Below are 54,380 nucleotides of genomic sequence, written 5' to 3'. Positions count from 1 at the left end.
TCTCGACCTCAACCTTGGCAAGGTTGCGCTCTACCAACTGAGCTACTCCCGCATACGAACCGCTATTTTACTGCTTTTTACTACCGTTTACCAGTGCTGCTTTACTGCTGATCCAGTATTCACTGGAGCGGGAGAAGAGTCTCGAACTCTCGACCTCAACCTTGGCAAGGTTGCGCTCTACCAACTGAGCTACTCCCGCATTGGAGCTTCTATTTTCTGCTACTGCCATCTTGCTGTACTGCTTCAGCTTTCGCTGGAGCGGGAGAAGAGTCTCGAACTCTCGACCTCAACCTTGGCAAGGTTGCGCTCTACCAACTGAGCTACTCCCGCAGTGGACAACATTGTATCAGAAGCTCTACTACATCGCCAGTACTACTTTTTACTGCATTCGCTGTTTTTACCTATGACACGATCCAGGAAACTGGAGCGGGAGAAGAGTCTCGAACTCTCGACCTCAACCTTGGCAAGGTTGCGCTCTACCAACTGAGCTACTCCCGCGTCATCAACAACAGGCCAGCATTATAGAGGGATTACAGGGGCTGTCAACGGGCAATATCTGGTCTTTTGCAAAATATTCCGCCGAAAATAGCCGCCTGCTTATTCCTGGTGCAAATTTCCCGCTTTTTCCTTGATGAGTGGCCATGCCAGGCGCAAGTAATAGAACATCGACCACACCGTCAGCACGCAGGCGATCCACAGCAGCTTCTCGCCCCACACGTGGGTATCGATCGCGCCAAAGATCACTTCGTGGTACAGCAGCAAGGGAATGGCCGTCATTTGCGCGGCCGTCTTGATCTTGCCGATCGAGCTGACGGCCACCGATTTCGAGGCGCCGATCTGCGCCATCCATTCACGCAGCGCGGAAATCGTGATTTCGCGGCCGATGATGATGAAGGCCAGCACGGCATTGACACGGTCCAGCTGCACCAGCACCAGCAAGGCGCCCGCCACCATCAGCTTGTCGGCGACCGGGTCGAGGAAGGCGCCGAAGGCCGACGTCTGGTTCCAGCGCCGCGCGAGGAAACCATCGAACCAGTCGGTCACGGCCGCAACGATGAAGACCAGGGTGGCAACCAGGTTCTGGTCGCCGTGCAGCAGCATCGACGGCGGCAGGTAAAACACGCCGACGACGAGCGGTATCAGGGCCACGCGCAGCCAGGTCAAAAGGATGGGAATATTAAAAGGCATAAGAGAGCAATCGGCCGACGGGTAAATTGAACATGAAGAAAGCGTGAAGAAAGCGCCACTAGTCTACATGGCCCCAGGGTATTAGCCTAGTCCGGTTGCCGCAGCGCCGGACCAGGCACTATCCATCAATGCAACTGCCTGTAGATTTCTTCCGCCAGTTGCGTGGAAATCCCCTCCACCGACATCAGGTCCTCGACGCTGGCGTCGACCACGCCGCGCAAGCCGCCAAAGCGCGACAGCAGTTTTTGCCTGCGCTTGGCGCCGATGCCCTCGATCTCTTCCAGGCGCGACGTCTGGCGCGTCTTGGCCCGCTTGGCGCGCATGCCGGTAATGGCGAAGCGGTGCGCCTCGTCGCGGATTTGCGCGATCAGCATCAGGGCCGCCGATTCCTTGCCCAGTTCCTGCGCCGCGCGGCCATCGACGAACAGCAAGGTTTCCAGGCCCACCCTGCGCCCTTCCCCCTTGGCCACGCCGACAATCAAGCTGATATCGAGTCCCAGCTCGGCAAACACCTGGCGTGCCATCTCGATCTGGCCCTTGCCGCCGTCGATCAAGACCACGTCGGGCATCACGCCATCGCCATTCGCCACCTTTTCATAACGGCGCATGAGGACCTGGCGCATGGCCGCGTAATCGTCGCCGGGCGTGATGTCGTTGATGTTGTAGCGCCGGTATTCACCGTTCTGCATGGCGTGGTGGTGGAACACCACGCACGACGCCTGTGTCGCCTCGCCCTGCGTATGGCTGATGTCGAAACATTCCACGCGCAGGCTGTCGAGGTCTTCCGTTTCCAGGCGCAGCGCTTCGGCCAGCGCGCGCGTGCGCGACTGCTGCGAACCCTGCTCGGACAACAAGCGCGCCAGCGAAATCTCGGCACCCTTCTGCGCCATTTCCAGCCACTGGCGGCGCTGTCCCTGCGGCTGGAAGATCAGGTTGATGCGGTGGCCGCACTGCTCCATCAGGGCCACCATCAGGGCCGGCTGGTCGAATTCGATATTCAGGATCAGGGTGCCGGGAATGAATTTTTCCGTGTAGTGCTGGGCCAGGAAGGCGGCCAGCACTTCCACCTCGATCGGCTCTTCGGCAATCGCCGCAGCATCGCTGAGCTGGCTGGGGAAATACGCGCGGTCGCCCAGGTGCCGTCCGCCGCGCACCATGGCCAGGTTGACGCAGGCACGCCCGCCCTGCACCAGCACGGCGATGATGTCGACGTCGGCGTCGCCCGTCGTTTCCATGCTTTGCTGGTGCAGCACGCGCGACAGCGAAGCGATCTGGTTGCGCACCACGACGGCTTGCTCGAATTTGAGCTCGGCGGCAAACGCGTGCATCTTCTTTTCCAGGTCGGCCATCACTTCGCTTTGCCGCCCGCGCAGGAAGCGCGCCGCGTTTTCCACGTCGTTTTTATAATCTTCCTTGCTGATCAGGTCCACGCACGGCGCGCTGCAGCGGCCGATCTGGTGCAGCAGGCAGGGCCGCGTACGGTTGGCGTAGACGCTGTCCTCGCAGGTGCGGATGAGAAACACCTTTTGCAGGATCTGCATCGATTCCTTGACGGCCCAGGAACTGGGGAACGGCCCGAAATACTGGTTTTTCTTGTCCACCGCGCCCCGGTAATACACCATGCGCGGCGCGTCACCATTCGTGATTTTCAAATACGGATACGATTTATCATCGCGGAACAGGATGTTGTAGCGCGGCTGCAGCGCCTTGATCAGGTTGTTTTCCAGGATCAGTGCTTCCGCCTCGCTGTGCGTCACCGTCGTTTCCAGGCGCGCGATGCGCTCGACCATCATGGCGATGCGGGGACTGGCCAGGTTTTTCTGGAAATAGCTGGAGACGCGCTTTTTCAGGTCGCGCGCCTTGCCGACGTACAGCACCTTGTCGGCGGCGTCGAAATAGCGGTACACGCCGGGCAAATTCGGCAGCTTGGCGACGGTGGCCAACACCTGCGCGCGCGGGTCGGGCGGCGTCTCGGCCAAGGTAGATTCTGGGGTTGCTTCGGTCATTGCTGGCTCATTGTTACACTGCTTGCTCCACGATCACGAACGCGACCGCATACTCTTCTTCATCGCTGATCGTCACTTGCGCGCTCAAGCGGTTTTTTTCCATGAACTCGGCCAGCACGCCGCTGCAGACGATCATCGGCTTGCCGCTCGGGTGGTTCAGCATCTGCGCGGCGGGCCAGGTCATCGGCATGCGCAAGCCCAGGCCGATGGCCTTGGAAAACGCCTCTTTGGCCGCGAAGCGCGTGGCCAGAAAGCGCACGCCGCGCACGGCGTTCTTGGCGCTGCGGGCGCGGAACTTTTCCAGCTCCTGCGGTCCCAGTATCTTTTTCGCGAAACGCTCGCCGTGGCGCGCCAGCGCCGCCTCGATGCGGGGGATCTTGCAGATATCGGTGCCGATGCCGTAGATCATGCTGCCTCCTTTGTGCGCGCGTTTATGCTTTGCCAGCGAGGCGCGTCGCCACCATGATGGCCTTCATTTCGCGCACGGCGTTTTCCCAGCCGACAAACACGGCATGCGCGACGATGGCGTGGCCGATGTTCAACTCGCTAATATCCGGAATGGCGGCGATGGCCTGCACATTGGTGTAATGCAAGCCGTGGCCCGCGTTGACCTTCAAGCCGCGGCCCACGCCGAACAGCACGCCCGCCTTGATGCGCTCCAGTTCCGCCAACTGCTCGGCGCCTTGCGTATCCGCATAGCGCCCAGTGTGCAGCTCGATCACGGGCGCGCCGAGCTCGGCGGCGGCAGCGATCTGCTGCTCGTCCGCATCGATGAACAGGCTCACGCGGATGCCCTCGCCTTGCAATTGTTTTACGGCCGCCTGCACTTCCTTGAAGTAGCGCACCACGTCCAGGCCCCCTTCCGTCGTCACTTCCGTACGCTTTTCCGGCACTAGGCAGACGTCCGCCGGCTTGATACGGCAGGCGAAGTCGATCATTTCCCGTGTCACGGCCGCTTCCAGGTTCATGCGCGTAAGCAATTGCGGCGCGATGGCGATGACGTCCGCATCCTTGATGTGGCGGCGGTCTTCACGCAAATGCAGGGTGATGGCGTCGGCGCCCGCCTGCTCGGCCAGCAGGGCCGCGCGGATCGGGTCCGGATAAGCGGTGCCGCGCGCATTGCGCAAGGTGGCCACGTGGTCGATATTGACGCCCAGGTCGATGACGGGGCCGGAAGGCTGCAAAAAGCTCATAGTGATGGTATCCGTAAAGTGCTGTCGTGCGGCAAACCGCAGCTACAGCTGCATTAAATCGATCAGTATCTGGCGCGTATTCAAGGTGGCGCCACCCAGTTGATGGGCCAGCAAAAAGCGCATCAGCAGCTTGCTTTGCGCCTGCGTGGCCACGTCAAGATAATCTTCGCGCTCCATGTCGAGCAGGGTCTTGCCCGTGATCTTGGGCCAGGCGTCGGCGGCGCGCGCCGGACGCGGTCCCCGTTCAGGGTCGACCACGTACACCTGCCCCGCATCGACGGCCTGGCGCGTGCCCGTGCAGCGCGTCAGGTCGGCCGCCACGCCCGTTTCCTTGAGCAAGGCGCGCTCGAACTTGCGCAGCACGATGGGCGGCGGCTCATTGTGCGCCAGTTGATTCAAGGTGGCAACGTAGTGGTCAAACAGGACGGGATGGGGGTCGTCGCGCGCCAGCAGTTTCACCAGCAATTCGTTCAAGTAAAAGCCGCACAGCAAGGCGGTCTTTTCCAGCGGCAGCATGCCGCCCACCCACTCGGCGCCCGTCAGGATGCGCAGCTCGGACTTGCCCGTCCAGCCCGCCTGCAGCGGCTGGAAGGTCTGCAGCACGCCGCGTAACTGCGAATGGGGCCGCTTGGCGCCCTTGGCGACGAGCGCGATGCGGCCATATTCGCGTGTAAACACGTCGACGATGAGGCTGGTTTCTTTATGCGGATAGCTGTGCAGCACGAAGGCCGGCTGGCCCGTGACCTTGCCGTCGCGCGCGGGCGGACGGCTGCGGCGGGGCGCGGCGGATGCGGGAGTTGCGGCCGGCGGCGCAATGGCCGCCGGCGCGGGAACAACGAGGGAGGCTGGCGCAGGATCGTGCAGCGCTGGCGTGGTGGTGCTCATGCGTGTGGCGTCGCCCCCGGGTTGCGGATTACTCGTAGCCGTAGGCGCGCAAGCCCGCCTCGTTGTCGGCCCAGCCCGACTTGACCTTGACCCAGATTTCCAGGTATACGGGGCCGCCGAACAGCTTTTCCATATCCAGGCGGGCCTGGGTGGAGACTTCCTTCAGGCGCGCACCCTTGTTGCCGATGATCATGGACTTGTGCGTGTCGCGCTCGACCAGGATGGCGGCGAACACGCGGCGCAGGTCGCCTTCCTGCTCGAATTTCTCGATCAAGACGGTGCTCGTGTACGGCAGTTCGTCGCCGACAAAGCGGAACAGCTTTTCGCGCACGATTTCCGAGGCGAGGAATTTCTCGCTGCGGTCCGTGATGTCGTCCGGTCCGAAGATGGGCTGGTTTTCCGGCAGGAAGCGCTTGATCTCATTCTGCAAGCCTTCCAGCTGGAAGTGCAGCTTGGCGGAGACGGGCACGATGGCGGCGAAGTCGCGCATGGCGGCGACCTTTTGCGCGAACGGCAGCAGCACGGCCTTGTCTTTCACGCGGTCGGATTTATTGATGACGAGGATGCACGGCACTTCCTTCGGCAGCAGGTCCATCACTTGCTGGTCGGCCGGGCCAAACGTGCCCGCCTCGATCACGTACAGGATGACGTCCGAGGAAATCAGGGTGTTCGTGACGGTCTTGTTCAGCGTCTTGTTCAGCGCGTTCGAGTGGCGCGTCTGGAAACCAGGCGTATCGACGTAGATGAATTGCGCGTCCGGCACCGTCTGGATGCCCGTGATGCGGTGGCGCGTGGTTTGCGCCTTGCGCGAAGTGATGCTGACCTTCGCGCCGATCAGCACGTTCATCAGGGTCGATTTGCCCACGTTCGGGCGGCCCACGATGGCGATATAGCCACAGCGGAAGTTGTCGGGCATTTTGGTGGCTGTCATGCTAGTGTCGATTCTGTTTAGTGTGAGCGGCGATCGCCGGGGCTGCAGGAGCTGGCGCGTCGTCGCTCTGGATGGTGGCAATGCCGGCCAGCTTGAGCTGGGCGGCGCGCGGTTTGGGCTTGCGGCTGGCGGCAGGCGACTTCAGCAGCGCCTGCTCGGCCACGTCCAGCGCCAGTTTGGCGGCGGCTTGCTCACCGGCGCGGCGGCTTCCGCCACGGCCGTAAACCTGGATGTTCAATTTCGGCACCAGGCATTCGATCTCGAATTCCTGGCTGTGGGCGGCGCCGTGGGTGGCCACCACGTTGTACTGTGGCAGCGAAATTTTCTTGCTTTGCAAAAACTCCTGCAGCAGGGTCTTGGCATCCTTGCCCAAGGTTTGCGGATCGACCGAGTCGAGGATGGGAATGTAGAACGCGCGGATCACCGTGCTGGCCGCATCGAAGCCCGTGTCGAGGAAAATGGCGCCCAGCAAGGCTTCCAGGGTATCGGCGAGGATCGATGGACGGCGGAAGCCGCCCGATTTCAGTTCGCCTTCGCCCAGGCGCAAAAATTGCGACAATTCCAGCTTTTGCGCGATTTCATACAGCGACTGCTGCTTGACCAGATTGGCACGCAGGCGCGACAGATCGCCTTCATCGATGGACTTGAAGCGTTCGTACAGGATGGAAGCGACCACGCAGTTGAGGATGGAGTCGCCGAGGAATTCCAGCCGCTCGTTATGCAAACTGCTGTGGCTACGATGCGTCAAGGCTTGCTGCAACAGGCCAGCATCCTGGAACGTATAGCCTAAACGGGTTTGCAATAGCTGAAGATTCATTGTTGTTTCTGTGTCATCTGAGTAATTCGGCTGGCCGCCGCGCGGGGAATCGGCACGGCAGCCATAGGGACGGCCTAGTGTATGCCGCCCACACGTTTCGGATTGCTGAAGTTCATCCACACGAGGAAAGCCTTGCCGACGATGTTTTCGTTCGGCACGAAGCCCCAGTAGCGGCTGTCCGCGCTATTGTCGCGGTTGTCACCCATCATGAAGTAATTGCCTTGTGGCACTACACACGTAAAACCGTCTTCGTTGTAGTTGCACGCATCCTTGTGCGGGAAATCCTTCACTTCGCGCAAGTTCAACGTTGGAGCAGGCTCGTCGTTGAGGATGCGATGGCTGACGCCCGTCAGGTTTTCTTCCAGCTGCTTGTGGTACACGGTGCTTTCATCGTCCAGGTAGTCGTCCAGCGGCGTATACGCCACTTCCTTGCCGTTGACCGTCAAGCGCTTGTTTTCATAGGTGATTTTATCACCGGGCACACCGATCACGCGCTTGATATAGTCTTGCGACATGTCTTTCGGATACTTGAACACCATCACGTCGCCGCGCTGCGGATCATTGACTTCAATGATGCGCTTGTTGACGATCGGCAAACGAATGCCATAGGTGAACTTGTTCACCAGGATCAGATCGCCCACCAGCAAGGTCGGCACCATCGAGCTCGACGGGATCTTGAACGGCTCGTACAGGAACGAGCGCAGGCAGAACACGAGCGCGATGACGGGGAAGAAGCTGCCCGAATACTCGACCCAGGTCGGCTGGCGTAACAGGGCCGCCTCGATGCTCGCGCGGCTGCCGCCCGCATCGGACTTGATGCCCTCGGCGGCCAGCTTGGACTGGCGCGCATCGAATTCAGCCAAGGCGCGGTCCGCCGCCTTGCGGCGCTGCTTGGACAGATAAAACACATCCAGGCACCAGACCAGGCCCGTCAACACCATCAGCACGAACAGGATTAAAGCGAAATTTCCTAAAATCACTTGCAGGTTCATTGATTAACCATCCACTTGTAAAATTGCCAGGAATGCTTCTTGCGGGATCTCCACGGAACCCACTTGCTTCATGCGTTTCTTACCCGCTTTTTGTTTTTCCAGCAATTTCTTCTTGCGGCTGATGTCGCCGCCATAGCACTTGGCCAAGACGTTCTTGCGCAAGGCTTTTACGTTCTCGCGCGAAATGATGTTCGCGCCGATGGTCGCCTGAATCGCCACGTCGAACATCTGGCGCGGGATCAGTTCACGCATCTTGGCGGCCACCTGGCGGCCACGGTACTGGCTGTTCGAACGGTGGACGATGATGGCCAGCGCATCGACTTTTTCGCTGTTGATCAGCATGTCGACCTTGACCACGTCGGCCGCGCGGTATTCCTTGAACTCGTAATCCATCGAGGCATAGCCGCGCGACGTCGATTTCAGACGGTCGAAGAAGTCCAGCACGATCTCGGCCATCGGCATTTCATACACGAGCTTGACCTGGCGGCCGTGGTAGCTCATGTCCATCTGGATGCCGCGCTTGCCGATACACAAGGTAATCACGGAACCCACGTATTCCTGCGGCATGTACAGATTGACCGTGACGATAGGCTCGCGCACTTCCTCGATGCGCGACGGATCGGGCATCTTCGACGGATTATCGACGTTGATCATGGTGCCGTCGCGCTGGATCACTTCGTACACCACGGTTGGCGCCGTGGTGATCAGGTCCATGTCGAATTCGCGCTCAAGGCGCTCCTGCACGATTTCCATGTGCAGCAAGCCCAGGAAGCCGCAGCGGAAGCCGAAGCCCAGCGCCTGCGACACTTCCGGCTCGTACATCAGGGCCGCGTCGTTCAGTTTCAGCTTTTCCAGCGAGTCGCGCAGCGCGTCATACTGGTTCGCTTCCACTGGGAACAGGCCGGCGAACACTTGCGGCTGCACTTCCTTGAAGCCAGGCAATGGCGCGGCGGCAGGACGGTTGGCCAGGGTGACGGTGTCGCCCACCTTCGCCGCCTTCAATTCCTTGATGCCAGCGATGATGAAGCCCACCTGGCCTGCCGACAATTGCGGCAAGGATTGCGAACGGGGAGAAAACACGCCGATGTCTTCCACCAGCTGCACCGAATCGGTGGCCATCAGGCGAATCTTGTCTTTCGGTTTCAGGGTGCCGTTGATGACGCGCACCAGCATGACCACGCCCACATAGGCGTCATACCAGGAGTCGACGATCAGCGCCTGCAGCGGCGCATCGGGGTCGCCCTTCGGTGGCGGCACCTTGACGATCAGTTGCTCGAGCACGTCCAGCACGCCGAAGCCCGTCTTGGCCGAGCAATGCACGGCGTCGCCGGCGTCGATGCCGATCACATCTTCGATCTCGGCAATGGCGCTCGGCGGGTCCGCGTTCGGCAAGTCGATCTTGTTCAGGACGGGCACCACTTCCACGCCCAGGTCCAGCGCCGTGTAGCAGTTGGCCACCGTTTGCGCTTCCACGCCTTGCGACGCGTCCACGACCAGCAGCGCGCCTTCGCACGCCGACAGCGAGCGCGACACTTCATAGCTGAAGTCGACGTGGCCTGGCGTATCGATCAGGTTCAGGTTGTAGATCTGGCCATCGCGCGCCTTGTAGTGCAGGGCCGCCGTTTGCGCCTTGATGGTAATGCCGCGCTCGCGCTCCAGATCCATCGAATCGAGCACCTGCGCCTCCATCTCGCGGTCGGACAAGCCGCCGCACAATTGAATGATGCGGTCAGCCAGGGTCGATTTACCGTGGTCAATATGGGCGATGATGGAGAAATTGCGTATGTTGTTCATTAACTAATATATGTGCGAGTGACGACACTGCTTAACAGGAATCAAGGGGATCATGCCCGGGCCAAACCCGGCACCCCGCTCATGATGAAAAAAGCGCTCCGAGCAGGACATCTGCATGCCCAGGCGAGCGCTTTTGAAGCGACAGAAGCTGCTGCCTCGGACAGTAGCTTTTTCGACCTCCCCATTTTACCGGATTTCAGAGTAGAAAGCCCGTCTTATGAGGCCGGTACAGGGGCAAGCCGACATTTTCAGCTGTTTTCAGCACCAGAATGGTGCAATGCAGTGTCAATATTGACAATCAAGCTACACCAGGCAGCGCCGCACGGCCGCCTCGTCAAGGAAATAATGGCAGAGCTCAGGCTGCGCCAGGTCGCCAAACAGCACCGGCACCAGCTCGTCGAAACGCGCCAGCAGCGAGGCGTCGGGCGAGGCATCGATATCGATCACGTCCACCGTGAACGGTTTTCCGGGCGGCTGCAGCAAGAGCAAGGCGTCCAGCATGTCCTGGCAAAGGTGGCAATAACTGCGGGAATAGAGGGTGAAGTGCATGGCGGGCAGGATACCGCATCCCGGCCGCGGCCGGAATGCGGGATGATCACATGGTTACTTCGCCGACGGGCGCAGCGAAACGAATTGCGCCGTATCGCCACGGCGCACCAGCACGGCCGACGTCTTCTTCGGATCGAGCTTGGCGACCAGGGCATTGAACTGTTTGACATCTTTCACGGCAACGTTATTCAGTTGCAAGATCACATCGCCAGGCTGCAGGCCGGCTAGGGCCGCCACCCCATCGGCCTCGTCGACCAGCACGCCCGCGTCGATCTTCAGCTCCTGTTTCTTCGCGGCCGGCACGTCGCTGACTTTCAAGCCCAGCGCGTTGGCGGTTTGCACTTCCGGCTCCTTGGTGCCCTTCTTTGCCATCTTGCCGTTCTCCAGCTCAATCACCGTGATGGGCAGGGCCTGCTGCGCACCATTGCGCCAGATGGTGATGTTGGCCTTACCATTGACGGCGGAACCACCGACCAGACGCGACAGGTCGGAAGCACGATCGACGGTCGTGCCATTGAATTTCAGGATGATGTCGCCCGGCTTGATGCCCGCCTTGTCGGCCGGACCGCCCGGCTCCACCATCGACACTTGCGCGCCATTCGCATTCGGCAAGCCCAGCGATTCCGCCACGTCCTTGCTGAGTGCGCCGATCTGCACACCGATGCGGCCACGCGCCACCTTGCCCGTCTTTTTCAGCTGCTCGCCCACGCGCATGGCTTCATCGATGGGCACGGCAAACGAAATGCCGTTGTACGCGCCGGACAGGGTGGCGATCTGCGAATTGATGCCGATCACTTCGCCGCGCATATTGATCAGCGGACCGCCCGAGTTGCCGGGATTGACGGCCACGTCGCTCTGGATCAGGGGCAAATAGTCGCCCGTGTCGCGCGACTTGGCGGAAATAATGCCAGCCGTCACCGTGTTATCCAGGTTGAACGGCGAGCCGATGGCGATGACCCACTCGCCCACGCGTATCTTGTTGGAGTCGCCGATGGTCAGGCGCGGCAGATTACTGCCTTCGATTTTCAGCAGGGCCACGTCGGTGCTGCCATCGGCGCCGATTACCTTGGCCTTGAATTCGCGCTTGTCCGTCAGGGTCACGTAGACTTCATCGGCGCCATCGACCACGTGGGCATTGCTCAACACATAGCCATCGGCCGAAATGATGAAGCCGGAACCGACACCGCGCTGCACTTCCTGTTCCTGCGGCACGGCGCGGCGGCCGCCGCGTGGCGCCTGCTGGCGCGGTGTCGGCATGGCGCCGCCAAAGAAGCGGCGCAGGAACTCCTGCATTTCCTGCTCATCCTGGCTGCCGGCACCGGGGCCGCTCATCTTCAGGCGCTCGGTGGTACGGATATTCACGACGGCCGGGCCGACGGCGTCGACCAGGTCAGAAAAATCAGGCAGTTTCACGGCCGGCACGGCGGCCTGCGCCTGTGGCGCCAGGCCCAGCATGGTGGGAGCAAAAAAGACGCCAGCCGTACCGAACAATAAGGCGGAAAGTGTCTTCACTGAAAACGACTTGCTGGCAGCACACATGTTTTTTTTCATGGAATGGATCTTCTCGAATATATAAACGGATCAAAACGGGGATCAGGCGATTTCCTTGCTGCATGCTTGGCCGTCACGACGACATCCCAGGGGCAAACTCACCTGGCAGCGTGCATGGCAAACAATGCAACAATATATCGCAAAAGCAAGATATTGCCTGCGCACAGTGTCAATCGTACCGAAGGCCAGTGTCAAGGGGGCGACGGGGACGTTAAGCCTGGTATAAGATGGCGCAGCGGCAATGCTAACGCTGCGCCAGCGGTCCCGCCTCCAGCGGCTCGGCTGTGCTCGGCGGCACGATGGCGGCGGACAAGGGCAGCAACGGCTCCGCAGCGGCAGCCGCCCCCTCGGGCGCCGCCTCGGCGGCCAGGCAACTGGCCAGGCGGGTATCGAACTGGGCGCTCAATGCATGGCCGTACTGCTCCGAGCGCAGCACGTCACCGATATGGCGATAGGCATCCCAGGCTTGCCGTCCCTCATCCGTATCGAGGGCGGCAAAAGCCAGTTCGAGTTCGCTCGCCGCCAGCTCGCCATCGGCCAGGGCGGAAATAGTCTCGTGCAATCGTGTGTGCGTATCCATGATGGGTCCTGCCATTTCAAAAGGATCGGTGCGGAAACCGGACGCAGCCATGCCAGCCTCATACTCCCCAGATTACCAGCGCTTGTCAATCGGCATGTCCAGCAACGGTTTCAATTTCTCCGCAATCACTTCGCGCGCGCGAAAAATCCGGCTGCGCACGGTGCCGATGGGGCACGCCATGATTTCCGATATTTCTTCATAGCTCAGGCCCTCGATCTCGCGCAGCACGATGGCCGTACGCAATTCGATGGGCAGCACATCCATGGCCGCATTGACGGTGGCCGCAATCTGCTTGCTGGCCAGCACCGATTCCGGCGTATTGTTGTCGCGCAATTTATTGCCATCATCGAAGGACTCCGCCTGCTCGGCGTCGGTATCGCTGGACGTAGAGGCGCGGCGCCCCTGCGTGACAAGATAATTCTTGGCCGTATTGATGCCGATGCGGTACAGCCAGGTATAAAAGGCGGCATCGCCGCGAAAATGGCGCAGCGCCCGGTATGCCTTGATAAAGGTTTCCTGCACCACATCTTCGGCCTCCGCCGGGTCATGCACAAGGCGCGACACGAGGCGCATCAAGCGGCGCTGGTATTTCGATACCAGCACATCGAATGCCCGTTTGTCGCCAGCCTGCACCCGCTCGACCAGTAACTGATCATACTCGCGCTCTGTCCTCACGCCCAATGCCCCTGTAGTCATGCAGCGTGGGCGCCTGTATGGATATAGAGTTGGCCCGCTGCAAGAAGTTCAGTGTTCGCCCCACATTTATTCTTCCCCATTCCGCGCCGCGATGGCCCGGCACGCCACGGCCAACGGGCGGAAGGCGGCGCAGCTGCTGCCGCGCTGCACCAGCACATCCGCGCGCCGCCCTGCGGCATCTGCCAGGCACAGCACCAGCAGCGCCGGCCACAACGTCGAGCCCGGCAACAGGCGCAGCCCCGGGGGCACCAACGGCGCCGGCCCAGCCGGCTCCGCCACCGCGCTGGCATCTATCCCCGACGCCCCGCCACGCTCCAGATATACCGCCAGCCGCAACTGGCCAACCGGCGAAATATCAAGCGTCTGCGGCTTTCTGCGCTTGCGCAGCAAAGCAAGCAAAAACATGCCGCCAACCGCACTCAACAGCGCACCGCTCGAGCCCAGCGCATACCCGCCCACCATCTGGCTGTGGCCAAGGCCGGGGCCGGACAGGGCCGCAACGCGCCACGCGCCGCTCAAGGGCCAGGCGGCCAGCAAGGCGCACAGTCCCAGCACCGCTTGCAACAGGCGCAAACAGACAGGCATGCGGATGACAGCCGCTACTGCAATTGACATACTTCATGGGAGAAAAAAGGCGCGCCGGCAACATGCCGGGCAAATTCAGGCGCCAACGAACGTTGGCGCCGAATCAGCGCTCACTACAGTTTGACCGTAGCGAGCGCTTGAAAGTTCCTGCTTATTTCGCTTTACCGAAAATCAGCGTGCCATTCGTTCCGCCGAAGCCGAACGAATTCTTCACTGCATAATCGATCTTCATATCCCGCGCCGTGTTGGCACAGAAATCGAGATCGCAAGCCGGATCCTGGTTGAAGATGTTGATGGTCGGTGGCGACACCTGATGGTGCAATGCCAGTACCGTAAACACCGCTTCCAGACCGCCCGCGCCGCCCAGCAAATGGCCCGTCATCGACTTGGTCGAGTTGACAACCAGATTCTTGGCGTGCTCGCCGAAGGTGCGTTTGATGCCCATCACTTCCGCCACGTCGCCTTGCGGGGTCGACGTGCCGTGCGCGTTCAGGTACTGAATCTGATCCGCGTTCAAGCCAGCGTTGTTGAGGGCCGCGATCACCGATTTGCTGCCGCCGCTACCATCTTCCAGCGGCGAGGTCATGTGATAAGCATCTGCGCTCATCCCGAAACCATGCACTTCGGCATAGATCTTGGCACCACGGGCCACCGCGTGCTCGTACTCTTCCAGCACCATGACGCCAGCGCCCTCGCCCAGCACGAAGCCGTCGCGGTCGGTATCCCACGGACGCGATGCCGTTGCCGGATCGTCGTTGCGGGTCGACAAGGCACGTGCCGAAGCGAAACCGCCCAGGCCCAGTGGCGACACGGTCGATTCAGCACCGCCGGCGATCATGACGTCGGCATCGCCGTACTCGATCATGCGCGCTGCGGCACCGATGCTGTGCAAACCGGTGGTACACGCAGTAACGATCGCCAGGTTCGGGCCCTTCAGACCATATTTGATCGAAAGGTTGCCAGAAATCATGTTAATGATCGAGGCAGGCACGAAAAATGGCGAGATACGGCGCGGACCGCGCTTTTCGTACTCGGACTTGGTTTCCTCGATCAGCGGCAAGCCGCCGATACCGGAACCGATGATCACGCCGATACGCTCGGCGTTTTCTTCGGTCACTTCCAGGCCGGAGTCCTGCATCGCCTGGATGCCCGCAGCCATGCCGTAATGGATAAAGGTATCCATGTGGCGGGCTTCCTTACCGGAGATGTACTCTTCGATATTGAAGCCTTTGACTTCACCAGCGAAATGCGTGGTGAATGGCTGTGCATCAAACTTGGTAATCGTGGCAATGCCGGATTTACCTTCAATGATTGCGCCCCACGCCTCGGCAATAGTATTGCCGACAGGTGAAACGCAGCCCAGGCCGGTGACAACAACACGACGGTTTTTAGAACGGCTCAAGCGATTCTCCTGAAGTCGGTCAGACAGGCTTAGGCCTTGACGTGTGCAGTGGCGTAGTCGATCGCCTGTTGCACGGTGGTGATTTTTTCAGCTTGTTCGTCAGGGATTTCCATTTCGAATTCGTCTTCCAGGGCCATGACCAGTTCCACGGTGTCCAGGGAATCGGCGCCGAGATCGTCGACGAAGGAGGATTCGATTTTGATGTCTGCTTCTGCAACGCCCAGTTGCTCAGCGACGATTTTCTTAACGCGTTGTTCGATATCCGACATGTTATGGCTCCAAAGTGTGTGTTACGGAAAGTGCGCGCATTTTATCAGGTTTGCGCGTCCGAATACTAATTTCGGTGTCTGCTGCTAATTCGACCGAAGCTGCTGCTAAAAGATGCGATTATAGACAAAAACGGCCGTTGAATCATGCCACAAACGCCCGCCCCGTCTAGCTTTCACATCAATTCATGTACATCCCACCGTTCACGTGCAGGGTCGTGCCCGTGATATAGGCCGCTTGCGGCGAGGCCAAAAAGGCCACGGCCGCTGCCACGTCTTCCGGCTTGCCCAGACGGGACAGGGGAATTTGCGTCAACAGGGCCGCGTGCTGCTCTTCGCTCAGCGCCTTGGTCATGTCGGTATCGATGAAGCCCGGCGCGATGCAATTCACAGTAATGTTGCGGCTGCCGATTTCGCGCGCCAGGGCGCGGCTCATGCCTTCCACGCCGGCCTTGGCCGCCGCGTAATTCATTTGCCCCGGATTGCCCGACGACGCCACCACCGACGTGATATTAATGATACGCCCAGTTTTGGCTTTCATCATGCCGCGCAACACGGCGCGCGACAAGCGGCCGACAGCCGACAGGTTGGTGGAAATGACGCTGTCCCACTCTTCATCCTTCATGCGCATGGCCAGCTGGTCTTGCGTGATGCCCGCATTGTTGACCAGGATCGACAGGCTGCCGTAGGTTTTCTGCACTTCGTCGACGACGGACGCGCAGCGCGCCGCATCGGTGACGTTCAGGACCAGGCCCTTGCCCGTCACGCCTTCGGCGGCCAGGTAATCGGTGATCGCTTGCGCGCCGCTTTCCGAGGTGGCGGTGCCAACGACGGTAGCGCCCTGTTTGCCCAGTTCGGTGGCGATGGCGCGGCCGATGCCGCGCGAGGCGCCCGTGACCAGCACGACTTGATTTGCTAAATTCATGAGTATCCTTAAGAGCAAGCGCGGCAGGCAAGCTGCCGCAATCTGATGTTTATTTGAGCTGCGTCAAAATGCGTTCCAGCGATGTCTGGTCGACGATGGCGTCGCCCACCAGCACGGGATCGATGCGCTTGGCCAGGCCCATCAGGACCTTGCCCGGACCGCATTCGATCACTTGCGTGATGCCGTCGGCCGCCACTTTTTGCATGGTTTCCACCCAGCGCACGGGGCTCGCTGCCTGGCGCACGAGCGCATCCTTGATGCCGGCAACGTCGTTGACGATGGCCACGTCGACGTTGTTGATCAGGGCGATTTGCGGCGCCGAGAACGTCAAGCCGGCCATGTATTCGCGCAAACGGTCCGAGGCCGGTTTCAGCAGCGACGAGTGGAATGGCGCGGAAACGGGCAGCTTCATGGCGCGCTTGGCGCCCTTGGCCTTGGCCAGTTCGCAGGCGCGCTCGACGGCAGCCGTATGGCCGGCGATGACCACTTGCGCTGGCGCATTGAAATTGACGGGTTCGACCACCAGGGCCGGGTTTTCCGCCGCCGCTTCCGCACAGGCGGCGCGCACGTCATCATCCGACAGGCCCAGCACGACAGCCATCGTGCCCTGCCCCACGGGCACGGCTTCCTGCATGGCTTGCGCGCGGAAACGCACGAGCGGCACGGCATCCTTGAACGAGATGACGCCGGCGGCGACCAGCGCCGAGTATTCACCGAGGCTGTGACCGGCCACGACCGTCGGCACCGGACCGCCGGCCGCCAGCCAGGCGCGATAGAAGGCCACGGCCGCCGTCAGCATCACCGGTTGCGTATTGGTGGTGAGATCCAGTTCTTCCTTAGGACCTTCGGCGATCAGCTTGCCCAGGTCGAATTGCAGGGCATCCGACGCTTCGGCCACGGTCTGCGCAACCACGGGGTTGCCGGCGAAACCGTCGAGCATCGCAATCGCTTGCGAGCCTTGGCCTGGGAAAACAAATGCAAATTGTGTCATGTCGACTCCGTTTTTTTACTATTTATTCAGAGAACCAAATGCAACTGCTGGGGTACGTCCTTGCGGGATCGGAATTCACTCCATTGGAATGCATTCCCCCGACGGGTCGGACCCCGAAATCAGCCTTCGGCCATCACATCTTTGCCAGCACGGCGCCCCATGTAAAGCCGCCGCCCACGCCTTCCATCATGACGTTGTCGCCCTTCTTGACACGGCCATCGCGCACGGCGATGTCGAGCGCCAGCGGGATCGAGGCGGCCGAGGTATTGCCATGCTGGTCGACGGTGACCACCATCTTTTCCAAAGGCAAGCCGAGTTTCTTGGCCGTGCTGTTCATGATGCGGATGTTCGCCTGGTGCGGGATCAGCCAGTCGATCTGGTCCGATGTCATGTTGGCGTGTTCCAAGGCTTCGTGCGCGACTTTTTCCAGCACGGACACGGCCAGCTTGAAGACGGCCGGGCCATCCATGTACAGGAAGGCGCTACCGTCCAGCGCGCCGCCAGCCAGGCTGCCCGGCACGCTGAGGATGTTCGAGTGGCGGCCGTCCGCGTGCAGCTTGGTGGCCAGGATGCCCGGCTCTTTTGACGCCGTCATGACGATGGCGCCGGCGCCGTCGCCGAACAGCACGCAAGTGCCGCGGTCGTCGAAATTGAGGATGCGCGAAAACACTTCGGCGCCGATCACCAGCACGTTCTTGTGCATGCCCGACTGGATGAAGCTGTCGGCCGTGGCCACCGCATACACGAAACCGCTGCAGACGGCTTGCACGTCGACGGCGGCGCAGTTGTTCGTGATGCCGAGCTTGTTTTGCACGATGCAGGCCGTGCTGGGGAAGCTGCCGAAGAAATCGGGAGTCGAGCTGGCGACGATGATCAGATCGAGGTCGTTGCCGTTCAGGCCAGCCATTTCCAGGGCCTTCTTGGCCGCCTCCACGCCCAGGTCCGAGGAATTTTGCATTGGCGCCGCGTAATGGCGCGCCGAAATGCCGCTGCGCGAGACGATCCATTCATCCGACGTCTCGATGCCCTTGGCGGCGAGCTGTTCGGTCAAGTCCTGGTTGGTGACGCGCTTCTCCGGCAGGTAGCTGCCGGTACCGATAATTTTGCTGTAAGTTTTGCTAAAAACAGTCATGCAAGTACCCGTCCACTAAATGGTAGAGCTTGTTGATGTAGGTTCATCCGGAACTGGCGTGCGCGGCATCAGCTCGGCGATCATGCTGGCCAAGTGCGCTTGCACGTCATTTTTTGCCGCATCAAAAGCGCGGCGCAAGGCCCATTCGAAGGAATAGGCATCGGCGCTGCCATGGCTCTTGAAGACGAGGCCACGCAAGCCCAGCAGGCTGGCGCCGTTGTAACGCGAAGGATTCAAGCGGTTGCCGATGGCTTTCAGGGCCCCGCGGGCGATCAGCGCGCCCAGCATGGTGATCGGATTGCGCTTGAATTCGGAAGTGAGCACGTCTTTCATGAAGCGCGCCAGGCCTTCGATGGCTTTCAGGGTGACGTTGCCGACGAAACCGTCGCAGACGACGATGTCGGTCGTGCCCTTGAAGATATCGTTGCCTTCCACGTTGCCGTAGAAGTTCAGCGCGCCACGCTCGTGGTCGGCCTGCAGCAGCTTCGAGGTGAGTTTCACCACTTCATTGCCCTTGATATCTTCCGTGCCCACGTTCAGCAAGCCGATCGTCGGGCGCTCGATACCTTCCATGGCGGAAACGAGCACGGAACCCATGATGGCGAACTGATGCAAGTGATGCGGTTCGCAATCGACGTTGGCGCCCAGGTCCAGCATGTAAGTGGGGCCGTTCTTTTGATTCGGCAAGATGCTGCAGATGGCAGGGCGATCGACGCCGGACATGGTTTTCAATACATAGCGCGACACGGCCATCAGGGCTGCCGTATTACCGGCGGAAACGGAGGCTTGCGCCACGCCGTTCTTGACCTGTTCGATGGCCACGCGCATGGAGGAATCCTTCTTGCGGCGCAGGGCCACTTCCAGAGGGTCGTCCATGGTAACTTGTTCGGAGGCATGCAATACCGACAGGCGCGGATGCGTATCGGCTTTATGTTTCTTCAGTTCGGCACGAATCACGTCTTCCAATCCAACAAGGATCAGTTCGGCTTCAGGCTCATGTTTTACGAAGGAAATTGCTGCGGGGATAGTAACTGAGGGACCGTGATCTCCGCCCATGCAGTCGATAGAAATTTTGATTGTCATTTGTGTTGATTCAATACCGCTGCGGGCGTGCGGCAAGATGTGAATCGGACTGGAGCATATGCAGGGTGCAGCATGTCATGCACAGGCCTGGACAGCGTGATTCAAAATGACGGGTGTGCAAGATGAATTGCAGCCGATAAAAAAGAAGAAGCGGCGCCACGCCGAATAACCACGCAACACCGCTTTCATCTTACCCAACAAAAACGTCGATTACTCGTCGTTTTTGGTCTTCAACACTTTACGGCCACGATAGAAGCCGTTAGGGCTGATATGGTGACGCATGTGTGTTTCGCCGGTAACTGGCTCGACACTCAATTGCGGCGCGACCAGGAAGTCGTGCGAACGGTGCATGCCGCGCTTGGAAGGGGTTTTCTTGTTCTGTTGAACTGCCATGATGACTCCTAATACATAAGTTCTAAAATTTTAGCACAATCGATTGGCAAATACATGCGAATCGAGTATCCCAGCGGCAAAGACTACCCGAAAATAGCCCGGACCGACATCGTTTATTACAATTACATTTCACTACACTTGCCATACTCGATTACAACACGCGTTTGACACGTTCTTTGATGGGGAAAACCCCTTTACTACTTTATTCTGGCTTCAAGTCTTTCAGTGCCGCAAACGGCGACTTCTTTTCAGTCTTGAGAGCATCGAGCTGCGCCGTATCGGGGCAGACGTCGTGTTTGGGTACCTGCGGCAGGGCCAGCAAGGCTTCATCTTCGATCAGGGCCGCGGCATCCATGTTGCGGCTGCCGACGATCACGTCGATCGATTCATCGTTGATGATTTCTTCGATCTCGTCCGCGTGCTCGTCATCCTTGCCCAGCATCAGAGTGGTCGTCGAATCTATTGCGTAAGCATACGGAGTCAGGCAGCGCTGGCAAACCAGCTGAACGGTGCCGTTGACCGACAAGGTCAGTTGTGGGTAGCCCAGCTTGCTGGTGCCGCCGACGATCTTCCAGGCGATCTCGCCGGAACTATCTGCACAATCCTTGGTCAACCGGGTCATTTCAGCGACAGGAGTTACACCCTCGCGGCTCCCGCTGATACGACAAAAATCAAAGGCGTCGATCACAAAAGCATTCATTGGTAGAAAATTTCCCCGGAAAACCTGCGATAATAACAGGGTTTTTAGCACGGAGTCAAAGGCTAAGCATCTTTTTTGACGCAATCATTGCCATCAACATGACAACTTCATCAACACCGTCATGCCGCATAGAGCCTCAGTTATGGGCTCTGCGCCCAGGAATTTGCGTGAAATTCCACTGACATCGACCAGCGCGGCCATGCCGGCCGCCACCCACTACCGAATGATACCAACTTCCGCCCCATCGCGCTTGATTCTTGCATCGAGTTCGACCTACCGCAAGGAATTGCTGGAACGCCTGCGTCTGCCTTTCGAGGTGGCCGTGCCCGATCTCGACGAAAGCCCCCTGCCGGGCGAAAGCCCCAGCACCACGGCCCTGCGGCTGGCGCAGGCCAAGGCGCAGGCCGTGCTCGACCGCTATCCTGGCAGCCTCGTCATTGGTTCCGACCAGGTCGCCACACTCGACGGCGCACAGATCGGCAAGCCCGGCAACCATGCCAATGCCTTGCTGCAACTGCAAACCATGCGCGGGCGCCAGACCGTGTTCCACACGGCACTGTGCCTGCTCGATGGTCGCCAGTCGCCCGCCGTAGCCCAAGTGGAAGATATCCAAACCCTCGTCACCGTGCGCGACCTGCCCGACGCGGAACTGGACGCCTACCTGCGCATCGAGCAACCGTACGATTGCGCCGGCAGCGCCAAGAACGAAGGCCTGGGCATCGCCCTGCTCGAACGCATAGCCACCACCGACCCGACCGCCCTGACCGGCCTGCCATTGATCGCCCTCACCGGCATGCTGCGCAAGGCGGGCGTGGCGTTTTTCACCATTTAATTACCGACAAGAAGAATATGACCGGCACCCTGTACCTGATTCCCAACCACCTTGGCCTGTCCGACGGCGCAAGCGACCCGCTGAGCCACATCATTCCAGAGCAAGTACGGCAGATCACGTCGCAGCTCGATTATTTCGTCGCGGAAAACGCCAAGACGGCGCGCGCCTTTTTGAAATTGATCGGCAACCAGCATCCGCTGGCCAAGCCGCTGCAGGAAATCACGATTTCCGAACTGAACGTGAATACCCCGGCGCAAGCGCTGGCCGGCTTGCTGGCGCCGCTGCTGGCGGGACGCGATGCGGGCCTCGTGTCGGAAGCGGGCGTGCCCGCCGTGGCCGACCCGGGCGCCGACCTCGTGCGCCTGGCGCATCAGCACGGCATCAAAGTGCGTCCGCTGGTGGGCCCGTCGTCGATCCTGCTGGCCGTGATGGCCAGCGGCTTGAACGGCCAGAGCTTCGCCTTCAACGGCTACCTGCCTACGGACGCGGCCCTGCGCGCCAAGCGCATCAAGGAACTGGAAAGCCGCTCGCGCAATGAAAAGCAGACCCAGCTGTTCATCGAAACGCCGTACCGCAACGCCGCCATGCTGGAAGCCCTCGTGGCGCAATGCGCGCCTTCGACGCTGATCTGCGTCGCCACCGACCTGAGCCTGGACACGGAAAGCGTGCAGACGTGGAATGGCGGACAGTGGAAGAAACAATTGGCCGCCGGCAAGGCGCCCGACTTCCACAAGAAACCGACCGTGTTCCTGTTGCTGGGACAGTAATCGTTCTCCCATAAAAAACGCCACGGTCGACTGCACCGTGGCGTTTGCATTACTTCACTACGACAATCATTACACGCGACGGGTACCAGTATTTTTCTGTCCGCCCTTGCCCGTTTCCAATACGAACTTCGCGCCATCGTCGCGGCCCAGTACCTTCACCAGGTAGGGCATGACTTCGCGCAACATCGGCTCCAGGGTGTACGGCGGGTTTAAGATGAACATGCCGCTGCTGTGCAAGCCGAAGCCGTCCGGCGACGGGGTGTTGACCGTCAGGGTCACGTGCAGCCAGTCCGAGCTGGGCAGCTGCTTGAGCTTGTCGGCGAACTGGCGCGATTCCATGCGCTGCAGCACCGGGTACCAGACGGCATACATGCCCGACGGGAAACGCACGAGGGCGTCGGCCAGGGTGTCCTTGACCTTGCGGTAGTCCATCTTGTCTTCATACGGCGGGTCGATCAGCACCAGCGCGCGGCGCGATGGCGGCGGCAGCAAGGCTTTCAGGCTCTGGAAGCCGTCAGCCTTGGTGATGAGCACGCGCTTGCCGCGCACGGTCGGACGCTCGCCCTGGGCCAGCGCATGCGCCTCGACCTTGCGGAAGTTGTCAGCCAGAATCTTGGCATCGGCAGGATGCAGCTCGAACAGGCGCAGACGGTCTTGCTCACGGCTGACCTTGTCGGCGCAGTACGGCGAACCCGGGTAGTAGCGCATCTTGCCGCTCGGATTCATTTCCTTGATCAGTTTCATGTACTCGGCCAGCGAGGCCGGCAGATCCGTGCGGTCCCACAGGGGCGCGATGCCCGTTTCGTACTCGGCATTTTTCGAGGCATAACCGCCGTCGAGCGCATACACGCCCGCGCCGGAATGGGTATCGATATAACTATAGGCGGTATCTTTTTGATTCAGATATTGCAACAACTGAATCTGCACATAATGCTTCAACACATCGGCGTGATTACCCGCGTGAAAGGCGTGGCGGTAACTCAACATAAGCTGGCTAATTCCATAATAAAAATAAATAAAGGCGGGAGCGCTGACACCGGGCAGGGCATGAAAACAGACTGGAGGGGTCAGGCTGCGGGGCCAGGAAACAGCATGGACCAGCGTAATCAGCGCGCAATTACCAGCATTATCCACCAGAAAGGTGGATTGCATCAAAAAACACGGCTAAACAAGCCCATGCATTCCCGGGACTGGCGTCGCCGGGCGCGGTAGAATACGCGCATCGGGCGCCCGCGCCCATCCGCCTACTAATAGAAACGACCATGCACAGCCTGACCCTCACGACCGATAACCGCGCCGACGTCGCGGCAACCCTGGCCGGCCCGCGCTGGACGGTGGCCTGCCTGTGTGCGCTGTGGTGCGGCACTTGCGGCAGCTACCGCGCCACGTTCGAGGAACTGGCCGCGCGCCACCCTGACACCGTCTTCGTCTGGATCGACATCGAAGACCAGGCCGATGTGGTGGGCGACCTAGACATCGACAATTTCCCCACCCTGCTGATACAGCGCGAAGACAACGTGGCCTTCTTCGGCACCGTGCTGCCGGACGGCGGCCTGGCGCACCGCATGGTGCAGGCGCAGCAGGCGCTCAGCGCCGAGGAACTGGCGACGCTGGCCAGCAGCACGCAGGAGCGGCGCGACTGGCAGCGCGACTGCAATCTGCGTCACATGCTGGCCGCCACCCTGGCCTGATCCACATCAAGCCAGGCGCAGCGGCAGGCTGCGCAGCCTTTTCCCCGTCAGACTGAACACGGCGTTGGCCACGGCCGGCGCAATCGGCGGCGTGCCCGGTTCGCCCACGCCTTCCGGATGCTCGGCGCTGGCGATGATGACGGTTTCCACCTCGGGCGTTTGCCCCATGCGCAGCACGGGATAGTCGTGGAAGTTGCCCTGCTCGACTTGTCCCTCCTTGAACGTGATCTCGCCGCCCAGCGCCGCCGACAGTCCGAACAGCACGGCCGACTCCATCTGCTGGGCGATGATGTTCGGATTGACGGCGATGCCGCAATCGATGGCGCACACGACGCGCTGCACGCGAATTTCGCCGTTTTCCACGGACACCTGCGCCACTTGCGCGACGATGCTGCCGAACGACTGATGCAAGGCCACGCCATGCGCATGGCCGGGCGGAGGAGTTCCTGCCTTGGCAACTGCCGCATCGAGCACGGCCAGGTGGCGCGGATGCCGCACCAGCATGGCGCGGCGGAAGGCGATGCCGTCCTGCCCCGCCGCGTGCGCCAGTTCGTCGATAAAGCTTTCCTTGAAAAAGGCGTTGTGCGAATGCCCGACCGAGCGCCAGTAGCCGATGGGAACGGCGCTATCGGCGATCACGTGGGCGATGCGCTGATTGGCGATTTCATACGGCATGTCGAATTCGCCTTCGGCCGTCGTCTTGTCCGGCCCCGCACCGGGCAGGCCGAAATTGCGCTGCAGGTACTGGTGCGTGATGGAGCCGCTGACGGATTTGTTGTCCCAGGATGCGATGCTGCCATGTTCGTCGAGGCGGGCCGCAAAGCGGGCCAGCGCGGCGGGACGGTACATATCGTGCTTGGTGTCCTGCTCGCGCGTCCACACCAGCTGCACGGGCGCGCCATCGCACTGCAGCGCGATGGCCACGGCTTGCGCGATCATGTCCACTTCCAGGCGGCGGCCGAAACCGCCACCGAGCAGCAGCACTTCGATGCTGACGTCCTTCGCATCGACGCCGGCCACTTTCGCCGCCACGTCGACGGCGATGCCGGGCGCCTGCGTCGAGGCCCACAGCATCACCTTGCCATTTTTCACCTGCGCGGTACAGTTGACGGGTTCCATGGCGGCGTGCGCGAGAAACGGCGCGCGGTACTCGGCGCTGATCTGTCGCATGCCCTGCACGGCTTTGTTTTCCACCTCGCCGCTGGCGTGATACGCATAGCCTGCCTCACTATCGAGCAGGCGGGCAAACTCCGCGTAGACGGCGGCGCTGGACAGGTTCGCCTGCGGGCCAGCCTTCCACTGCGTCGGCAAGGCGGCCGCCGCCTGCTTGGCGCGCCACCAGGTGTCGGCCACCACGGCGGCGCACGAGACGCTGCGCCGCGCCAGTTGCGGCGTCAGGTCCAGCACCTTTTTCACGCCGGGCATGGCGAGTATCGGCGCCGCGTCGAACGCGGACAGGGTATCGCCCAGGCGCGGCGGCAGATGCAGGGCTGCATACAGCATGCCGGGCGGACGCGCATCGATGCCGAAACGCGCGCTGCCATTGACTTTCGACGGCGTGTCGCGGCGCGGCGCCGGCTGGCCGATCAGCTTGAAATCCTTGGGCAGTTTCAGCACGGGCGTGCCGGGGTCGATGCTGGCGGCGCGCTGCGCCAGGCTGGCGTAGCTGGCGCGCCGGCCGTCCGGGTGGATCACTGCGCCATCCTGCGTGCGGCACTGCGCGGCCGGCACCTGCCACAACGCGGCGGCGGCGCCTACCAGCATGGCGCGCGCGGAAGCGCCCGCCTCGCGCATGGGCCCCCAGCCATCCTTCACGCTGGACGAACCGCCCGTGACGATCACGCCCAGTTCGCGCGCCGCCTTGGCGACCGTCCACTGCGCCAGCGCCTTCAAGCGTCCCTGGTCGTCCGGATGGAAAGGCAGGCTGTCCTTGAGCATGGCGACATTGCCGAAGATCTTATCGTTCGGCGCCTGGATCAGTTTGACGCTGGCCAGCGACACGTCGAGCTCCTCGGCCACCAGCATCGGCAAGGCCGTATGCACGCCCTGCCCCATCTCGCTGCGCGGCATGGCCAGGAGGACACTGCCATCAGCTTGAATAGCCAGCCAGCCGTTCAAGGCCACGGCGCCGTCGACCAAAGGCAGCGGCGCGCTGCCATGCAGGCGCTGGCGCGGCGGCAGCACGCCCCAGCCCAGCACCAGGGCGCCCACGCCGGCCACGCCGAGACCCAGGCCGCCGAGCAGGAAACGGCGGCGCGACGTGTTTTTTTCTGCGGCCATGGAATACCCTTTATTAGTTAATGATCGATCCAGCGCTCCAGCATATCCTGAGCCAGCACCGGACGGCTATAAAAATAACCTTGCGCCAGCTTGCAGCCATGGCGCAGCAGGAAGGCGGCCTGCTCTTCCGTCTCCACGCCTTCGGCGATCACCGATAATTGCATGCTCTTGCCCAACTGGATGATGGCAATCGCAATGGCTTCGTCGTTGACGTCCGTCGAGATATCCTTGATGAAGGAACGGTCGATCTTCAGGGTCTGCACGGGCAGCTGCTTCAGATACGCGAGCGAGGAATAGCCGGTGCCGAAATCGTCGATGGCCAGGCCCACGCCGATGGCGTGCAAGTCGTTGATGAAACCGAGGGCGTCGCCCGTGTTCATGATGACGGATTCCGTCACTTCCAGTTGCAGGCGCTGCGGCTCCAGACCCGTTTCCTTCAATATGGCGGCCACCATGCCGGCGATGCTGCCCCGCTCGAACTGTTTTACCGACAGATTCACGGCCATCTTCGGCACGTGCAAGCCCTGCGCCTGCCAGCGCATCATCTGGCGGCACGCTTCGTCGAGCACCCATTTGCCCAGCTGGTTGATGAAACCGCTGTCCTCGGCCAGCGGGATGAAGCGGGCCGGCGGCACCAGGCCCAGTTCCGGGTGGTTCCAGCGCACCAGGGCTTCGACGCCGACCAGGCGGCCCGTGTCGATTTCCACCTGCGGCTGGTAATTGAGGAACATCTCGTTCTTCTCGATCGAGCGGCGCAAAAAGGTTTCCAGGCGCAGCCGCTCGACGCCCTCGCCCGTCATCGACGGCGCATAGAAGCGGTAGCCATTGCGTCCGCGCGCCTTCGCCTGGTACATGGCCACGTCGGCATTGCGGATCAGCATGTTCAAGTCCAGCGCATCGTCCGGATACAGGCTGATACCCACGCTGCAGGTGACGAACAGCTCGTGGCCGGCCACCGTGAACGGCTGGTCGAACATGGTCATCAACTTTTCCGCCACCTGCGTGGCGCCATATTCGCCGTCGATGCGTTCGAGCAGGACGATGAACTCGTCGCCGCCCAGGCGCGCCAGGGTATCGCCTTCGCGCAGGCGGGCCGCCAGCTGGCCGGCCACCTTTTGCAGCAGTTCGTCGCCCACATGGTGGCCCAGGGTGTCGTTGACGTTCTTGAAGCGGTCCAGGTCGATGAACAGCACGGCCAGCTGCTCCTGGTCGCGCGCGGCGCGCAGCAAGGCGTGCTGCAGACGGTCGTGGAACAGCAGCCGGTTCGGCAGCGCCGTCAACGGGTCGTGGTGGGCCATGTGGTCGAGCTTTTCCTGCGACTCCTTGATCAGAGTGATATCGCTGAACACGCCCACGTAATGCGTGGTGCCGGCGCGCGCGTCGCGCACGGCGCTGATGGTCAGCCACTCCAGATACAGCTCGCCGTTCTTGCGCTGGTGCCAGATCTCGCCGCGCCAGAAACCGCTGGTCTTCAATTCGTCCCACATAGCCTGGTAGAACGCCGCATCGTGGCGCGCCGAGCGTGTCAGAGAAGAGTGCTGGCCGACCGCTTCGGCTTCGGCGTAGCCCGTGATTTGCGTGAAGGCGGGATTGACGGTGACGATGATGCCATCCGCATCGACCACCATCACGCCGTCGGCGATGTGTTCGAGCACCGTGGCCGACAAACGCAGTTTTTCTTCGGCTTCCTTGCGCGCCGTGATATCGGCGTACACCCAGATGCTGCCCTCGTTGGGGCGCAGCGGATCGAGCGCGCAGCCGCTCACCAGCGCCCAGAACAGGCTGCCGTCGCGGCGCTTGTACTGGCGCTCCTCGCTGAAATCGCCGCCCGCGGCCAGCGCCGGATACTGGCGCTCGCCCGCCTCCTCGAAGTCATACGAACTGGTAAACACGATGGCGGTGGAATTGCCCGTCATCTCGGCATGGCCGTAGCCAAACAGTTCCTCGCAGCGGCGGTTGACGGAAATGATGCGGCGGTGGCGCACGAACATCACGCCGAACATCACGTTGTCGAGGATCGCGCTCTGCTCCGTCAGCAGCGCTTCGATGCGCATCTCGTGGTGCTTGCGCTGGCTGATGTCGGCGATGATGCCGTCGATCCAGATGACGCCCTGCTCGCCCGCCTGCGGCTGGCCATTCTCGGCCACCCAGCGCTCGATGCCGAAAGCGTCGATGATGCGGTATTCCAGCGCATACGGCCGCCCGTCATGCACGGCCTGACGGACGGCGCGGCGATGCTCGCGGCGGTCTTCCGGGCAAATCAGGTCGGCCCAGGCATGCGTGGTGCCGCGCATGAACTGGCGCGCCGAATAGCCGGAGATATCTTCGATGGCGTCGCTGACGAAATCGATGGGGCCGTCGGGCCGGTAGCGGAAGACGGCGCCCGGCACTTGCGTGACGATGGTGCGGAAACGCTCTTCGCGCTGGCCCACATCCTCGAACAGCTGGCCGATGGCGGCGCGCATTTGCTCGAGCTGGGCCGTCAGGCGACCCAGTTCATCATTGCCGTGCGAGGCCAGGGGCGTGTCGAAATCGCCGTGCGACAGACGGTCGGAAAAGCGCGTCAGGCGGCGCAGGGGCTTGAGCAGGCGGCGGTTCAGGAACAGCACGATCAGCGCCATCGACACGGCCAGCTGCGCGCCCAGCACGAAAATATACGACATCTGCTTTTCGCGCAGTTCCTGCTGGCTGCGCGCATCGTCCATCTCGACGACGACGTGGCCGATGCGTTCGCCGCGCACGAGAATGTCGCGCCCGGCGCGGTACAGATTGCCCACGGGCCGCTGCGGCGCCTGCAGGCTGATGAATTCCGTGTCGCCCTGCCCCAGCACTTTCACCAGCAGCACGGAACGGTCGCGCATCACCGACTCGACCAGCGAATGGGCCGATTCCGCATTCATGTTCCACAGCGACTCCTGCATGCCCAGCGCCAGGATGTCGACATTGCGCTGCAAGGCCTCGTTCAGGCTGGTGCGCGCCGACTGGCGCTCATGCACGCCGACGAGCACGTAGCTGCCGAAGATGGCGGGAACGACGAGGCCGCCAAATACCACCAGCAGCAAGGCGCCATAGATCGATGAGCCATACAGCACGCGCAGGCTGGCGCGCAGGCGCTGGTAAGGTGAATTAAACATGCGGCAACAGGGCAACAGGGATCAGGCGGGCGATCATTGAACTCTACAGGGGAAGTCAGGTGGTCAGGCGGGAAGAAACTTTATGAGGAGCAATTATGCATGGAAAAAGCGGGGTAAGTCACCAATAAACACGCGCCAGCGGTGTCCTCATGTCATATAAACAGGGTTGAAAAGCCACACGCTGGCCGGCGCGCCCGGCCGGCGCCAGCAGAAAAACGCGCAGCTTGCTATCATCGCGCCACTTTACCTAGAGGAACCACCATGACCTTCTCCATCTACTCCGCTTCGATCCCCGTCTTCAAACAGATCCTGGGCAGCCTGGCCGCCATCCTGGACAAGGCGGAAACGCACGCGCAAGACAAGAAAATCGACCCGAACGCCCTGCTGCAATTCCGCTTGTTCCCGGACATGCTGCCGTTTGTGCGCCAGATCCAGATCGCCACCGACTTCGCCAAGGGCTGCGGCGCGCGCCTGGCCGGCGTAGCCGTGCCTCCGTACGAAGACAGCGAACAGAGCTTTGCTGAACTGAAAGCGCGCATCGTGAAAACCATCGCTTTCCTGGACAGCCTGCCGCAAGCGGACATCGACGGCAGCGAAACGCGCGCCATCACCACCGGCAGCGGCGAAAAGACCAAGCACTTCACGGGCCAGACCTATCTGTTCCACTACGCACTGCCGCACTTCTTCTTCCACGCGACGACGGCGTACGACATCCTGCGCCATAACGGCATTGAAGTCGGCAAGAAAGATTTCATCGGCAGCTATTGATCGTTAGCGTCAACAGTACCGGGGTCAGACCCTCAATGCCGCTCCCACAAAGTCATCGCTGACATGTGAGGGGGTCTGACCCCAGCAGTTGCAGTTGGGTTAAATCAGGTATTCCTGCGCGGATACCCTTGCGCCAGTATCCTCACCCACACCACTTCCTTCTCTTCATCCGTCATCGACACCCAGTGGGCCACTTCCACCACGGTGCGGCCGCAGCCGCGGCAGATTTCATCGAACGTCGTCGAGCACACGGCCACGCAGGGCGTATCGGGACGCGGCGGCAATTCCTTGTCAGCCATCAGGATACTTTCGGCAAGCCAAGCTTTTCCCAGCCTTCGGCGCCCAGCGCTTCCAGGGTGGCGATATTCTTGTCGAAGATTTCCGACGCTTCCGGGAAGGCCTCGACGGCGCGCTCGATGCTGTCTTCGCGCAGCAGGTGCAGGGTCGGGTACGGCGAGCGGTTGGTGTAGTTGCTGATGTCGTCCTCGAACGTCTCGGCAAACTGGTAGTTCGGGTGGAAACTGGCCACTTGCAGTTCGCCGGCCAGGTGCATGTCTTCCACTGCCGCGTCGGCCACATCGAGGAACTCGTTGTAGTCGAGGAAATCGTTCAGGGTGTACGGGTGGATCAGCAAGGTTGTGTCGATCTGCTCGGGATCCGTGTCGGCCAGGGTTTGCAGCTCGTCCATCAGCATCGCCAGCAAATCTTCGGGATTGCTCGATTCGCATACCACATAGCGTATCTGCTTCTTGACGTGCACGGCCTTGGCGAACGGGCACAGATTCAGGCCGATCACGGCCTTTTCCAGCCAGGCAACGGTATTGGCGATGATGACGGCGTTGTCGTCGTCGTGGCACGGCGGGGTGTTCATATACTTGACTCTCTATCAATAAAGCGACCGGCGACTGAATGGCCAGCCAAAGCCAAATTGTACGCACTTTTGCGCAGCCTCATAACGGGCCCCATCCAGTCTTGCGCCATACCCCTGCCCATGTATGCTATAACAGCGGCCGAATCGCACATCTGGCAAATTAAATTTGTCATAATTGCATTATTAGTGACTGGAAACATCGCTATTGACGCCTATGTGCTGTCATCATGCTGACATAATTCTTGACTCCGGCATGTGGATATACGTACACTCGCAGCTTAATCATGGGTCTGTCCGATGTTTCTCCGACGACAACAATGGAACACTATGCACGAAAACTCCTTTAAATCTACCGTCCTGGCGGCGTTGGCCCTGGCGCTTGCGCCCGCCCTCAGCCAGGCGTACGAAGCCGGTGTTGAGAGCGATAACGCGCCAGTCGCCGCCACCACGCCCGCCCTGATCCCGATGACCGCCCAGGTCACGGCGAAACTCCCCACCCTCGACAACCGCCTGCAAAAGACCGATCGTCTGCTGAAAAACCTCAGCGACAATTCCGATCCGCTGCGCGAAGCCGACGTCTGGGGCCGCATCCGCAGCGGCTATGCGATTCCCGACATCAACAACCAGCTGGTAGCGAATCACGTCAACTGGTACGCCACCCGCCCCGACTACATCGCCCGCACCACGGCGCGCGCCTCGCGCTACATCTTCCACGTGGTGCAGGAACTGGAAAAACGCGGCATGCCGACGGAACTGGCCTTGCTGCCGTTCATCGAGTCCGCCTTCAACCCGCAAGCGTTCTCGAGCGCCAATGCGGCCGGCATGTGGCAATTCGTGCCCGCCACGGGACGCGATTTCAACCTCAAGCAAAACATGTTCAAGGACGAGCGCCGCGGCGTGCTGGCCTCGACCGATGCGGCCCTGACGTATCTGCAGCGCCTGTATGACATGTTTGGCGATTGGCAACTGGCCCTGGCCGCCTACAACTGGGGCGAAGGCTCGGTGCAGCGCGCCATCAAGAAAAACCAGGCGCTGGGCAAGCCCACCGACTTCGAAAGCCTGGCCGACCTGATGCCGGCCGAAACGCGCAACTACGTGCCGAAACTGCAAGCGGTGAAAAACATCATTGCCAATCCGGCCCAGTTCGGCCTGACCCTGCCCGTGGTCGACAACCAGCCCTACTTCACGGCCATCGACAAGACCAGCGACATCGACATCACTGTTGCCGCCCAGCTGGCCGAACTGTCGATGGATGAATTCAAGGCCTTGAATCCACAATTTAACCGCCCCGTCATCATCGGCGGCGAAAAGACCAAGATTCTGCTGCCGCAGGAAAACGCTGCCAAGTTCACCACCAACCTGGCGCAATGGGGCCATGCCTTGTCGAGCTGGACCACGCACAAGATCACCAATGCGCGCGAACGCATCGAAACGCTGGCGTCGAAATTCGGCACCACGGCCGACGTGCTGCGCCAGGCCAACAACATTCCCCAGCGCACGCGTTTGCGCGCCGGCTCCACCATCCTCGTGCCGAAGACCTCGGCCACGATGAACAACGACATCACCCAGGAAATCGCCGACAGCGCCACCATGCTGCTGGAAGCGGACCGTCCTGAACGGGTCGCCAAGGCCGTGCGCCGCGTCACCAAGGGCGGCAAGGTGCAAGCCGCGCCAATTTCCCTGGTGAAACCACGCATCCAGCGCGGCGGCGGTAACAGCCGAGCCAAGGCCCGTCACTGATCGCCTGATCTGTATAGAGTGACCTCACCGGCCGCCACAGCTTTGCTGTCGCGGCCGGTTGCACATCCGCCTTACCCGCCCACCTACCCAGACAGGAGTCGTCATGGCTTTCTTGCAAGGCAAAAAAATCCTCATCACGGGCTTGCTGTCGAACCGCTCCATCGCCTATGGCATCGCCAAGGCTTGCCACCGCGAGGGCGCCACCCTCGCCTTCACGTATGTGGGTGACCGCTTCAAGGAGCGCATCACGGAGTTTGCGGCGGAATTTGGCAGCGAACTGGTATTCGACTGCGACGTTTCCAGCGACGAACAGATCAGCGCCGTCTTCAGCGACCTGGCGCGCCACTGGGATCAATTGGACGGCCTGGTGCACGCCATCGGCTTTGCGCCGCGCGAAGCGATCGCCGGCGATTTCCTCGATGGCCTGTCGCGCGACAGTTTCCGCATCGCGCACGACATTTCCGCCTACAGTTTTCCCGCCATGGCCAAGGCCGCCCTGCCCCTGCTGCATCCGGGCGCGTCAGTCCTGACCCTGACCTACCTGGGCGCCGTGCGTGCCGTGCCCTACTACAACACCATGGGCCTGGCCAAGGCGTCGCTGGAAGCCTCCGTGCGCTACCTGGCCGAATCGCTGGGTCCGCGCGGCATCCGCGCCAACGGCATTTCCGCCGGCCCCATCAAGACCCTGGCCGCTTCCGGCATCAAGGATTTCAGTAAACTGCTGGGCTTTGTGGCCGAGCACGCCCCGCTGCGGCGCAATGTCACCATCGAAGAGGTCGGCAACACGGCCGCCTTTCTGCTGTCCGACCTGGCCTCCGGCATCACGGGCGAGATTACCTATGTCGATGGCGGCTTTTCGCAAGTGATGGCCGTCAATCCCGAAGTAGAGTGATGCGGTGATGGTCGATATATTTCGGTTGTCACTTGACAACCACAATATATCGACCTGCATTGGAGGTATCGCATGGCGCGCCCCTCACACCCCAAGAAAGAAATCGAAGCGGCGCTGCGCCATGCGGAAAGCCAGGGCTGGCGAGTGGAAATGGGCGGCAGCCATGCCTGGGGCAAGATGTCGCCCCTACAATGATGACGGCTGCCGCTGTGGAGAGGTTGCATCGCCTGCATCTGGAGCACGCCGAAAAACCCGGGCAACCACGCGCGGGCGATCCGCCGGGTGGTCGATAATTGCACTTTCAATAAACTGCTGCACGACTGCATGCGACGCAAATCCAGGGAATAACCATCATGGATTACATCTTTACTCTCAAGTACCGCCTGCCCGACCACGAACACGACCTCGACGCGCTGGCCGAGCGCCTGGGCGGCGGCGGTTGCGACGACGCCCTGGTCGGCACCGGGCAAGCGGGACGCCTGGCGCTGGAATTCACGCGCGAGGCCAGCAATGCCAACGCAGCGCTGCTCAGCGCCATGGCCGACGTCAAGGCCATCGTGCCCGATGCCGTGCTGGTCGAGGCTTCGCCCGACTTCGTGGGCCTGACCGATGTGGCGCAGGTGTTGCGCCTCTCGCGGCAAAACCTGCATAAGCTGATGAGCAAATACCGCCACAGCTTCCCCCTGCCCGTGCATGAAGGCAGCGCCACCATCTGGCACCTGGCCGACGTACTGGCGTGGCTGCACGCAAAGGGAACGTATCAGCTCGAGCACAGCCTGGTCGAACTGGCGCAGGTCACCCGGCAAATCAATCTGGCCAGGGAAACGCGACAGGCGCCGCTGCTGCCCGCCGACATCGTGGCCATGCTCACAAACGAGAGAAAACTACGTACTCCTACTGATTTCACATAGGAAACATGTTCAAAACGTGGTAGGACTTTCGTTTCTTCCCATTTAGCCCGTGCAAAACGGCGTCAAATACGGTATAGTGTCGTTGTGCGCTGCAATATGTTCCCTTGAAGCGATGGCAACACCGCAGTCATGCACTACAAACTTAGCAGCTTCGCAAGCCTTAGCGCATCCACAGGATGCCGCTTATAAAGCCCTCCCGCCTTGTGTGTCGCACCTGACACCGTCCCGGCGCAAAGCTTTTGTGCCGAAATTTCTTTCTAGTTGAGTCATTTCGTTTTGGTTGGCGTTGCTATTTTGCGTTCTGCTTTTTGCAAGAACGCTGATTTTTACGAAAGAAAAGAATGACATTTGAATCCTTAGGCCTGCATCCGTCCATCATCGCCGCTCTGACCGAATCGGGCTACACCGCGCCAACCGCGGTACAGTCGCAAGCGATTCCAGCCGCGATCGAAGGCCGTGACCTGCTGGTCTCGTCGCAGACCGGTTCGGGCAAGACCGCAGCTTTCATGCTGCCGTCGCTGCACAAACTGGCCAGCGCCGAACAAAGCGCCGCCGGCAAGACGCCAAACCAGGAAATGCAAGCATCGCGCGCCCGCGGCGAGCGCCCACGTTTCAAGGCTGCCCAGCCAAAAATGCTGGTGCTGACGCCAACGCGCGAACTGGCCCTGCAAGTAACCACCAACACCGACAAGTACAGCACCGGCATCCGCCGCATCAAGGCTGTGTCGATTCTGGGCGGCATGCCTTACCCTAAACAGATGCAATTGCTGGCCAAGAATCCCGAGATTCTGGTCGCGACCCCTGGCCGTCTGATCGACCACATGGACTCGGGCAAGATCGACTTCTCGCAACTGGAAATCCTGGTGCTGGACGAAGCCGACCGCATGCTGGACATGGGTTTCATCGACGACATCGAAAAAATCGTGGAAGCGACGCCAGAAGGCCGTCAAACCATGCTGTTCTCGGCAACGCTGGACGGCGTCGTTGGCAACATGGCGCGCCGCATCACGAAGAACCCGCTGGTCATCCAAGTGGCAAGCTCGAGCAACAAGCATGAAAACATCACCCAGCGCGTTCACTTCGTCGACGACCTGTCGCACAAGAATCGCCTGCTGGACCACCTGCTGCGCGACGAATCGCTGGACCAGGCTGTTGTGTTCACCGCCACCAAGCGTGACGCCGACACCATCGCCGACCGTCTGAACATCGCCGGTTTCTCGGCCGCCGCCTTGCACGGCGACATGCATCAGGGCGCGCGTAACCGCACCCTGGACGGCATGCGCCGCGGCCAGGTCAAAGTGCTGGTTGCCACCGACGTTGCCGCCCGCGGTATCGACGTGCCAACGATCACCCACGTGTTCAACTACGATCTGCCGAAGTTCCCGGAAGACTACGTCCACCGCATCGGCCGTACCGGCCGCGCTGGCCGCAACGGCCTGGCCATCTCGCTGGTGAACCACGCTGAAGGCATGAACGTCAAGCGCATCGAACGCTTCACCAAGCAATTGATCCCGGTCAATGTCATCGAAGGTTTCGAGCCGAAGAAAACGGCATCGGCACCACGTTCGAGCGCCCGTCCAGGCGGCTGGAAACCAGGCGACAACCGTGGCGGCGCCAAGCCAGGCCAACGCACGTTCAGCAAGCCAGGCGCACCACGCAAAGACGGCGCACCGAGCACCGGCGGCGGCTACAAGGGTTCCAACCCGCGCAGCACCGACGGCGCACGCCGCAGCTACGGCGACCGTTAATCACGGCGCCATGCCGCCAACAGCCGGCAAGCAATAAAAAACGGCCACCAGATCGCTCTGGTGGCCGTTTTTTCATGTCCGTCACACTTACTTCTTCGACACCTTCTGGCGCGACAGCTTGCGCAGCTTGGCCTGCTCGAAGCGCGCGTGCTGCTCCGGCGTCTCGAGCACCAGCGGCGGCACGGCCACCGGCTTGCGGTTGGCATCCACGGCCACCATCGTGAAGTAGCAGCTGTTGGCATGGCGCACCAGGCGCTGCTGGATGTTTTCCGTCACCACGCGAATACCCACTTCCATCGACGTCGTGCCCGTGTAATTGATCGAGGCGAGGAACGTCACCAGTTCGCCCACGTGGATAGGCTGCAGAAACATCACCTGGTCCACGGACAAGGTCACCACGTAGCTGCCCGAATAGCGGCTGGCGCAGGCGTACGCCACGCTGTCGAGGTATTTCAGGATGGTGCCGCCGTGCACGTTGCCGGAAAAGTTGGCCATATCGGGCGTCATCAAGACCGTCATCGTCAGTTCGTGGGCCGACCAGTTCATCGCGCTGTCCAAAGTGTTCTCCAAGGGGGAATAAAAGTGAGGGGAATGTGAAAACCGGCCCCAGGGGCCGGTTGGTGAGCCTTACAGGCCCAGGGTGTCGATATCGGCCAGCGACTCGCGGCCCTTGTCGGAAATGTCGTGGCCTTCGCCTTCGGCACGCGCCACGATGTGGGCTTTCTTGCCCAGGAAATACGCCACGTCCGTATCGAGCTTGGTCAGCGGATCGGTGGCGACAGCGCGCAAACCCATGATGCAGCGGCGCAGGAACAGCAGTTGTTGTGCTTTCTCGGTGATGGACAGACGGCCGTCGCGTGCATAGCTGAGCAGCTTCAGGCCGGACAGGCGCTTGGCATTGCGGGCAACGCAAGCACTGGGGCGCTCGGTCTTGATGCCGCGTGCAACTTGCTCCAGCGCGTCATATTCATCGGTTGTTAATTTCTCGTTCTTCATTACTTTTCCATAAAAGGCCAGGTGTTCGGCCCCCATGGTACGCGCCCCGCTGCGCATCGGCAACAGGCAACGTGAATCTACCGCCGCCAGCCATGCGGCCAGGCGGCGGAAACACGGGCGTGATGAGCGTTATTTGTAGCTGCGCAGCAGCAGCCATGCCAGGCCGCAACCAGCCACGGCGCCCGCCAGGGCCAGCGCCACGAGGTGTTTGCTGGTGATCACAGGCCGCCGGCCCAGGTAGATTTTGTTATGCAAGGAATTGCCCACGATGGTCTCCTGTACAAGAATTTTTATGATGTCTCATTATAAGAACAGAATCGTGACGGCCGCATGACACTCGACAGTTGGACCTTAATTTGTATCCACTCGGCAACATTTATGCGCATTTTTGTTGTTTAAATGGCGTGCCCCTGGCGAGGCTCGCGCCTCCCATTTCCGATTGGAAATAAACATGGCATCCGTCCGCCCACCGCAGGCCATGGCGCGGCGCCACGGTCCGAAGGCCAATCAATGCCCTTTCACGGGCGGCGGTGGCGGCGTTGGTTCCTCGACCGGTACAGGGTCGATGTGCGGCGGCTGTTCCGGCGGCGGCGTGAGGGGATCGCCTTCCGGCGGTGGCGGCATATCGGGTTCAGGCGTGCTGTGCGCACGCAACGGGGCAAGATGGAATTGTGGCTGCATGGTGGCCTCCTTTGCCCCACTGTAGCCGATACGGCCAAATCCTGGCGCCCGCCACTGGCACGCTGCGGGGAACTAAATGGCGTGGCGCCACTCCAACTTCGCAGGCATCCCTCCAGCACGAGTGCAAGCGATCTCCATGGCGCGCAAGAAAATCCTCTTTATGGCCGAGGCAGTGACTCTGGCCCATGTTGGCCGTCCCCTGAGTCTGGCCCAGGGCCTGGACGAGGAAGAATACGAGGTGCATTTTGCCTGCGCCGATGGGTATGACTTTTGTTTCAAGCAAGCCCCCTTCCGCCGCTGGCGCATCGACAGTATTTCATCGCTGCAATTTCTGCAGGCGCTGGCGCACGGCAAGCCCGTGTATACCGAAAGCACCCTGCACGCCTATGTGGAAGACGACCTGCGCCTGCTCAACACCGTCCAGCCCGATCTCGTGATCGGCGACTTCCGTTTGTCGCTATCGGTCAGCGCGCGCCTGCAGCGCATTCCCTACATGACCGTCAGCAATGCCTATTGGAGCCCCTGGGTGCGCCAGCACTATACGGTGCCCAGCCTGCCCCTGACGGGCGTGCTGCCCGTCTGGCTGGCCGATCCCCTGTTCCGCCTGATCCGCCCGCTGGCCTTCGCCTCGCACGCCGTGCCCCTGAACCGCGTGCGCCGCCGCCATGGCCTGCCATCCCTGGGCAGCGACCTGCGGCGCATCTATACGGATGCCGACCGCACCTTGTATGCGGATATTCCGCAACTGTTCCCGCCGCACGGCATGCCGTCCACGCACGACTATCTGGGTCCCATCATCTGGGCGCCGCCGCTCGACTTGCCAGACTGGTGGCAGCGCCCGGAACTGAGCAGCGGACGGCCCATTATCTATGTCACCCTGGGCAGTTCCGGTCAGGGAACATTGCTGCCGCGCGTGCTGCGCGCGCTGGCGCCCCTGCCCGTCACCGTATTGGCGGCCACGGCCGGCACCATCCGCGTCGACGCCGTGCCGCCGAATGCCTATGTCGCGCCCTTTCTGCCGGGCGACGCAGCTGCCCGGCGCGCCAGCCTGGTGATCTGCAACGGCGGCAGCCCCACCAGCCAGCAGGCGCTGGCAGCAGGCGTGCCCGTCATCGGCATCGCCGGCAACCTCGACCAATTCCTCAACATGCACGGCATCGTGGGTGCCGGCGCCGGCCTGCTGCTGCGCGCCGACCGCTTCCAGGAAACCACTCTGCGCCATGCCGCCACGCGCATGCTCGACGATGGCCGGGCCAAGCTGGCGGCGCGTCAGCTGGCCACGGCCATGCGCGACTATGTTCCAGGGCAACGCTTGCTGCCGCATATACACGTCCTGCTGGGTTCGTTGCCACAAGGCGGACAGCCTTGAAGGGCGGCGTCGGTTTTTCTTACAGCGTGTCTAGCAAAGCCTGCACAGCGTCAACAAAAGCACGCCAAGCCATTGATTTCAAAAGAACCTCATGCGTTGGCATGGAAGTCGCTAGGTACTGGCCATGAGCACCTGCCGACAGGTCTCAGGCAAGACTTCCAGACTCACTCAACCACGAGGTGAATACAATGAAACTCTCGAAACTGAAACTGCTCCCGGCCACAGCGGCACTGGCCCTGCTGTGCGCCGCCGGTAGCGCACAGGCGGGCGCCTACGGCTATTCGTACAACAACATCTTCGGCCTGGTGATCGCCGTGCCGACGGGCCAGATCACGGTAGCCAACAGCACCACCATCTCGCGCAGCACGGCCACCCTGAATGGCGTGAGCGTCATCAATGGCGGCGCCGGTTCGCTCGATGCCCCACGCGCCAACGTCGGCCCTGTCATCAAGGGCGAAAACGACTTCACGCAACAAGGCCCAGCAGGCAACTATTCACGCGGCGATGCGCAAATCGTCAGCACACAGTTCCCTTCGTTCCCCCCGGGCTCCACCTCCACCCAGGCAGTGAACGTGGCCGAAGCTCACCTTGACGGGCCTGCCGGCACGGCCGATGCGTCCGGGCGCAACGGCTCGACCACTGGCTTCTCGGTCGATTTCGTCGTCGGCTCGCCCACGGCAACCTTGAGCTTTGATTTCCTGGCGTCGCCCTTCATGCAGGTCTTCCTGCAAAGCACGGTCGGGCAGCTGTCCACCGCCACGGCCAACCTGGTCGTCACCTTCACCATCACGGACGCGGCCGGCCTGACGGTGTTCAACTGGACGCCAGACGGCGTGATCGGCTCGGGCATCTTCGGCGGCACTGAAAACGCCGACGGCGCCAACCTGAACACCAGTCTGGCGACCAACTTCCTGACGCGCGGCAACCTGTTCACCTACGACCCTTCCGGCTGCGGCACGCCCACGGGCACCGGCGTGGGGACGGCCTGCGGCAGCAACTTCAGCTCCGTCAGCAATGCTTTAACGGCCGGCAACTACACCTTGACCTTGAATGCAGTAGAAAGCGTGGACTTGGTGAAACAGGCGGCAACACCAGAACCAGGCACCTTGGCCTTGCTGGGCCTGGGCCTGGCTGGCCTGGGCTATGCCCGCCGCCGCAAAGTTGCCGCCTGAACCAGGCAACAGGGGGGATTTACAGGCGAGGGAGTCTCCTCGCCTTTTTTATGTGGCAAGCCTGTCGGTTTTCCTTACAACGCGGCCGACCAGGAGAAGAGGATTTTCATGACTACTTTTTTTTGTACCCGACTACCCATGGCCCTGCTGGCCTTGCTGTTGCTGGCCGGCAGCGGCACTGCCGGCGCCGCCGCCTACGGTTATTCCTACACCAGCGTCTTTGGCCTGGTCATCAGCAATCCCACCGGTTCCACCACCTTGATCAGCAACATCGACCTGTCGCGCACCACCGCCACGCTCAACGGCAGCAGCGTCATCAACGGCGGCAGCAATGAGATCGACGCGCCGCAAGCGACACGTGGCGCCGTCACCAAGGGACAAAATGATTTTACCCAGCAAGGCATGGGCAACGCCGCGTACGCGCGCGGCGAGGCGCAAATCATCAGCTCGCAAATCCCCCCGTTTCCACCGGGCTCGACCAGCACGCATACGGTGAATGCGGCGGAAACCTTCCTGACGGGCGGCGGCAGCGCCGACGCCTCGGGGCGCAACGGTTCCAGCACGGCCCTGGCCATCAATTTCGTCGTCGGCCAGCCGGGCGCGACCCTGGCCTTCGACTTCCGGGCCATGCCTTTCATGCAGCTGTACCTGGACGCCCTGGCCAGCACGGGCTCGGCGGCCACGACAAATATGGCGATGACGTTCAGCATCATCGATGACAATGGCCAGATCGTCTTCAACTGGGCGCCCGACGGCAGCCTCGGCTCCGGCATCCTGGGCGGCACCGAACTGGCCGATGCCGCCAACCTCAATGCGGGCTATGCGCAAACGCCGCTCACCAGCGGCAGCGTATTCACCTACGACCCCAGCGGCTGCGGCGCGCCCACGGGCAGCGGCACCGGAAAGACATGCGGCGGGCAATATGGCGCCGTCACGGACAACCTGGTGGCGGGCAACTACACCCTCGTGTTGAACATGCTGAACAGTTCCGAACTGGCCTACGTGCCTGGCGTTACGCCCGTGTCGCTGCCGGGCACCTTGCCGCTGCTGGCGGCTGGCCTGGCAGCGCTGGGTTGCATGGCGCCAAGGCGGCGTCTCTGAACCCGGCTGCGTGCCTTATGGCCCCGCCGTGGGCGCCACCAGCAAGTCTTGCAGCGGACGGCGCAGCGAGCGCGCACTGGCCGCCGGCCCCGCACCGATGCGCCCGAGGAACACGGCCCGCTCGACCGCCGTGACGCCCAGCACGGCCTGGCATTGCACGGCCAGCTCCTGCGCCATTTCCTGCATGCCATCAGTGCGCGAAAAGGTGCGCCTCTCGCGCACATAGCGGGCAAAGATCAGCGGCGTCAGTTCCGGCTGCAATTGCAAGCCCAGCTGCGTGGCCGTCAGCCAGAAGCGCTGCATGGCGCGGCCGGCCGCCACGTAATCGTCGATATGGCGCGGTGGCGCATCGGCCAGCAGCGCGAAATGCGCGGCGCAATACAGGCCAGGCAGCAAGTCCATCTGCAGCCGCGGGGCGATGGTGCCGCCCAGCCAGGTATTGAAAAAATCCACGCGGCGCCAGCTGTGCATGACCCAGCGCATCAGCCGCGCCGTCATCGCATCGACGCCGAGCGCCTGCTCCGGGATGCGGTCGCTGCTGAAGCGCGCCCCCCATTCGATCACGTCGCGGTGCACCTTGTGCGCTTCGGGCATGGTCAGGCGCAGCTTCGCATTATCGAACATCAGCCGCGCGCAGGCCAGGCGCGCGCGCGCGCCTTCGAACCACTGCACGCCGTAGCCGGGCGGCAAGCTGGCCGCCAGCGCCGCCTTTTCGCTGGCGCGCAGGCTGCGCGTGCTGAGCCGGCGCCGCTGCACGCTGCGCTGCGGCAAGAAGGCCGCCAGCGGATCGGGCTGCATGCCGGGGTTGTCGATCAGGTGCACATCGAAGGTGGGCAGGGTGTCGGGCATGGACAGGCGCCGGCGCGCCTCCATGCGCAAGCCGTGGCAGCTGGCCGCCAGCGCCATGCTTTCAAGCAAGGCGCCCAGCGACAGCTGGCTGGGATGGCCGTCGAGGTCGTACACGCAGTGGCTGCGCGTATCGAAACCATGTACGACGACGTGCCGCGGGTCCACGACTTCAAAGCGCCACGGCTGCGTATTGTCGCCGCTGGGCGCCCAGCGCGCCTGGTCGAGGATGTTTTCCAGCACGGGATCGTTCAACAGTGCTTGCGCCATTTATGCCCCCTGCGCGGCGCGGCGCCGCTTGATGATGGCCATCGTCAGGCGCTGCAGCGGATGACGGTTGCCGCCGGGACGCCATGTATGCACGAGCTTGTTACGGTAGGCGTCGAAATGCACGCCGTGCGGCGCCGCCATCACCTTGCCGCGTTTCAACAAAATTTTCAAGGCTTCCGTGGCGGCCGCGCCCGCGCACAGCTGGCAGCCCATGATGGTCGACGGCCCGCGCCGCTCCTTCAGGTTGATGGCGGACGGGTCGACCAAGTAGGGGCCGTGCAAGCCGGCCGGCGCCAGGCCGACGAGAAAGCGCAAGGCCTTCTCTTCTTCAGGCAAGTCGCCCCAGCCAAAATACTCTTCGAACGTCATGCCGCCCGGCATGAAGCTGAGCACGGCCGTGCCCATGCCCAGCGGCGCAGCCGTGATGGCGGGAATGCCCAGGCGGGCGCAAGCGGCGAAGGTGGCCTGACGGGCGGGAAAGGCGAAGAAATCCAGGCCGTCCACGTACAGGTCGACACCGGCAAAGAACTCGGCCAGGTTGCTGTCGTGTATGCCGTCGGGAAACTGCTTGATGTCCAGTTCGGGATTGATGTCGCGCGCCATCTGCGCCAGCACGGCCACCTTGGGCTGGCCCAGGGTGGAGAGCATGGCACCGGCCTGGCGGTTGAAGTTGGCAATGTCGAAGGTGTCGAAATCAGCGATGTGGAAAGCGCCGATACCCAGCCGCGCCAGGGTCAGCAAGTGCACACCGCCAACGCCGCCCATGCCGGCGATGGCCACGCGCTTGCCGCGTAAGCTGTTTTGCTCCGCCTGCGTGACCCAGCCCAGGTTGCGGGCAAATGCCGCGTGATAGGAAAAACCATCTGTCATGCTTACCTCTACTGTACGTCCGCTAAGGACCAAGAAGAGTTTGACAGATGGCCAGGCGAGAAGTTCCCGCTATGACGAAAACTTAGCGGGCCAGCCGGCGCTGGGCCGCTGGTGCCGGGCGCGGCGCTGCCGCCACTGCGCCGACCTTGAACACGCTGACGATCTGCGCCAGACCAGCCGCCTGCTCGTTCATCGCCTGGGCCGCCGCCGACGCCTGCTCGACGAGGGCCGAGTTTTGCTGCGTCATGTTGTCCATCTCGACGATGGCCTGGTTGATCTGTTCGATACCGGCGCTTTGCTCGGCGCTGGCCGAGGAAATCTCGGCCACGATATCGGTCACGTGCTGCACGCTGGAAACGACTTTTTCCATCGTCTCGCCCGCCAGCGCCACCAGTTTTTCACCGGCACCCACTTGCTCGGCGGAACTGTCGATCAATTGCTTGATCTCCTTGGCGGCCGCGGCCGAACGCTGCGCCAGGTTGCGCACTTCGGACGCTACCACGGCAAAGCCCCTGCCCTGTTCGCCCGCGCGCGCCGCTTCCACTGCCGCGTTCAGGGCCAAGATATTCGTCTGAAAAGCGATGCCGTCGATGACGGCGATGATGTCGCCGATCTTTTTCGACGAGGCATTGATGGCGCCCATGGTGTCGACCACCTGGCTCACCACGCCGCCCGCCTGCGTCGCCACTTGCGAGGCGGAAATGGCCAGCTGGTTGGCCTGGCGCGCATTGTCCGCATTCTGGCGCACGGTCGAGGTCATCTCTTCCATCGTCGACGCCGTTTCTTCCAGCGATCCCGCCTGCTGCTCCGTGCGTGCCGACAGGTCGTGGTTGCCCGAGGCGATCTCGCCCGACGCCGTGGAAATCGATTCCGCATCAGTGCGCACCTGGCTCACCAGATGGGCCAGGTTGTCGCGCATGGCCTTGATCGCCATCAGCAAACTGGACGTATCGCCGGGGCGCGTATCGATCTGCGTGGTCAGGTCGCCCTGGGCGATTTGCGCCACGATGGCCGCTGCATAGTCCGGTTCGCCACCGAGCTGGGCCAGGATGCGGCGCAGCATCAGGGCCGCCAGCGCGCCCACCACCAGCATCAACGCGCCGCCGATGGCCAGCAGCACGCCCGCCTGGGCCCAGAACTTGTGGTTGATGTCATCGATATACGTGCCCGTGCCGATCAGCCAGTCCCACGGCGCAAATTTCACCACGGCATACATCTTCGCCACCGGGTCAGGCACGCCGGGACGCGTACCGTCCGCCTGCACGAAGCCGATGCGGCTGGTAGCCAGGGCCGCGCGGTAGCGGTCGCCCGACTGCTTCATGTTCTTTTGCGGCACGCCGATGCGCGACGCATTCGGGTGCACGTACAGCAAGTCCGTGCTGAAGTCGCGCACAAAATAATACATCTCGTCCTTGGCAAAGCTGCCGATGGCCAGCTTGGCTTGCTGCTGGGCCTGCTCACGCGTGAGCTTGCCCGACTGTTCCAGCGCATACGCCTTTTCCACGGACGCGTTAGCCAGCTCGACCAGCACCGTCAATTGCTCGACCCTTTCCGCCATCATGGTCTGGCGCAGGGAATACAGGGAGAATGAAGCGATGAGAACGATGCCCAGCAAGGTGCTGAAACACAAGAGGAGAATGCGCGAACGGAGTGTCATGGGTGCCTGGAAATAAATAGAGAATTAATTGCCCAATGGAAATCTTTTCAGAAAAGCAAAACGGGCGGCGCTACCGGGCTGTGCCCGGCAGGCACCGCCCGCTGTAAGTCGTGTTGAGAAGGTCAGGCCAAGGCTTCCTTGGCCGCCTCTTCCGGCGTCAAGCCGTCGTAGAACTGGTCGGTAAACCACTCGACCTGCTCTTCGATGTGGTCCTGCGCCTGCGCCACGGTGGCGCCGCCAGCCACGAGGAAGCCTTCGACCTCGATACACCAGTTGATCAACTCCAGGGTTTCCGGATCGAGCTCTTCTTTCTTAGCCATCGTATTTCCTTGCTTGTTAAATTGCGATATCACATCAATAAGCGGCAGTTTAACAGCTTCGCCACGCTGCCGCCCATGCAGATCAAACACGAGGGTTACTTGGCTGCAACGTTTTTGCGTTCCGGATACAGCACCACCTGTACATAATTGTGCATGTCCAGGTAGCGTTGCGCCGCCAGCTTGACGGCTTGCGGCGTGATGGCGCGCACGCGCTGCTCGTAGCGCAGGATGTGCGCGGGGTCGCGCCCCTGCGTTACCGAACCCATCAACTGACTCATCCAGTAGCGGTTTTCCCGCAGCGACTTTTGCTGGCGCGTGATCCAGTTCAGCTTGACCTTTTCCAGGTCGGCCGCGGATGGCCCGTCCGTTTTCATCTTGTTGATTTCGGCAAAGGCGGCGGCGATCACCTTGTCCACGTTTTCGGGTCCCGTCGGCAAGTTCAAGGCCACCGAATAATGACCGTACGGATGCTGGCCCATCGAGGTTTCAAAGCCGCCGCCGTAGATCATGCTCATCTTTTCACGCAGCACTTCGATGACTTTCAGGTTCAGCACCTCGCCCAGTGCCTGCAAGGTGAGCTTTTGCTCGTCCGAATACGCCACGTCGCCATTGAAGGTGATGGAAATCGTGCTCTTGGGCTCGCTACCCATGTAGATATCCTTCTTGACGACGCCGGTTACCGGGCGCATGCCCACGTCGCGGTAGGCATGCGGCACGTCGCCCACGGGCAAGGTCCCCAGATAGCTGGCGATCAGCGGCTTGATCTTGTCGAGCTCGAAGCTGCCCGCAAAGATGAAGGTCATGTCGCGCGCGCTGGAAAAGCGCTGGCGGAAGATGTCCAGCGAGCGGTCCAGACCCACCTTGTCGAAGTCGGCCACGCGCGGCACGCCGTCGACGCGCGGATTGTCGCCAAACATGGCGTGCTGGATGGCGTCGTAAAACACGGCTTCCGGCTGCGCCATGCTGTTTTTCGCCAAGTCCTGCTGCTTGCCGATGAAGGACTGGTACAGGCCCGCATCCTTGCGCACGTCGTTGAAATACAAATACACCAGTTGCAGCATGGCTTCCACGTCGGCGCTGCTGGCCGAGCCGCCAAAGCCTTCGCTCAGCTCGCCCAGCGACGCGCCCACGTTGACCGTCTTGCCGGCCAACACTTTTTGCAAGTCCAGCGGCGCCAGGTCCTTCAAGCCCATGCTGCCGACCACGGCGCTGGCGTAGCGGGCGTTGTAGATGTCGGCGTCGCCAAACAGCGACTGGCCGCCGAAACGCGTCGAGCCCATCAGCACCTGGTCATTCTTGAAGTCCGTCGGTTTCAGCAGCACGCGCACGCCATTGCCCAGGGTCAGTTCCGTCACGCCGATGGCGCTGTTCAACTTTTCGGAAACGATGCTGCCGCCGGCCGGCGGGCCATCCATCAGCTTGCTGGCCAGGACTTTTTCCGTGCGCGGCTCAACCTTTTGCTGCTCGGCCTTCGCCACGGCGTCGAGCAATTGTTGCTGCGTCGGCACAGTCGAGGCCGCACCGCCCGCCTTCGGCTCGGCGCCCATGAAGACCACCAGTTTCTTTTGCTGGTCGGGAATCACCTTGGCCACCGTCTCGTTGATTTCCTGCAAGGTTACCTGCGGTAAGAGTTCCTGCGCGTACAGCAATTCATTGGCGATGCCGGGGATGGCGTCCTGCTCCAGGAAGTTGCGCGAATACTCGGCCACGAAACCGGCCGAATCGGACTTGTCGCGTTCGCTGTATGCGCGCTCGTAATTGCGCAGCATGTCCTTGCGCGCGCGGTCCAGCTCATCCTGGCTGAAACCGAAGCGGCGCGCCCGCTCGTCTTCCTGCACCAGCGCGTCGACGGCCGGCTGCACGCCGCCCTTGCCCAGCAAGGCATACGCGCTGAACGATTCATAGCCGCGCACCAGCTTGCCCATGCTGCTGCCGCCCTGGATGAACGGCGGATTGGCTTGCTGCGTCAATTCCTGCATGCGCGCGCTGAGCATTTGCCCGTACAGGTTTTCGATCATCTGGCGGCGATAGTCGGCAATGGTGACGGGCTCCTGCGCGGCGCGGATCGGGTAGCGGATGAAGACCGTGTCGTCTGGCGCTTCCTTGTCCGTGATCACCAACCCTTCCGTTTGCGAGCGCTGCGGCACTTCCGCATACAGACGCGGACGCGGTTTCGCGGGGTTTTTCAGCTTGCCGAAATGTTGCTGGATCAGCTTTTCAGCCTGTTTCGGCTCCACGTCGCCGACCACCATCACGGCCATCAGGTCGGGACGATACCAGTCTTTATAGAAACGCTTGATGGCTTCCGGCTTGAAGGTTTTCAGCACGGACTCCTTGCCGATCGGCATGCGTTCCGCATAGCGCGAACCGTTCAGCAGCTTCGGATATAAAACCTTGTTCATGCGGTCGCTGGCGCCCTTGCCCAGGCGCGCCTCTTCCAGCACGATGCCGCGCTCGCTGTTGATGTCGGCCGGATTGAATTTCAAGCCATGCGCCCAGTCTTCCAGCACGAGAAAACCTTTTTCCAGGTTTTCCTTCTTGTTCGTGGGAATCGGCAGCACGTACACGGTTTCATCGAAGCTCGTGTAGGCGTTCAAGTCGGCGCCGAACTTCACGCCGATCGATTGCAGATACGAAATGAGTTCATTGCGCTTGAAATGCGTGGAACCATTGAAGGCCATGTGTTCCGTGAAGTGGGCCAGGCCTTGCTGGTCGTCATCTTCCAGGATGGAACCGGCTTTCACCACCAGGCGCAATTCCACTTTCTGCGCAGGACGGGCATTTTTCTTGATGTAATAGGTCAAGCCGTTCGGCAATTTTCCGACGGTAACTTCTGGTGCCAGCGGCAAGGGATCGCTCAAACGAATTTCTGCTTGCGCCATGCAGGCGCACGCCAGCAAGACGGCGCCCGAGATCAGGCGTAATTTACTCAGCTTCATGTATTCTCAACGGTAAGATTCAGTAAGCGTACCTTACACTGAAATCCTGTTTCCGCCATTAAAAACAGCTTAGGAAAAACTGCTTTCCCCAGGCAACTTTGCCGAATAACAAACTCAGCAGTACCCTGCCCCTTTTTTTCAATTGTGCTAAAGTATTGCCGCCGGTCATGTGGACCGGCACAACAATACGTCTTCGGGGCGGGGTGCGATTCCCCACCGGCGGTAAGACCGGCAACGGTCGAGCCCGCGAGCGCTTTCCGATAAGGATTGGCATTAGTAACCGTCGCGAGCAAGCTCAATATCGGCTTGAGTAGCGCAACTGTACGAAGGTACAGTGAGCAACGCAAAGTCGAGAGTGGGCTGCGCAGCAGGTTAATAAGCCAATCCGAGGAAAGGTCAGCAGATCTGGTGTGACTCCAGAGCCGACGGTATAGTCCGGATGAAAGAAGATGTGCAGTAAACGCGATGTCCGCTCGACCTGTCGATGCGGCCGGCTGCGTCTATTCGCTTGCCCTGCAGCGTTTTTCGCCTATGCGAGGAGCGTTTCACCATGTTAGTCAACAGCTATACCCTGCTTTCCAACGACCTCGAAGGTCGCATCCAGTCCGCCCTGGCCGCCATGCGCGCCGGCATTCCCGTCATCCTGCTCGACGATTTCGACCGTGAAAACGAAGCCGACCTGATCCTGTCTGCCGAAAAACTCACGCACGAAACCATGGCCTTGCTGATCCGCGAATGCAGCGGCATCGTCTGCCTGTGCCTGCCGACGGACGTCGTCAGCGCGCTGGAATTGCCGCCCATGTCGTCCGACAACGGCAGCCGCTACGGCACGCCGTTCACCGTCTCCATCGAGGCGCGCGACGGCGTCACGACGGGCGTGTCGGCCGCCGACCGCGTGACCACCATCCGCGCCGCCATCGCGCCGAACGCCAAGCCCGCCGACCTGGTGCGCCCCGGCCACGTGTTCCCCCTGCGCGCCGCGCCCGGTGGCGTGCTCGAGCGCCGCGGCCATACGGAAGGTTCCGTCGACCTGTCGCGCATGGCGGGCCTGAACCCGGCTGCCGTGCTGTGCGAGCTGATGAATCCGGACGGCACCATGATGCGCGGCGACGATATCGAACGCTTCGCCGAACTGCATGGCATGCCGATCCTCACCATCGAAGAACTGGTGGAGTGGCGCAGCACGCGCGAGCAATAAACTCTCAGGCGGCCACGGCCTTCGGCAAATGTACATGCTTGTACACGAGGCCCGCCGCCAGGCCATACGCGACGGCAATCGTCGCGTAGGCCAGCGGCAAGCGCAGCGACCAGTCCTGCACCATGTGCAGGATGCTGCCGATCAGGGCCACGCCCACCAGGGCGCCGATTTGCCGGTTGGCATTCAGGGCCGCCGCCGCGCTGTTCGCATGCTGCTTGCCGGCCACCCGCATCACGGTGGCCGTCATGGCGGGAATGGCGATGCCGATGGCCACGTTCATGACGGCCGTGCCCAAGGCCAGCAATGCGTACGGCGTACCCGGGCGCAAGCCCATCAGCAACAAGGCCATGACAGCCCCCACCAGCAAGCCGGCCAGCATGGGCAGACGCGTGCCATGACGGGCCGCAATATTCCCCGCTAGAAAATTACCCACCGTATAGGCCGCCATCATGGGCAGCAGGCGCAAGCCCGACTGCAAGGCGTCGGCGCCGCCCGACTGCTGCAGGAACAGGCTCAATAAGAACAGCTGGCCGAAGACGCAGAAATTGATCAGGAAACCCACGCCATTGGCCGCGCCAAAGCTACTGCTGTGAAACAGTGCGCGCGGCAACAGCGGATGGCTGCCGCTGCGCTCGCGACGCAGCAATTGCCCGCCCGACAGCACCGTCAATGCGACCGCCGCCAGCACGCTGGGCGACAGCCAGCCCAGCACGGGGCCTTCGATCAGCACGAAACTGAGGCCCGCCAGCGCCGCCACGCCCAGCGCATGGCTGAGTAGCGACAGATCACGCGGCTGGCGGGCAGGCGCGGCCAGCAGCAGCTGCGCCATGACGATGGCCAGCAGCCCCAGCGGCACGTTGACCCAGAACACGCTGCGCCAGCCGAACTGGTGCACGAGAATGCCGCCGATCAATGGACCGGACGCGCCAGCCACGCCCACCAGCGCCGACCAGGCGCCCAGCATGCGCGTGCGCTCGCGCTCGTCGTCAAAGCTGTGCGTCAGCAGGCTGAGCGAACTGGGCATGAACAGGGCCGCGCCCGCGCCCTGCAGCAGGCGCGCCGCTGTCAGGAAGTGGCCATCGGGCGCGGCGCCGCACAGGATCGAGCCGAGCAGGAAAACGCCCAGGCCGCCCTGGTACACGGCTTTCGGTCCGTAGCGGTCGGCCAGCGCGCCGCCGGCCAGCAGCAAGGCGGCAAACGTCAGGGTATAGCCGTCGACCACCCAGACCAGGCCCGCCAGCGGTATGGCCAGGTCCAGCGCGATATCGGACAAGGCCACGTTGACGGCCGTGACGTCGATCATCGCCATGACGAAACCGAACGCCAGGGTCAGCAGGATCAAGCCGTTGGCGCGGCGCGGTGTGGGGGCAGACATGATATTTCCTTGCAGTGACAGCGGGGCAGCCATTATGCGAGCGCTGCATGATGCAGTAAACAAGCATAATATCGGCACCTTGATGCAAAAATGCATCAGCAGAAGAAAAGGGCAACGCAATGGATTGGGATAACGCGCGCATCTTTCTCGCCATCGGCCGGGCCGGCACCCTGCGCGGCGCCGCGGCCCTGCTGCGCATCGACCAGGCCACCTGCGGGCGCCGCCTGGCCGCGCTGGAAAGCTCGCTGGGCGCCACCCTGTTCCTGCGCACGCCGTCGGGCTACGTGCCCACGCCGGCCGGCGAACTGGCGCTCACGGCCGCCGAAGCGATGGAGCGGGCGGCCGACAAGCTGCAGCGCGAGATGCAGGGTGTCGACAACCGTTTAAGCGGCCTGGTGCGCGTGGCCACCACGGACACCATGGCCAGCCATTTCGTCATCCGCGCCATGCAGCAGCTGCACGCGGCCCACCCGGACATTCGCATCGTGCTCAACGTGGCGCCCGCGCTGGCCAGCCTGACGCGGCGCGAAGCGGACCTGGCCGTGCGCGGCGTGCGCCCCACCGACCCGGACCTGATCTCGCGCCACCTCGTCAAGCGCAGCCTGGGCCTGTACGCGTCGAAAAGCTACCTGGCCGAACGGGGCGAGCCCGTGCGCGGCACGGCGCTGGCAGGGCACGACATCGTCATCTACCACCATTCCGTGACGCCGCGCCATGGCGAGAAAATCGCCGGCGAATCCGTCGCCAACGCCCGGGTCGCCATGGAAGTGAACTCGGCGGCGATGTTGCAGGAAGCCACGCGCGCGGGCCTGGGCGTGGCCGAACTGGCCACCCATTTGGGCGACATCGACCCGCAGCTCGTGCGCATCTGGCCCGAGCGGGCGGAAACATATGACGTGTGGCTGGTCATGCATGCGGACCTGAACCGCTCGGCCCGCGTGCGGGCGGCGGCCGACGCGATTATCCACAGCGTCGCCAGCGTGGCCAGCCAATAAAGGGCCTGCCGTGCACGGCTGCAGAATCGCTTGTATCGAACGCATCCAATGTTAAGATGCCATGATGACCCTATCCGTCTCCCTCATCATCAGCCTGCGCCGCCTGCACCGCGCCACCATGGCCTGGCTGGTCAGCTGGTGGCGCATGCTGCATTTCGCCATCCTCGTGTTTTCTCTGGCCCTGTCGCCGTCGAGCTATAACCGCGACAACCGCCCCATCCTCGCGCACCGCCTCGTGACGAACACGGCGCCCAATCTCGTGTGGTTCAGCGTCGCCTGCGCGCTCGTCAGCCTGGTGCTGATACGTATCGTCGTCGTCAGCGCGCAAAGCTACGGCCTGTCGCGCTATGCGCTGGAAATGGTGGTGCGCGTGCTGGTGCTGGAACTGATACCGCTGACGGCCGCCCTGTTCGTCGCGCTGCGCCTGACCTTGCCCGACGGCATTGCGTTCGCGCAAATGCGCTCGTCCGGCATGCTCGACAAGATGCAGCGCCAGGGCGTCGACCTGCTGCGCCGCGAATACTTTCCGCGCGTCATGTCGGGCATCTTCGCCGTGTGGATGCTGGCCATCGTCAGCTGCGTCACGTCGCTGGTCCTCGCCTACATCACCATCTACGGTTTTACGCCGTGGGCGCTGCAAGGCTACACGCGCGTGGTGGGGCAGATATTCAATCCGGCTGTGGCGCTGATCCTGATGCTCAAAGTCATCTTCTTCAGCTTTGCCGTGGCCCTGATCCCGCTGGCCTCGTCCTACTATCCGGAAGAGCCGCACGGCCGGCGCAACCGACTGTGGGCCGCACACGGCCTGTCCGAAATGCTGCGCCTGTTTTCCGTCATCCTGCTGGTCGAAGTGGCTTCGCTGATGGGCAATTACTACTGATGCCCGCCACCGCCCAGCTAACCTTGAACCACCCATACCAGAGCCAGAAGCCATGAGCCAACCTCAAAATCCCGACCAGACCGACGTCACGGCGCCCGACGCTGTGCTGCCCGCCCCGCCGCCCGTGCGCCACGCCGAACTGAAGGCGGCCATCCTGCTCGTCTTCATGTTCGTGCTGGTGGTCGGCTCCGTCGTCTACCTGATGTATGCGCGCGGCGCCTTCGAAGCCACGCAAACCCTGGTGCTGACGGCCGACGATTCGGACGGCGTCGGCGTGGGCGCCGACCTGACCTTTTCCGGCTTTCCCATCGGCCGCGTGCAGCGCATCGAGCTGGCGCCGGACGGCCGCGCGCGCGTCATCATCGACGTGCCGCGAAAAGACGCGCACTGGCTGCGCACCAGCTCCATCTTCACCCTGGAACGGGGCATCGTCGGTGGCGCCAAGCTGCGCGCCTACAGCGGCATCCTGACGGACCCGCCGCTGCCCGACGACGCCACGCGCGACTTGCTGGTGGGCGACATGGCGGCGGAAATCCCCCGCCTGCTGGCCGCCGCCAAGGACTTGCTGAACAACCTGGGCAACTTGACGGGCACCGATTCCGCGCTCGACGGCACCATGCGCAACGTGCAGGCCGTCACCGGTAAACTCAGCGGTCCGGGCGGCGCCATGGGCTTGCTGACGGGCGACGACAAGCAGTCGCGCCTGCTGATCGAACGGGCCAACGCCCTGCTGATCACGGCGGACCAGCTGGCGCGCCGCACGGACGGCCTGGTAGCCAATGCCGACACGCGCGTCTTTGGCGAAAAAGGCGTGATGACGGATGCGCAGGCGACCATCGTGCAGCTGAACGCCCTGCTGGCCGACACGCGCAACAGCCTGAAAAAAGTCGACGCCGTGCTGGTCGAGGCGCAAGCCGTGGGCGCCAACGCCAAGGCGGCAACGGCCGACCTGGGCCCGCTGCGCGCCGACGTGGAAAGCAATCTGCGCAAGGTCGAGCAGCTGGTCAATGAAATCAACCGCAAATGGCCGTTCAAGCGCAATCCGGAGATCAAACTGCCATGAAAATGTCCCGCCCCGCCATCGCCGCCCTGGCCGCATTGTTGTGCACCGCGCTCGCCGCCTGCTCCAGCGGCCCGCCCGTGCCGGACTGGAAAATGAATGCGCAAAGTTCCGTCGAACGGTTCCAATCGGCCTACCTGGGCGGCAACGCCCTCGTCGAGCAGACGGAATTCCGGCGCGCCCGCAGCCAAGTGGCCGGCACGGGCAAGCTCGAACTCGTGGCGCGCATCGAACTGCTGCGCTGCGCCGCGCGCGTGGCCAGTCTGGCCTTCGAGGACTGCGCCGGCTTTGACGCCCTGCAGGCCGACGCGACAGCCGCCGACCGCGCGTATGCGGCCTACCTGGCCGGCAAGGCGCA

52 protein-coding genes, 3 tRNA genes, 2 pseudogenes and 1 riboswitch are annotated in these 54,380 nt (G+C 61.9%); of the genes and pseudogenes, 17 read left to right on the top strand and 40 right to left on the bottom strand.

Annotation, left to right across the window (positions count from 1 at the left end):
* Nucleotides 1–123 precede the first annotated feature (123 nt).
* The 25 genes from VM94_RS13745 to VM94_RS13625 all read right to left on the bottom strand — a co-directional run bounded on the left by VM94_RS13745 (nt 124) and on the right by VM94_RS13625 (nt 20,659).
* A tRNA-Gly gene (locus VM94_RS13745) sits at nt 124–199 on the bottom strand.
* A gap of 55 nt (nt 200–254) precedes the next feature.
* A tRNA-Gly gene (locus tag VM94_RS13740) sits at nt 255–330 on the bottom strand.
* Nucleotides 331–422: 92 nt separating this feature from the next.
* Nucleotides 423–498, bottom strand: a tRNA-Gly gene (locus VM94_RS13735).
* Nucleotides 499–597: 99 nt separating this feature from the next.
* Nucleotides 598–1,188 (bottom strand): CDP-diacylglycerol--glycerol-3-phosphate 3-phosphatidyltransferase, encoded by a 591-nt coding sequence (pgsA, locus tag VM94_RS13730; protein WP_046683977.1) that lies wholly within the window; start codon nt 1,186–1,188, stop codon nt 598–600.
* Nucleotides 1,189–1,313: 125 nt separating this feature from the next.
* Entirely contained in the window at nt 1,314–3,194 is a 1,881-nt protein-coding gene (gene uvrC / locus VM94_RS13725; RefSeq protein WP_046683976.1) for an excinuclease ABC subunit UvrC, read from the bottom strand.
* A 13-nt stretch (nt 3,195–3,207) separates the two neighbouring features.
* A complete protein-coding gene (gene acpS, locus VM94_RS13720) occupies nt 3,208–3,603 on the bottom strand; it encodes a holo-ACP synthase (protein WP_046683975.1) in 396 nt (131 codons plus the stop codon).
* Nucleotides 3,604–3,625: 22 nt separating this feature from the next.
* Nucleotides 3,626–4,387 (bottom strand): pyridoxine 5'-phosphate synthase, encoded by a 762-nt coding sequence (pdxJ, locus tag VM94_RS13715; protein WP_046683974.1) that lies wholly within the window; start codon nt 4,385–4,387, stop codon nt 3,626–3,628.
* Nucleotides 4,388–4,429: 42 nt separating this feature from the next.
* Entirely contained in the window at nt 4,430–5,272 is an 843-nt protein-coding gene (gene recO, locus VM94_RS13710) for a DNA repair protein RecO (protein WP_046683973.1), read from the bottom strand.
* A 28-nt stretch (nt 5,273–5,300) separates the two neighbouring features.
* Entirely contained in the window at nt 5,301–6,203 is a 903-nt protein-coding gene (gene era, locus VM94_RS13705) for a GTPase Era (protein WP_046683972.1), read from the bottom strand.
* 1 nt (nt 6,204) lies between these two features.
* A complete protein-coding gene (gene rnc / locus VM94_RS13700) occupies nt 6,205–7,020 on the bottom strand; it encodes a ribonuclease III (RefSeq protein ID WP_046683971.1) in 816 nt (271 codons plus the stop codon).
* A 74-nt stretch (nt 7,021–7,094) separates the two neighbouring features.
* Nucleotides 7,095–8,012 carry a signal peptidase I gene (gene lepB, locus VM94_RS13695; RefSeq protein ID WP_034749618.1) on the bottom strand — a complete coding sequence of 306 codons (918 nt, stop codon included), beginning with the start codon at nt 8,010–8,012 and terminating at the stop codon, nt 7,095–7,097.
* Nucleotides 8,013–8,015: 3 nt separating this feature from the next.
* Nucleotides 8,016–9,806, bottom strand: coding sequence for a translation elongation factor 4 (gene lepA / locus VM94_RS13690; RefSeq protein ID WP_034749621.1), 1,791 nt, complete (start codon nt 9,804–9,806; stop codon nt 8,016–8,018).
* A 303-nt stretch (nt 9,807–10,109) separates the two neighbouring features.
* Entirely contained in the window at nt 10,110–10,355 is a 246-nt protein-coding gene (locus tag VM94_RS13685) for a glutaredoxin family protein (protein WP_046683970.1), read from the bottom strand.
* Between the two features lie 54 nt (nt 10,356–10,409).
* Complete coding sequence (locus VM94_RS13680; protein WP_046683969.1) at nt 10,410–11,906, bottom strand: DegQ family serine endoprotease; 1,497 nt, start codon at nt 11,904–11,906, stop codon at nt 10,410–10,412.
* A 244-nt stretch (nt 11,907–12,150) separates the two neighbouring features.
* Nucleotides 12,151–12,486: a sigma-E factor negative regulatory protein gene (locus VM94_RS13675; protein WP_046684588.1), complete on the bottom strand. Its 336-nt coding sequence runs from the start codon at nt 12,484–12,486 to the stop codon at nt 12,151–12,153.
* Between the two features lie 72 nt (nt 12,487–12,558).
* The gene (gene rpoE, locus VM94_RS13670) at nt 12,559–13,182 is read right to left on the bottom strand and encodes an RNA polymerase sigma factor RpoE (protein ID WP_046683968.1); all 624 of its coding nucleotides are present in this window, start codon (nt 13,180–13,182) and stop codon (nt 12,559–12,561) included.
* Between the two features lie 66 nt (nt 13,183–13,248).
* Nucleotides 13,249–13,755 (bottom strand): hypothetical protein, encoded by a 507-nt coding sequence (locus tag VM94_RS27285; RefSeq protein WP_144417551.1) that lies wholly within the window; start codon nt 13,753–13,755, stop codon nt 13,249–13,251.
* 163 nt (nt 13,756–13,918) lie between these two features.
* Entirely contained in the window at nt 13,919–15,169 is a 1,251-nt protein-coding gene (fabF, locus tag VM94_RS13660; RefSeq protein WP_034749634.1) for a beta-ketoacyl-ACP synthase II, read from the bottom strand.
* Between the two features lie 29 nt (nt 15,170–15,198).
* The gene (gene acpP, locus VM94_RS13655) at nt 15,199–15,438 is read right to left on the bottom strand and encodes an acyl carrier protein (RefSeq protein ID WP_008449912.1); all 240 of its coding nucleotides are present in this window, start codon (nt 15,436–15,438) and stop codon (nt 15,199–15,201) included.
* 178 nt (nt 15,439–15,616) lie between these two features.
* On the bottom strand, nt 15,617–16,360 hold the full coding sequence (gene fabG, locus VM94_RS13650) for a 3-oxoacyl-ACP reductase FabG (RefSeq protein WP_046683966.1): 744 nt from the start codon (nt 16,358–16,360) through the stop codon (nt 15,617–15,619).
* A gap of 49 nt (nt 16,361–16,409) precedes the next feature.
* The gene (gene fabD / locus VM94_RS13645; RefSeq protein ID WP_046683965.1) at nt 16,410–17,351 is read right to left on the bottom strand and encodes an ACP S-malonyltransferase; all 942 of its coding nucleotides are present in this window, start codon (nt 17,349–17,351) and stop codon (nt 16,410–16,412) included.
* Between the two features lie 133 nt (nt 17,352–17,484).
* Nucleotides 17,485–18,483 (bottom strand): beta-ketoacyl-ACP synthase III, encoded by a 999-nt coding sequence (locus VM94_RS13640; protein ID WP_046683964.1) that lies wholly within the window; start codon nt 18,481–18,483, stop codon nt 17,485–17,487.
* 15 nt (nt 18,484–18,498) lie between these two features.
* The gene (gene plsX, locus VM94_RS13635) at nt 18,499–19,566 is read right to left on the bottom strand and encodes a phosphate acyltransferase PlsX (protein ID WP_034749647.1); all 1,068 of its coding nucleotides are present in this window, start codon (nt 19,564–19,566) and stop codon (nt 18,499–18,501) included.
* A gap of 210 nt (nt 19,567–19,776) precedes the next feature.
* Nucleotides 19,777–19,959, bottom strand: a complete 183-nt coding sequence (rpmF, locus tag VM94_RS13630) for a 50S ribosomal protein L32 (protein WP_034749653.1) — start codon at nt 19,957–19,959, stop codon at nt 19,777–19,779.
* Between the two features lie 202 nt (nt 19,960–20,161).
* Nucleotides 20,162–20,659 carry a YceD family protein gene (locus VM94_RS13625; RefSeq protein ID WP_046683963.1) on the bottom strand — a complete coding sequence of 166 codons (498 nt, stop codon included), beginning with the start codon at nt 20,657–20,659 and terminating at the stop codon, nt 20,162–20,164.
* 223 nt (nt 20,660–20,882) lie between these two features.
* Between VM94_RS13625 and VM94_RS13620 the strand changes: the two genes are divergently transcribed.
* Together VM94_RS13620 and VM94_RS13615 are read left to right on the top strand one after the other, a co-directional pair.
* Nucleotides 20,883–21,491: a Maf-like protein gene (locus tag VM94_RS13620; RefSeq protein WP_046684587.1), complete on the top strand. Its 609-nt coding sequence runs from the start codon at nt 20,883–20,885 to the stop codon at nt 21,489–21,491.
* 17 nt (nt 21,492–21,508) lie between these two features.
* Nucleotides 21,509–22,258 (top strand): SAM-dependent methyltransferase, encoded by a 750-nt coding sequence (locus VM94_RS13615; RefSeq protein ID WP_046683962.1) that lies wholly within the window; start codon nt 21,509–21,511, stop codon nt 22,256–22,258.
* A 69-nt stretch (nt 22,259–22,327) separates the two neighbouring features.
* Here the strand turns inward: VM94_RS13615 and VM94_RS13610 are convergent, their stop codons facing one another.
* Entirely contained in the window at nt 22,328–23,245 is a 918-nt protein-coding gene (locus tag VM94_RS13610; protein WP_034749665.1) for a 23S rRNA (adenine(2030)-N(6))-methyltransferase RlmJ, read from the bottom strand.
* Nucleotides 23,246–23,520: 275 nt separating this feature from the next.
* On the opposite strand from VM94_RS13610, the gene VM94_RS13605 reads away from it, so the two are divergent.
* Nucleotides 23,521–23,949, top strand: coding sequence for a thioredoxin family protein (locus VM94_RS13605; protein ID WP_046683961.1), 429 nt, complete (start codon nt 23,521–23,523; stop codon nt 23,947–23,949).
* A 6-nt stretch (nt 23,950–23,955) separates the two neighbouring features.
* Here the strand turns inward: VM94_RS13605 and VM94_RS13600 are convergent, their stop codons facing one another.
* Nucleotides 23,956–26,229: a xanthine dehydrogenase family protein molybdopterin-binding subunit gene (locus VM94_RS13600; protein ID WP_046683960.1), complete on the bottom strand. Its 2,274-nt coding sequence runs from the start codon at nt 26,227–26,229 to the stop codon at nt 23,956–23,958.
* A 17-nt stretch (nt 26,230–26,246) separates the two neighbouring features.
* Nucleotides 26,247–29,363, bottom strand: a complete 3,117-nt coding sequence (locus VM94_RS13595) for a bifunctional diguanylate cyclase/phosphodiesterase (RefSeq protein WP_046683959.1) — start codon at nt 29,361–29,363, stop codon at nt 26,247–26,249.
* A 261-nt stretch (nt 29,364–29,624) separates the two neighbouring features.
* Here VM94_RS13595 and VM94_RS13590 point away from each other — a divergent pair, with 261 nt between their 5' ends.
* Nucleotides 29,625–30,131, top strand: a complete 507-nt coding sequence (locus VM94_RS13590; protein WP_034749677.1) for a DUF1993 domain-containing protein — start codon at nt 29,625–29,627, stop codon at nt 30,129–30,131.
* Between the two features lie 104 nt (nt 30,132–30,235).
* Here VM94_RS13590 and VM94_RS13585 read toward each other — a convergent pair whose 3' ends face one another.
* A complete protein-coding gene (locus VM94_RS13585) occupies nt 30,236–30,430 on the bottom strand; it encodes a DUF1289 domain-containing protein (protein WP_034749680.1) in 195 nt (64 codons plus the stop codon).
* On the bottom strand, nt 30,430–31,002 hold the full coding sequence (locus VM94_RS13580) for a DUF1415 domain-containing protein (protein ID WP_046683958.1): 573 nt from the start codon (nt 31,000–31,002) through the stop codon (nt 30,430–30,432). The genes VM94_RS13585 and VM94_RS13580 overlap by 1 nt, the downstream gene beginning before the upstream one ends.
* Nucleotides 31,003–31,329: 327 nt before the next feature.
* Here VM94_RS13580 and VM94_RS13575 point away from each other — a divergent pair, with 327 nt between their 5' ends.
* The 5 genes and pseudogenes from VM94_RS13575 (at nt 31,330) to VM94_RS13555 (ending at nt 36,293) form a co-directional block, all read left to right on the top strand.
* The gene (locus tag VM94_RS13575) at nt 31,330–32,742 is read left to right on the top strand and encodes a transglycosylase SLT domain-containing protein (RefSeq protein ID WP_046683957.1); all 1,413 of its coding nucleotides are present in this window, start codon (nt 31,330–31,332) and stop codon (nt 32,740–32,742) included.
* Nucleotides 32,743–32,845: 103 nt separating this feature from the next.
* The gene (gene fabI, locus VM94_RS13570) at nt 32,846–33,634 is read left to right on the top strand and encodes an enoyl-ACP reductase FabI (protein ID WP_046683956.1); all 789 of its coding nucleotides are present in this window, start codon (nt 32,846–32,848) and stop codon (nt 33,632–33,634) included.
* Nucleotides 33,635–33,706: 72 nt separating this feature from the next.
* Nucleotides 33,707–33,982: pseudogene (locus tag VM94_RS13565) on the top strand (hypothetical protein).
* Between the two features lie 5 nt (nt 33,983–33,987).
* Nucleotides 33,988–34,545, top strand: coding sequence for a helix-turn-helix transcriptional regulator (locus VM94_RS13560; RefSeq protein ID WP_046683955.1), 558 nt, complete (start codon nt 33,988–33,990; stop codon nt 34,543–34,545).
* 341 nt (nt 34,546–34,886) lie between these two features.
* Nucleotides 34,887–36,293, top strand: a complete 1,407-nt coding sequence (locus tag VM94_RS13555; protein WP_035820280.1) for a DEAD/DEAH box helicase — start codon at nt 34,887–34,889, stop codon at nt 36,291–36,293.
* An 87-nt stretch (nt 36,294–36,380) separates the two neighbouring features.
* Here the strand turns inward: VM94_RS13555 and VM94_RS13550 are convergent, their stop codons facing one another.
* From VM94_RS13550 to VM94_RS28725, 4 genes are all read right to left on the bottom strand, one after another.
* On the bottom strand, nt 36,381–36,839 hold the full coding sequence (locus tag VM94_RS13550; protein WP_034750191.1) for an acyl-CoA thioesterase: 459 nt from the start codon (nt 36,837–36,839) through the stop codon (nt 36,381–36,383).
* A gap of 81 nt (nt 36,840–36,920) precedes the next feature.
* Entirely contained in the window at nt 36,921–37,289 is a 369-nt protein-coding gene (locus VM94_RS13545; RefSeq protein ID WP_034749696.1) for a hypothetical protein, read from the bottom strand.
* A gap of 129 nt (nt 37,290–37,418) precedes the next feature.
* Nucleotides 37,419–37,556: a hypothetical protein gene (locus VM94_RS28730; protein WP_162995739.1), complete on the bottom strand. Its 138-nt coding sequence runs from the start codon at nt 37,554–37,556 to the stop codon at nt 37,419–37,421.
* A gap of 240 nt (nt 37,557–37,796) precedes the next feature.
* Nucleotides 37,797–37,970: a hypothetical protein gene (locus tag VM94_RS28725; RefSeq protein WP_185982126.1), complete on the bottom strand. Its 174-nt coding sequence runs from the start codon at nt 37,968–37,970 to the stop codon at nt 37,797–37,799.
* 136 nt (nt 37,971–38,106) lie between these two features.
* On the opposite strand from VM94_RS28725, the gene VM94_RS13540 reads away from it, so the two are divergent.
* From VM94_RS13540 to VM94_RS13530, 3 genes are all read left to right on the top strand, one after another.
* Entirely contained in the window at nt 38,107–39,339 is a 1,233-nt protein-coding gene (locus VM94_RS13540) for a glycosyltransferase (RefSeq protein WP_046683954.1), read from the top strand.
* A 188-nt stretch (nt 39,340–39,527) separates the two neighbouring features.
* A complete protein-coding gene (locus VM94_RS13535; RefSeq protein WP_046683953.1) occupies nt 39,528–40,511 on the top strand; it encodes an EDSAP-1 family PEP-CTERM protein in 984 nt (327 codons plus the stop codon).
* Between the two features lie 108 nt (nt 40,512–40,619).
* Nucleotides 40,620–41,612 (top strand): EDSAP-1 family PEP-CTERM protein, encoded by a 993-nt coding sequence (locus VM94_RS13530; protein ID WP_082127706.1) that lies wholly within the window; start codon nt 40,620–40,622, stop codon nt 41,610–41,612.
* Nucleotides 41,613–41,627: 15 nt separating this feature from the next.
* Here the strand turns inward: VM94_RS13530 and VM94_RS13525 are convergent, their stop codons facing one another.
* The 5 genes from VM94_RS13525 to VM94_RS13505 all read right to left on the bottom strand — a co-directional run bounded on the left by VM94_RS13525 (nt 41,628) and on the right by VM94_RS13505 (nt 48,514).
* On the bottom strand, nt 41,628–42,728 hold the full coding sequence (locus tag VM94_RS13525; RefSeq protein WP_046683951.1) for a nitroreductase family protein: 1,101 nt from the start codon (nt 42,726–42,728) through the stop codon (nt 41,628–41,630).
* Nucleotides 42,729–43,598: a ThiF family adenylyltransferase gene (locus tag VM94_RS13520; protein WP_046683950.1), complete on the bottom strand. Its 870-nt coding sequence runs from the start codon at nt 43,596–43,598 to the stop codon at nt 42,729–42,731.
* Between the two features lie 82 nt (nt 43,599–43,680).
* Nucleotides 43,681–45,255, bottom strand: a complete 1,575-nt coding sequence (locus VM94_RS13515) for a methyl-accepting chemotaxis protein (protein WP_046683949.1) — start codon at nt 45,253–45,255, stop codon at nt 43,681–43,683.
* Between the two features lie 122 nt (nt 45,256–45,377).
* Complete coding sequence (locus VM94_RS13510) at nt 45,378–45,575, bottom strand: hypothetical protein (protein WP_010399555.1); 198 nt, start codon at nt 45,573–45,575, stop codon at nt 45,378–45,380.
* Nucleotides 45,576–45,670: 95 nt separating this feature from the next.
* Entirely contained in the window at nt 45,671–48,514 is a 2,844-nt protein-coding gene (locus tag VM94_RS13505; protein ID WP_046683948.1) for a M16 family metallopeptidase, read from the bottom strand.
* A 185-nt stretch (nt 48,515–48,699) separates the two neighbouring features.
* A riboswitch (FMN riboswitch) is annotated at nt 48,700–48,969 on the top strand.
* Between the two features lie 95 nt (nt 48,970–49,064).
* Between VM94_RS13505 and ribB the strand changes: the two genes are divergently transcribed.
* On the top strand, nt 49,065–49,712 hold the full coding sequence (gene ribB / locus VM94_RS13500; RefSeq protein WP_046683947.1) for a 3,4-dihydroxy-2-butanone-4-phosphate synthase: 648 nt from the start codon (nt 49,065–49,067) through the stop codon (nt 49,710–49,712).
* A gap of 4 nt (nt 49,713–49,716) precedes the next feature.
* Here the strand turns inward: ribB and VM94_RS13495 are convergent, their stop codons facing one another.
* Nucleotides 49,717–51,087, bottom strand: a complete 1,371-nt coding sequence (locus VM94_RS13495) for an MFS transporter (protein ID WP_082127705.1) — start codon at nt 51,085–51,087, stop codon at nt 49,717–49,719.
* A 119-nt stretch (nt 51,088–51,206) separates the two neighbouring features.
* Between VM94_RS13495 and VM94_RS13490 the strand changes: the two genes are divergently transcribed.
* From VM94_RS13490 to VM94_RS29010, 4 genes and pseudogenes are all read left to right on the top strand, one after another.
* Entirely contained in the window at nt 51,207–52,082 is an 876-nt protein-coding gene (locus VM94_RS13490; protein ID WP_046683946.1) for a LysR family transcriptional regulator, read from the top strand.
* A gap of 64 nt (nt 52,083–52,146) precedes the next feature.
* Nucleotides 52,147–52,962 carry an MlaE family ABC transporter permease gene (locus VM94_RS13485; RefSeq protein ID WP_046684585.1) on the top strand — a complete coding sequence of 272 codons (816 nt, stop codon included), beginning with the start codon at nt 52,147–52,149 and terminating at the stop codon, nt 52,960–52,962.
* A 52-nt stretch (nt 52,963–53,014) separates the two neighbouring features.
* Nucleotides 53,015–54,025 (top strand): MlaD family protein, encoded by a 1,011-nt coding sequence (locus VM94_RS13480; RefSeq protein ID WP_046683945.1) that lies wholly within the window; start codon nt 53,015–53,017, stop codon nt 54,023–54,025.
* A pseudogene (locus VM94_RS29010) lies at nt 54,022–54,380 on the top strand (hypothetical protein); the annotation flags it as partial. The gene VM94_RS13480 and the pseudogene VM94_RS29010, both read left to right, overlap by 4 nt.

This window comes from Janthinobacterium sp. KBS0711 (assembly GCF_000988085.1).
GTDB lineage: Bacteria > Pseudomonadota > Gammaproteobacteria > Burkholderiales > Burkholderiaceae_D > Janthinobacterium > Janthinobacterium lividum_E.
The sequence above is the reverse complement of the archived record's forward strand: the minus strand, read 5'-3'. Positions and strand labels throughout refer to the sequence as shown.

Excerpts from the sequence above, each read along its gene's own strand:
- pgsA (WP_046683977.1), bottom strand. The coding sequence starts at position 1,188 with ATGCCTTTTAATATTCCCATCCTTTTGACCTGGCTGCGCGTGGCCCTG.
- uvrC (WP_046683976.1), bottom strand. The coding sequence starts at position 3,194 with ATGACCGAAGCAACCCCAGAATCTACCTTGGCCGAGACGCCGCCCGAC.
- acpS (WP_046683975.1), bottom strand. The coding sequence starts at position 3,603 with ATGATCTACGGCATCGGCACCGATATCTGCAAGATCCCCCGCATCGAG.
- pdxJ (WP_046683974.1), bottom strand. The coding sequence starts at position 4,387 with ATGAGCTTTTTGCAGCCTTCCGGCCCCGTCATCGACCTGGGCGTCAAT.
- recO (WP_046683973.1), bottom strand. The coding sequence starts at position 5,272 with ATGAGCACCACCACGCCAGCGCTGCACGATCCTGCGCCAGCCTCCCTC.
- era (WP_046683972.1), bottom strand. The coding sequence starts at position 6,203 with ATGACAGCCACCAAAATGCCCGACAACTTCCGCTGTGGCTATATCGCC.
- rnc (WP_046683971.1), bottom strand. The coding sequence starts at position 7,020 with ATGAATCTTCAGCTATTGCAAACCCGTTTAGGCTATACGTTCCAGGAT.
- lepB (WP_034749618.1), bottom strand. The coding sequence starts at position 8,012 with ATGAACCTGCAAGTGATTTTAGGAAATTTCGCTTTAATCCTGTTCGTG.
- lepA (WP_034749621.1), bottom strand. The coding sequence starts at position 9,806 with ATGAACAACATACGCAATTTCTCCATCATCGCCCATATTGACCACGGT.
- VM94_RS13685 (WP_046683970.1), bottom strand. The coding sequence starts at position 10,355 with ATGCACTTCACCCTCTATTCCCGCAGTTATTGCCACCTTTGCCAGGAC.
- VM94_RS13680 (WP_046683969.1), bottom strand. The coding sequence starts at position 11,906 with ATGAAAAAAAACATGTGTGCTGCCAGCAAGTCGTTTTCAGTGAAGACA.
- VM94_RS13675 (WP_046684588.1), bottom strand. The coding sequence starts at position 12,486 with ATGGATACGCACACACGATTGCACGAGACTATTTCCGCCCTGGCCGAT.
- rpoE (WP_046683968.1), bottom strand. The coding sequence starts at position 13,182 with ATGACTACAGGGGCATTGGGCGTGAGGACAGAGCGCGAGTATGATCAG.
- acpP (WP_008449912.1), bottom strand. The coding sequence starts at position 15,438 with ATGTCGGATATCGAACAACGCGTTAAGAAAATCGTCGCTGAGCAACTG.
- fabG (WP_046683966.1), bottom strand. The coding sequence starts at position 16,360 with ATGAATTTAGCAAATCAAGTCGTGCTGGTCACGGGCGCCTCGCGCGGC.
- fabD (WP_046683965.1), bottom strand. The coding sequence starts at position 17,351 with ATGACACAATTTGCATTTGTTTTCCCAGGCCAAGGCTCGCAAGCGATT.
- VM94_RS13640 (WP_046683964.1), bottom strand. The coding sequence starts at position 18,483 with ATGACTGTTTTTAGCAAAACTTACAGCAAAATTATCGGTACCGGCAGC.
- plsX (WP_034749647.1), bottom strand. The coding sequence starts at position 19,566 with ATGACAATCAAAATTTCTATCGACTGCATGGGCGGAGATCACGGTCCC.
- rpmF (WP_034749653.1), bottom strand. The coding sequence starts at position 19,959 with ATGGCAGTTCAACAGAACAAGAAAACCCCTTCCAAGCGCGGCATGCAC.
- VM94_RS13625 (WP_046683963.1), bottom strand. The coding sequence starts at position 20,659 with ATGAATGCTTTTGTGATCGACGCCTTTGATTTTTGTCGTATCAGCGGG.
- VM94_RS13620 (WP_046684587.1), top strand. The coding sequence starts at position 20,883 with ATGATACCAACTTCCGCCCCATCGCGCTTGATTCTTGCATCGAGTTCG.
- VM94_RS13615 (WP_046683962.1), top strand. The coding sequence starts at position 21,509 with ATGACCGGCACCCTGTACCTGATTCCCAACCACCTTGGCCTGTCCGAC.
- VM94_RS13610 (WP_034749665.1), bottom strand. The coding sequence starts at position 23,245 with ATGTTGAGTTACCGCCACGCCTTTCACGCGGGTAATCACGCCGATGTG.
- VM94_RS13605 (WP_046683961.1), top strand. The coding sequence starts at position 23,521 with ATGCACAGCCTGACCCTCACGACCGATAACCGCGCCGACGTCGCGGCA.
- VM94_RS13600 (WP_046683960.1), bottom strand. The coding sequence starts at position 26,229 with ATGGCCGCAGAAAAAAACACGTCGCGCCGCCGTTTCCTGCTCGGCGGC.
- VM94_RS13595 (WP_046683959.1), bottom strand. The coding sequence starts at position 29,363 with ATGTTTAATTCACCTTACCAGCGCCTGCGCGCCAGCCTGCGCGTGCTG.
- VM94_RS13590 (WP_034749677.1), top strand. The coding sequence starts at position 29,625 with ATGACCTTCTCCATCTACTCCGCTTCGATCCCCGTCTTCAAACAGATC.
- VM94_RS13585 (WP_034749680.1), bottom strand. The coding sequence starts at position 30,430 with ATGGCTGACAAGGAATTGCCGCCGCGTCCCGATACGCCCTGCGTGGCC.
- VM94_RS13580 (WP_046683958.1), bottom strand. The coding sequence starts at position 31,002 with ATGAACACCCCGCCGTGCCACGACGACGACAACGCCGTCATCATCGCC.
- VM94_RS13575 (WP_046683957.1), top strand. The coding sequence starts at position 31,330 with ATGCACGAAAACTCCTTTAAATCTACCGTCCTGGCGGCGTTGGCCCTG.
- fabI (WP_046683956.1), top strand. The coding sequence starts at position 32,846 with ATGGCTTTCTTGCAAGGCAAAAAAATCCTCATCACGGGCTTGCTGTCG.
- VM94_RS13560 (WP_046683955.1), top strand. The coding sequence starts at position 33,988 with ATGGATTACATCTTTACTCTCAAGTACCGCCTGCCCGACCACGAACAC.
- VM94_RS13555 (WP_035820280.1), top strand. The coding sequence starts at position 34,887 with ATGACATTTGAATCCTTAGGCCTGCATCCGTCCATCATCGCCGCTCTG.
- VM94_RS13550 (WP_034750191.1), bottom strand. The coding sequence starts at position 36,839 with ATGAACTGGTCGGCCCACGAACTGACGATGACGGTCTTGATGACGCCC.
- VM94_RS13545 (WP_034749696.1), bottom strand. The coding sequence starts at position 37,289 with ATGAAGAACGAGAAATTAACAACCGATGAATATGACGCGCTGGAGCAA.
- VM94_RS28725 (WP_185982126.1), bottom strand. The coding sequence starts at position 37,970 with ATGCAGCCACAATTCCATCTTGCCCCGTTGCGTGCGCACAGCACGCCT.
- VM94_RS13540 (WP_046683954.1), top strand. The coding sequence starts at position 38,107 with ATGGCGCGCAAGAAAATCCTCTTTATGGCCGAGGCAGTGACTCTGGCC.
- VM94_RS13535 (WP_046683953.1), top strand. The coding sequence starts at position 39,528 with ATGAAACTCTCGAAACTGAAACTGCTCCCGGCCACAGCGGCACTGGCC.
- VM94_RS13530 (WP_082127706.1), top strand. The coding sequence starts at position 40,620 with ATGACTACTTTTTTTTGTACCCGACTACCCATGGCCCTGCTGGCCTTG.
- VM94_RS13525 (WP_046683951.1), bottom strand. The coding sequence starts at position 42,728 with ATGGCGCAAGCACTGTTGAACGATCCCGTGCTGGAAAACATCCTCGAC.
- VM94_RS13520 (WP_046683950.1), bottom strand. The coding sequence starts at position 43,598 with ATGACAGATGGTTTTTCCTATCACGCGGCATTTGCCCGCAACCTGGGC.
- VM94_RS13515 (WP_046683949.1), bottom strand. The coding sequence starts at position 45,255 with ATGACACTCCGTTCGCGCATTCTCCTCTTGTGTTTCAGCACCTTGCTG.
- VM94_RS13510 (WP_010399555.1), bottom strand. The coding sequence starts at position 45,575 with ATGGCTAAGAAAGAAGAGCTCGATCCGGAAACCCTGGAGTTGATCAAC.
- VM94_RS13505 (WP_046683948.1), bottom strand. The coding sequence starts at position 48,514 with ATGAAGCTGAGTAAATTACGCCTGATCTCGGGCGCCGTCTTGCTGGCG.
- ribB (WP_046683947.1), top strand. The coding sequence starts at position 49,065 with ATGTTAGTCAACAGCTATACCCTGCTTTCCAACGACCTCGAAGGTCGC.
- VM94_RS13495 (WP_082127705.1), bottom strand. The coding sequence starts at position 51,087 with ATGTCTGCCCCCACACCGCGCCGCGCCAACGGCTTGATCCTGCTGACC.
- VM94_RS13490 (WP_046683946.1), top strand. The coding sequence starts at position 51,207 with ATGGATTGGGATAACGCGCGCATCTTTCTCGCCATCGGCCGGGCCGGC.
- VM94_RS13485 (WP_046684585.1), top strand. The coding sequence starts at position 52,147 with ATGACCCTATCCGTCTCCCTCATCATCAGCCTGCGCCGCCTGCACCGC.
- VM94_RS13480 (WP_046683945.1), top strand. The coding sequence starts at position 53,015 with ATGAGCCAACCTCAAAATCCCGACCAGACCGACGTCACGGCGCCCGAC.